Consider the following 57,671-nt stretch of genomic DNA (forward strand, 5'->3'; position numbering starts at 1 on the left):
GATCATTTACGAGATTTTGTTCAAATCCGTTAGCCATTGAATACTCATATAAATCTGTTAATAACGATAAACTTTTCATTTTTACCTCCATATGGTGTCTTGACACCCTATTTAATGCCATAAGTATATCACCAGTTATCAAAAACGACAAAGAACCCAGAAAAATCTGAGTCCTTTGTCGTCTATTTTTATTATATTGGTTATTTTGTTCGCCGTTTTCTTGGCTTGCCAAGACCAAACATACCTAATACTGATAGCGATATAACACCGATAATTCCCATTAACTGTGACTCTTGTTGATTATCACCAGTTTGCGGTAACTTATCAGCTTTTTGATTTTGCTGATTGCTATCCGCATTGTTATTAGAGAAACTGTTCGTGGAAGCTGCTGTCTGATTTTTTGGCGATTCAGATGCTCCATTAGTTGTTTGATTACCACTGGTTTCACCAGTATTGTGACCTGACCCTGAATTTGAACTAACAGATGATTCGCCATTACTTTCATTACCAACCGGCTCCACATAAACATTAATTTGTTTGGTTTCAGGATCATAGTAATATGTTGCATTACTTGAAATTCTAAATCCACTTAAATTAGGGATGACGACTATCTCATCAGTTTTGCCAGATACTTGGGTGCTGCCAACTTTTTGACCAGTCTGCGTGTCAATATAGTTAATCGTGACGGTATCGGTTAATGCAGAATAGGTCACCGTTGTTGATCTGTCGCTTGGTTTAATGGTAGTCGTATTCGGTGTACCAAAGTTGACACTCGTTTGGTCAGCTAGATATCCAGCAACCACTGGTGTGGTAATGATCACATCGTCATTGTTGTTTGGTGTGTACGTTGTGATTCCGGTTACTTCATCTGTATCCGTGGTGTATGTGGTATCGATACTCTGATTCGATTGTGACTTACTCTCAGGTAAACCTGTATAACTGACGGTGTCAGTTACTGTCAACGTACCAACTTTATGAGCGTGAACCAAATGCACTTCAATGACCTGATTGCCGTTAGACGTGAACGTGTATGTGCCATTGGCCACTTGATTTTCTGCAAGCTCATATCCTGTTGGAACATTGGCACTCCAGTCAACACTACCATCTGTAATACCATCGATTTCACTAGACGAAACCACTGCACCATTACTGTCATCATCAAGGTATTCAATTGTGACTGTTTGTGGATTTGCTGAATAAGTGACCGTTTTATTTTGATCTGTCGGTAACGCATTCGTTACGCTTGGTGTACCAAAGTCAACGCTCAACTGATCAGCTGTATAGCCAGCAACGGTAGGAGACGAAATGCTTACATCAGTTAAATTCTCAGGTGTATAAGTTGTGACCCCAGTTGCCTCATCTGTATCTGTATTGTAAACAATACTATTACTTTGACTAGGTTGTGATTTGTCATCGGGTAGACCAACGTAATTCACAGTATCAGACGTTGTAAGCGTGCCTGTTTCATGAACATGAACAAGCTTAATCGAAACAACTGCTGCTCCATTAGCACCAAATGTCACTGTTCCACTCGCACTTTGCCCAGGTGCTAACTCATACCCTGCTGGAATCTCATTTGTTGCGTCATAATTTACCGTTTCATCAGTGACACCACTGATTGTCTCACTATCATTGCCACTTTCATCCTTAACAACACTGCCATTATCATCTTCATCAACAAATTGGTAAGTGGTAGATTGGGCATTAGCAGATGCGTTGATTGTCAGTATCAAACCATAGTGGCTATTAATAACGTCTTCACTATCTGTTAATGAACTAGAGGTTGTTTCACTTGCAACAAGATTTTTCATGTTAAAGGTGTATGTGTTCCCACTGACAGTGATTATGCCTTCTGCTTCGTATGCCGCAACTTCGGCAGCTGTTAATGTAATTGTGTCACCCGATGCACTTGATTTAATTGTTAAATTATCAACGCTGTAACCATCTGGAACTGTTACCGAAGTATTATCTCCAGTTTCCGAATTTAATGTCTGTTCTCCGGTTACTTCATCGGTAGAATAATCTATTTGATACGTATTAGTACTATTAGCAAGTTGAGCTCCAGTTGAATTGTTGTCAACATCAACACTATATGTCGCATACGGTGTTGATGTATTTATTTTATGAACTAGGTGAATTGTGACCACCGCGGCACCATCATTAGTAAATGTGACCGAACCAGTTGCACTCTGACCACTTGCCAATTCATATCCAGACGGAATCTCACTACTTGCATCATAATCAACTGTTTCATCAGTAACTCCGCTAATGCTTTCATTTGCATTACCACTGACATCATCTACAACCGCACCGTTATTGTCATCATCAACAAACTGATAGTACGTTGACTGTGCATCTGGCGTATAAGTAACAGTTGCACTTTGATCAGTTGGATTACTTGTTGTCGTTGAATTAGTAAATGTTGTCTGAGTTGCACTGGCACTATACCCGGCAACCGGCGTTGTATCAATCGTAGTCGTTTCGTTATCAGCCGTGTATGTCGTCACTCCTGTAACATCATCAAGATTCGAGGTCCAATCAACATTAGCAACACTTGCAGCAGGCGTTGCGGCCCCTGCACCGGAATAATTAACTGTGTTGGTGGTTGTAACTGCGTTCGCCGTAATCGTATGCTGATGAACTAAATTGATCGTAATGGTCGCAGCCCCTGTGGCACTGAAAGTAACTGTCCCTGTTGCAGTTTGCCCAGCTGCTAATTCATATCCGGTTGGAATTTCACTTGTAACATCGTAATTGACGGATTCGTTAGTAACACCACTAATAGTCTCACTGGTGTTACCACTCTTATCTGTAACAACAGTCCCACCATTATCGTTGTCCACAAACTGATAGGTGGTAGACTGAGCATTCGGTGAGTAATTGACAGTTGCCGTTTGATTAACAGGTGTCGTTGTCGTGTCTGAAGTACTAAACGTTACTTCAGATTCACTAGGTGTGTAGCCTGTCACGTCAGGACTTGCAATTGACGCATTCGAATTATCAGTGTCAATTTCATATTCCAACACTTTGCCAGTCACATTATCGACAATTTCGTTCCATTCCAGAGTCGTTGACGCAGCGCTAGGAGTTTCATCCCCCGCCCCCGTATAACTAACAGTTCCAGTAGTGGTGACCGCATCCGTCACCACAGATGTTGCATGCGTTTCAATAATGTAGATATCATCGCCTATCCCAGTACCAGAATTTGAATACGTAATACTGCTTGGATCTGAAATCGTTTCACCAGTCGTTGCATCGTAATAACCGACAATCACGTATTTGTTATTGACGGTACTACCAACGGCACCATATTCACTGGAAGCATCAAATGTATCACCAGAAATACCTGTTTGAGTTCCTGCTTCCTCGTCGACTGTATAGTTGCCATCACCATCACCAGTAACATAGCTGTACGTGTTAGTAACATTTCTTTCAGCTTCAATTTCAACAGAATTGGTTAATGGAGTACTAGTTGATGTCGTATCACTATATGATTCTGAGCTGACAGTGTAGGTTGTACCTGAGTCAACCGTTGTGTCTGAAATAGATACTGGCACTTCAACCACATATGCACTTTGGGCACTAAGACTAATGCCACTTACCTCTATAATCGTCGCACCGCTCGAATCAGTTGTTATATTGATTGATGCTTCACTAGTAATATCATTGCCATTTTCGTCAACAACTTCAACATCCCCGGCTAGTGACAATCCCGCTGGTACAGTGACGATAACTTCGCCATTATTTTCAACGCTACCAGTACCGTTATATGCTACTGACTTGACGGTCGCAGAATTATCATCACTTAAATTAATATGAGCTGTGGTACTCTGAGCAGATGTATCTCCCGATCCCTGGGCAGTAATCGAAGCAGTAAACACTGATGGTGCAATGATCGTAGCCAGCGTGCCACTAGTTGTAATTTTATACACATTACCTTCAGTCCAATCCGTGGCTGCATCACCCGTTGACACCAAAGTGCCAGAAATAAACGATGCGGGATCAACATACAGTAAACCATCATTGGCTGTAATGACAGTCCCTGGCAGATCATCTGCATTTGCAACAAGAATGCCTGTAATATCGATATTTTGAGACAGATACTTGGATAATCCAGAAACTTCAATCACCTGTCGGCCGTCTGTATCGGCTAAATGCGTAATAGTTACGTCACTACCGATAGTTGAGAAATAAGCATCTAATTTTGCATCAGATTCAAACGAAGAACCAGTTGGTGCTTCAATGAAAACGGTAACTGGGTTTTGACCATCAAAAGTGTCAGCAGTTGAAGGTATATTGGATGAGAAGAAAACAGTGGCAGAGCTTGCACTTCCCGATGAATACCAGTTTACAAATTGATTAGTACTTGACTTGAGCGAAGCTCCTGCATTAATCGTGCCAGAATTATTGGTGCTATAGCTTGACACCAAAGAAATAAGTGGCGTCGTTGATACTGTATTACTAGATGACCTGCTGTAGACACCTTCCTGATTGCCCTCACCATCAAGCACATAACTTGTCACATTGAATGTATAGGTATCATTTTCATCAGAAAAATCATAAATCGATGGTGTAACTTTTGAGTATTGAACTGAACTAACAGAATCAAGTGGTGTCGAATCAGTCGCAGTAGCTTCAATTTTTATGTCAGTTACCGGATCTGAGCTATCAAGGTTGGCAACGTCGTACCAAGCGGCTCCAGTGTAGGCCATGGTGGTTGTTACCCCACTAGCCGTTGTGAACACAATTTCTGCGTCACTAGTATTAATGCCAGAGGTACTGCTCAAATTTACATAAATACCACGGAAACCGATGGTTGTTGACGAATTTAGTGAAATATCAGCCACATACGTACCCGTGTGTCTAAAATTACTGTCATCTGCGAGGCCGATTTGTGCAATTACTCCAGTCTCATCACTTTCATTTAAATAGTTGATATATCTTTGTGGAGACTGGTTTGGAGTATACCCATTTAGTGTGATGGAGTTAATTGTAGAGTAACTTTCTCCCGCAAAGTAATATGAACTGGCCTTATCATCAGTCCCAGAAGCGACAATTGATTGTCCATTGATGACAACGTTGTAACTATATGTTGTATCTGTAACATCTGCTCCAGAGGTCAAGCTAGTGGCACTAACTCCATCAGCGGGTGCGAGCTCAACCGTAATTGCACCTGCGGCGGTATTCAGAACGGCTAACTGTGAAATTGCATAAAGGCTAAAGTCCTGCAATGCCGTGATTGTAATTGTATTAGTACCTGTTTGTGTAACTTCAAAATATTCGCTAAAGACTGAAGATGTTGGTAATGTGATGCTAGCAATTTGTAATTGACTACCATACGTAATGGTGACGCTTGACCCAGCACTATAATAAATTGACTGTGAGCCAACTCCGGTTGATGCGTCATTCATAGCCGTAATAATACTGCCCCAAAGTCCCTCAGAACCGCCATCATTCCAAGTATATGAAACTGTTATATCATTTACCACGTTTCCAGTTGAATCCGTAATTCCTGGGGTTACAGTACTACCATAATTATCAAGTGTCACGCTAACATTACTTGACACAGCTGCGGTCTTATCAATTCTAACTGTCTGAGTGCCGATTGCGGACGTTGTGCCATTCCTGGTTAATGTAGAAACGAACGTCGAATAATTGTACTGGTTAGCATTTAAGTAGGCCGTTGCCTTCGTGTTATCGCCATAAGAGTAATAAACAGTTAAAGTGACACTAGTGGCTTGCAAAAATGTAAATGTAACCGTCATTCCTGTGTCTGATGAACCGCTTACAGAAGTTGTATAAAGTGACCCAGTTGAGTCTGTTGTTTCACTAGTAACGGTTAGACCAGCATTTGCCGGCGATGTAATAGTCAAAACATCCCCAGCATCAAAGCTCCCTGTTTCACTTACTGCATATGTGTAAGCTTCATCTACATATACCGATGGATTGCCTGCAGTGTCGGTGGTAACAACAGAATTACTATTAACGCCAGTTGGAACGACTGATAATTTGTAGCCGGTCGCATTACTATCAACTGGTTCTGAATCGTCATAAACGGCTGCAGTTGTTACAGAACTTGCCAATGATGCAGTGATAGTTTGTGCGACGCCTGTAGATGCATATGCGCTTGAAGCAGCGGATTTAGCAGATTCAATGGTGCTGGAATTCGCTACACCCAAATTGACGGTATTGGTCTGTGAAGCAGCCGATGTATCACTTGTTGCTGATGCTGATATAGATAACTCCTCACCCGCGGCAGATGCTTCAGAAGAATCACTAGATGTTGACTCAGAGACCGGTTCAGAATTACTAGAAGCACTTGTTGCACTAATTGAATTAGATCCTGCACTGGATGCACTATCTGATGTAATTAACGCAGCTGACTTTGCGCTTACAGATGTTGTTGATGAACTTTCACTATTAATGTTTGTCGCAGAACTAGCAGTTGAAGATCCACTAATTGATGCTGAGCTTGCAGTTGCAGCACTTGAGCTAATTAGAACCGCAGAGCTGTCAGATTGAACTGAAGAGCCTGAACTAATAGTTGGCGCATTAGATGTGGTAGTGACGGTGTTAGACGTATCAGCTTTTACCGTTCTTGGAACTGAAAATACAAGGCCGGCAGCCATTGTTAAACTTGTAATACCAGCGAACACCCAGATTTTTCCACTTTTATACGACTTAAAATGTTCACTCCTATTAGCACTGTACTCCCTAATCATGTTTTTTCTACTTCTCATAATTAACCTTCCCCCATTTTTTTAAGAATGCTAAAAAAATATGTAATTATTGTCGATATGATAATTGAAATAAGGATGCATATCTGTATTTATGTAAATAATACCAACATTGGACAAAAATGTGAACCATTTCGCCATTCAAAAATAACGGTTCAATTTAATACTGATAATTCACATAAACGTACATTAATAATCAAAATACCTTGCAGTAACTCAATGAGATTACAAAAAAGAATAGAAGAAATGATCATCCTCTATTCTTAAAAATTTTCTAATTAAGCATATAATTATCTTTTGATTAATTAATTATTTTAATTTTTAGACTGCCAAGACTACTAATTTCACCAGACAATAAATCACCTTTGTTTAAGTAAATTTCAGGATTGTGCCCAACACCAGTACCACTAGGCGTACCAGTAAAAATTAAATCACCAGGCTGCAATTCAATGATTGAAGAAAAATAACTAATTAATTTGGCTGGACTGAAAATGAGTTGATCCAGTGAAGCATGTTGCACCACTTCTCCGTTGACCCTAGTCGTAATGAATTCATCTGCCAGATTGCCAAGTTCATCAGGGGTACTCAACCATGGCCCCACTGGCGAAAATTTTTCAAAAGACTTACCTAACGAAAATTGTGCAGGATCATTGGCAAACTGTACGTCTCGATCAGATATATCTTCGCCAACCATGTATCCAGCCACATGATCAAGTGCATCAGCTTCCTTAATATCACGCCCGCTTTTACCAACGACAATTACCAACTCAGTTTCCCAGTCAGTCCTCGGACCATGACGTTTCACATCAGGATTAGGTCCAGTTAATGAACTGGAAAATTTAGTAAACGTACTAGGTGTTTTAGGTAAATCCAGGTGAATTTCCTTTGAATGATCAAGAAAATTCATACCCACTGCCAGGATTTGTTGTGGTTTTTCAATTGGCATGGATAAATCTTTTAGTGCAAAAGATCTTTGTTCCCCTAATTCTAATTGATCTATTCCTGCATTGGCAGCTAAAACTAGATCACTAAAATTATTTATTTTTCTTGCATGGCTTGAATCCTCAATCAAGTATGCAGCTCCATCAATTTTTGCAAGTTTCATCTAATCATCTCTATTTTTTTCAGATTTTTTAAAATAGGTTGGAAGCAAAATACCTATTATATCTATCAACAGTACTAAAAATACTGATTTAATTCTTTAAGTTATCTAGTCCAAACGTGCAACAATCGGCTGTTCCCAGCCACATAAGCCTCCTAAGGCCAAAATTCAGGATTTTGGCCTTAGGAGGCTTATGTTCTGGGTGCAAAGCACCTTTTTGCCACTCTCTTAACAATTTATTTTAATCATTTGCTAATATTATCCTACCTGGAGCGTGATGCTCCTCCAGTAACTGGTGTCCTTGAATCACCCCAGAAAGTGTTAGAGGTAATGTTTTAAAAATACGCATTTTCAAACTACCATCCGCAAGCATAGATGATAACTCACCAAGTGCGAGTTTGTCGTGTTGAGCATCTAAAGGACGAATATGTTCAAAAATAACCTTGGGTTTATTAGTCAAATTGGCGGCATTACCAACCGAAGCAGCACGACCACCATCACGGATTACATCACTGATCAACGTATCATTGTTACCGTTCATTGCCGCATTAATCACCACATCAACTGAATCTGCGAAACGTTCATTAATGTTTTCAGTATCATAAAAGCCGACTTCATCTAGCGGCAGTTCATCCAGCAGATCCTTGTTGCGAGATGAACCAGTACCAATGACATATGCACCAAGTTTTTTAGCGACCTGAACCGCAATAGAACCAACACCACCAGTTGCACCATTAACTAATACGCGATCTCCTGCGCGAACGTGGGTAAATGCTGTGACAGCGTTATAAGCAGTAATTCCTGGTGTAATAATTGCTGCAGCCACTTGGTTACGAACGCTGACTGGCTTTTTTACCAATCTACTCTCTGGAATCACAACCATCTGTGCATATGCTGGTGCAGCATGACCAATCACAGTGTCTCCAACCGCGACACTGCTTACATTATCACCGATCTTTACGACTTCACCAACAACGTCTCTACCGGGAATAATTGGAAATTCACCACCGCCAATTTTACCTTCACGTTGAATGCGATCAAAGTTATTAATTCCTATAGCACGGGTACTAACTAAGACCTGATCATCCGAAGTGATTTTTGCATCTGCTACATTAAGCTCTTCAAATACATCTGGTTTTCCAAATTGCTGATATCCAAATGCTTTCATCACATCACCTCCATAACACTATATTGTATATTGTACACGATTTCATAAAAAATAGTTACAAAAGTGATAACAGATTTTTATTAAAAAGAATGGCATAAATAGTTAATTTCCCCCTATATAAGGAACTCCAGTCTGAAAACCTTTAAATTTGGTTTTTAGACTGGAGTTCCTTATATACGCTAAAAAATGCGTTAGTTGCGCACGTTAAATTAGATTACGCCTTGTGCAAGCATAGCATCGGCAATCTTTTTAAACCCAGCAATGTTGGCACCAGCTAAATAGTCGTTGCCAAATCCATATTCCTTTGCTGCTTTTTCAGATTCAGCAAAAATATCATGCATAATTACTTGCAATCGTTCGTCAACTTCATCAAATGTCCATGAAAGCCGTTCATCATTTTGACTCATTTCAAGGGCCGACACCGCTACGCCACCAGCGTTTGCCGCTTTGGCTGGCCCAAGTAGCACTTTTTGACTATGAAAGATTTCAACGGCTTCTGGGGTACATGGCATGTTAGAACCACAATTAACGACTGCAGCGCCATTCTGTGCAATTCGTGCAGCTCGGCCGCCGTCAATCTCGTTTTGAGTTGCACAAGGCAATGCAATGTCGTAATCAACGTCAAAGTCCCATACTGAACCTTCATGATATTCAGCAGTTTCAACGCGGTCTGCATAATCTTTAATTCGGCCACGTTCAACCTCTTTGATCTGCTGGACAACTTTATAGTCAATGCCATTTGGATCGTACACAAAGCCATTCGAGTCCGAGGCAGTTAAGACTGTGGCACCCAGTTTGGCAGCCTTTTGAATTGCATAGATTGCCACATTTCCAGTACCTGATACTTTGATTTTCTTGCCACTTAATTGTTCGTCCTGGCTTGCTAGCAGAGCCTGTGTGTAATAAAGAAGCCCGAAACCGGTTGCTTCTGTTCGTGCTAAACTACCACCATAACTTAGCCCTTTACCAGTTAGAACTCCAGCTTGATAGCCACGTAAGCGACGATATTGACCATAAAGGTAGCCAATTTCACGACCACCAACACCAATGTCACCTGCAGGGACATCAATATCTGGTCCAATGTGGCGCTGCAGTTCGGTCATAAAGCTTTGACAAAACCTCATAACCTCACCATCAGACCTGCCCTTAGGATTAAAATCACTACCGCCTTTACCACCACCAATTGGCAAACCAGTCAAACTGTTTTTAAATACTTGTTCAAATCCAAGAAATTTAACAATCGATAAATTAACGCTTGGGTGAAAACGGAGACCACCCTTATAAGGACCAATCGCACCGTTAAATTGAACACGGAAGCCACGGTTAACTTGAACCTGACCACGATCATCGACCCAAGGCACCCTGAACTGAAATGCTCTTTCAGGCTCAATCAATCTTTCAATCAAATTGGCTTTAATGTACTCTGGATGCTTATCCAAAACGGGTGTGATTGTGTGAAAAAAATTATCCACGGCTTCTAAAAATTCCGGTTGCTGGGGATCCCGCTTAACAAGGCTCTCACGCACACTAGCTAAATAGTTTTCTGCTTCTGACATTAATTCATCATCCCTTCACTAAACTATTAAAATTATATCATATTAGAATTTGATAAAATTAGATTTATATATGATTAATTGAAATTCGTTGATTTATAAAGCTAACATTGCTCTGTTAGTTATTTTTCTAATCTTTTTTTAATAAATAGCCATTGTATATTACGTTAATCGTTAATTTTTATTAGTCACATGAATGCGTTTTACATATGTTTAACAATGTAAGTAAAAAAATAATTATTATGTTACATACCGCCATGTTTTTAGCAAACCGTCTATTAAAATAATTATTTAAACAATTAAAAAAACACCTAAAGCCGTGATTACATTCACGTGCTTCAAATGTTTTTCTAATTGAACATATTGATTTAAATCTTTCGACCCGGATTCAAAATGTTATTAGGATCAAACGCAAGTTTAACCTTCTTTTGCAGATCGACTAAATCTTGACCAAGTTGTGGTAATACCCATTGCTTCTTAATTTCCCCAATTCCATGTTCCGCCGAAATCGTACCGCCGACTGACTGAGCGTAGGTGAAAATTTTGTTAATTGCTTCGCGAACATCAGCTGGTACTGAATCAGAGTCACGCGGAATGGCAATGTTTGGATGGAAATTACCGTCTCCAGCGTGGCCACCCAAGAACGCAGTGACGTTTGTTGTAAACTTAAGATCTGCAACAAAAGCAGCTAATTCAGGTAGTTTTGACAAAGGAACTGCAATATCTTCAACGATTAAACGTCCATATGCAGCTTCTGCTTTGTAATAATCCTGGCGAATTTTAATAATATTGTCAGAGTATTCCTGATCATCTGTGACAGATACATGAATTGCTTTTGCTTCATCTAGGATTTTTTTAAGAGCATCAACTGCTCCGGCAGGTGCACCTTCAAGCTTAAAGATCAACAATGCTTTTGCGGTTCCACCATTGCCTAGGTCAGATCCTTCAAGTCGGTCCAATGCTTCAATTGAAGTGTCATTTAATGCTTCCAACATTGATGGATAAAGACCGCTAGCAGAAATTTTTTGAACTCCGACACTTAATTCAGCCATATTAGCAAAGGTTGCTAGTCCTGTCACTGGCTTGCCAAATGGAATGGGCAATAATTTAACAGTTGCCGAAACAATCACGGCTAAAGTTCCTTCAGAACCAACCAACAGATCGGTCAAATCATAGCCAACATTATTCTTAAAAGTCTTACCACCAGTATCAATCAACGTTCCATCGGCTAAAACAATCTGTAAGCCAATCACTGACTGCTTGGTTGTCCCATACTTCAACGAGCTCATACCGCCAGCGTTTGTAGCGATATTACCACCAACAGAACTAATCGGCTTAGAACCTGGATCTGGAGCAAAGAAGTAACCTTGCTTACGGACTTCCTTATCAAGATCAGCATTAATGACACCTGCTTCAACAATTGCGTACTGGTTAGGAATATTGATTTCCAAGATTTTATTCATCTTTGACAGGTTTAGCACGATACCGTCATCAAGACCTGCTGAGCTATTAACAATCGAAGATCCTGCTCCCCACGTAGTAACTGGAATTTTATGGGCATTCGCAAACTTCATTGTATCTTGCACATCTTTAATGCTTTGTGCCTCAACAACTGCTAACGGTTGATACACCTTAACAACTTCTTGAGTTGAATCATTTTTACCAAACTTCTTTAAAACATCTGGGTCAGTAATAACCTGACCATTTGTCAGTGATAATTCACTAATATCTGCCATGATTCTTTGTCATCTCCTATAAAATCTAACAATAATACCTAACTTACTAGCTTAACCTCTAGTAAAGTGTACCGCAAGTCGGTCACCAATCCACTGTATAATCTGAACAATGATCACCAAAATCACAATAACGCTGATTAAAACACCAGTTTCATATCGGTTATAACCAAACTGAATGGCTAAATTACCAATTCCGCCGGCTCCAATTGTACCAACCATCGCCGAATAGCCGATCAGACTGATAATTGTTAAAACAATTCCACGAATTAATGATGGTAGTGCTTCTGGAAATAGAACATCTGTGAAAATCAGGAAAAATCCGGCACCAGTAGAACGTGCTGCTTCTATGACTCCCTGATCAATTTCCGCAAACGCACTCTCTGCAATTCTGGCAAAGAATGGTACAGCCGCAACTGACAGTGACACAGCACCCCCCATTGGTGTATACGGATCACCAGCAACAAACTTAGCAAATGGAATTAACACAATCATCAGAATTAAAAACGGAAACGAGCGAATCGCATTAATAATAAAACCAACGATATTGTTAACAACTGGTTTTGGTGAAAACAATGAATTTGAATAGTAGTACAATATCAGGCCAATCAGCGTTCCAAACACAACACCAATTACTCCGGAAATCACAACCATTTCAAATGTTTCCCATAATGATTGACCTAAATTTTCTTGTAAAATTGTGATTGTCTGATTCATTGCTCAACCTCCTTTGCAACACCAACTTTTTCTTTAAATAGCGCAACTGCCCTATCAATGGCATCGGCTGGCCCAGTAATAAAGACCCCCAATGTGCCGATTGCGTTTGCTTGAATGAATTCAATTCGTCCTTGCAAAATACTAATTGAAACACCAGTATCACGCGCGATTTCAGTAATTACTGGATCAAGGGAGTAATCCCCACGATACTTCAATGCTAGGAACGTACCAGGTTCTTTTCTTAACTTAAACTTCAACTCATCTGGAAGTTGATCATCTAAGAAGCGATTAACGAGTCGCTTAGCCATATTTGATTGTGGATTGGCGAACAAATCAAACGCAGTTGTCTGTTCAACCAATTCACCATCCTCCATAACCGCCACACGATCAAAAAGATTCTTCGCCACTTCCAACTGATGAGTAATGAACACAATTGTAATATGCAAACGTTCATTAATATCCTTTAGAATAGTAATGATTTCTTGGGCAGTTTCCAGATCAAGCGCACTAGTCGCTTCATCACAAAGTAAAATATCTGGATCATTCGCAAGTGCTCTGGCAATACCAACACGTTGCTTTTGACCACCGGATAACTGTGATGGGTAATTATTAACCCGATCTTGAAGCCCAACTAATGATAATAACTGTTTAATTTTTTCTGGTTGCTGCTTCTCGGGATACCCGCCAGCAGTCAGAGCAAATGCAATGTTTTGACCAATTGTCCGATTATTGATTAAATTGAAATTTTGAAAAATAAAGCCAATCTTTTTTCGTGCTTGAGCTAATTGGCTCTTGCTTGCCTTTGTAATCTCAACATCATTTACAACAACTGATCCGCTAGTTGGCAATTGAAGGCCGTTAATCGTCCGCACAAGGGTTGATTTACCCGCACCAGAAAGACCAACAATGCCAAAAATTTCACCTTTTTCTACTTTTAATGAAACATTTTTGACGGCCTCAATTGATGTATTTTTTTGTTTAAATGTGACCGAAACATCTGTGAGTTCGATTTGGCTCATAATTTACCTCCTTATTTGCTCCATGAAGCAGGTTTGTCAAAGTCTTTGAACTTAGACTTAGCAATTGCTGTTTGGAACTTCTTGCTCTTTAGGACTGACTTAACAGCCTTAGCAAACTTAGAATTCTTTTGACTAGTCTTAACAACAAAGACTTCTTTATATTCTTCTTTAAGATGTTCCAAAGCTAGTGCAGAACTTGACTTGATGTTAGCATTCCATGAATAGTTACCAGGAATCAGTGCAATTGTGACATTATCACGTGATTGTGGTAATTGAGCTGCATCAAGAGTTTTAAACGTTAAGTTCTTCGGGTTAGTAGCGATATCTGACAAGCTTGCCTGAGCAACGTTAATTCCAGACTTCAAAGTAATCAAATGTTGTGCTGCCAACAATTGAAGTGAACGTGCTAAGTTTGATGGATCGTTAGCAAGTGAAACTGTATCACCAGATTTCAAATCTTTAAGTGACTTAATCTTCTTTGAGTAGATCCCCATTCCCAATGTTGGAGTTTCACCAATTGCGGACAATTTCATGTTATTTTGTTTGGCGAATGTCTTCAAATAAGCTGTGTGTTGGAACAAGTTAGCGTCGATTTCTCCTGAATTTAACGCTTTATTAGGTTGAACATAATCATTAAATTCCTTAATTTTTACTTGATAGCCCTTTTCCTTTAGCAAAGGCCCAATTACATCTTTAGCCATGTCCCCGTAAGGGCCGGGTGCAACCCCAATTGTTTCCGTTTTTAACTTGGCAGTTGAACTACCTGAATTAACCTTGGCGATACCAAAAATTGCTGCAAACAAAACGATAATAACTCCTAAACCAATTAACCACTTTGTATTCCTTCTCATAATTTATCCCCTTTTCTCCTAATTGCATTAAAAAATTAAAAATAAAAAAAGTCCCTTGCCATTACTGACAAAGGACGACATAGCCGTGGTACCACCTTAATGAGTGCACGTCTGCACCCTACTCGAGACTATGATAACGGATAGCAACCGACATCAGCTTACGTTAACAACGCTTGCAGACATAATGTTCCCAAAGACCATATTCTTAATATTTACCATGTTCGTCTCTCAGCAAATTGACGACTCTCTTTGTCAGGTAAAATATTAATACTCATCTTTTTTAATTTAATGAGATCATTATGAGTAATTCATGATAATTTGTCAATATAATTTATAGTTGACGATGTTCAGTGCATTAGTGATTCAGCATTATAGCAACGTCTTTCGGCTCATTAAAAATATAGTCAGGATGCTCAAACTTACCTAATTCTTGATTACTCCAATTAGCTAATCCAAAACTAGCCCCTGCTGAATGTGCCGCCTGTTCATCATCAACATCGTCTCCAACATATATGGTGTTTTTTGGTGTTACCCCTATTTCGGTCATTGCCAACATGATTGGCTCTGGAAGAGGTTTGTGGGTTGCTGATTTTTCAGCAGTAATTAACACATCCATTGAATTAAACATTGTCCTTTGTTCAGGTACCCGAATATCAGCTGTTGATCTCGAGGTAACAATTCCCTTTTTGATGTGATTAAGATCATTAAGCATTTCTTTAATGCCATTAAAAAAATGTTCTTTTTCTGAAACGCTATCTAAGGCATTATTATATTGTCTTTCAAGTTCGTTAACTCGTGAAACATCAATATTCAATGTTTGCATTGCTTGCACAACTGGCATTGCAAATGTCCTTCGTAATAAACTGGCATTAGCTTTAACACCAAAATGAGGCAGAATGGATTCCATGATAGTTACATAAGTTGCAAAGCTATCTACAAGCGTCCCATCAACATCGAAAAGTATTAGTTCATAATCCATTATTTTTGTTCTCCTAATTTCTAGTGATTGCTCACTGTCAATGACTTTTAGTAGTGAAATTCCAATTTTTCTTTTAATTAGGTTATGGCTTGAATTATTATCATAATTATTATAGTGTTTAGGTGAAAAGCATCACTAAGATCGATTTATTAATAGTATCAAATAAGATGAGAAATGAGGAAGCATCATGTTTAAAATCATCATGGATTCTGCCTGCGATTTACCATTGCACTTAATTGAGGATGAAAAAATTGATTTAATCCCCCTTCATATCACCGTAGACAACCATACGATTGATGACACAAAAAGTCTAACTGAACTTGAACAGTTTAAGCAAGAACTATCGGCAGGACATAATGGACAAACCGCCCAAGCAAACGTTGGCGAATTTGTCACGATTTTTACGAAATGGGCTCAGCAATCGGTGCCGATCCTGTACATTGGTTTTTCTTCTGGCATGAGTGGCACACTGAGTAGTGCACTCCAGGCAAAAGATATTGTCTTGGAAGAGTATCCTAATGCAGAAATTGAAATAATTGATACTCTTGCTGCCTGTGGTGCCATTGGAATGATGGTGATGGATGCCATCGATCAACGCAGTAATGGAGCTAATGTACATGAAGTAGCCAAGTTACTGGAGAATACCAAGCTTCACTACCATCACTTGTTTACCATTAGCAACCTAAATTATCTGGTTCTTGGTGGCCGATTATCACGTTCAAGTGCAATGATTGGTCAATTGTTGAAAGTTCAGCCAATTTTAACGATTAACAACGATGGTAAGATTGAAGTCATTAGAAAAACTCGCTCGATGAAAAAAAGTCTGCAATCAATGGCTGACGAAGCACTTGAAACCGTCACCAGTATCGCTCATCCGGAAATTATAATTGCCAGCAGTGATAAAAAAGAAGTTGGTGAACAGCTCAAGCAAGACGTGCTCAAAAACCGTCCAGACGCTAATGTTACAATATTACCTTTGGGAATGACATTAGTTGCACACACAGGTCCTAACTGTACTGCCATCTTTTTTAAGGGTGAAACAGATCGACAAATCTAATTACGAATAATAAGGTGACCCAACGAATCATGCTTTACGGTTGATTCGTTGGGTCACCTTATTTAGTTATTTCGCTGTGGACTGTCGTTTCATTATAATATTTGCTATCTTCTTCTTAGCTTTAAAACATACAGACTGCGAATTAGGGCTAGTTTTGTGTGAATTACACACTTTCTAATATCTTTAAACAGTTTATCATTTATAATGTAACCGGTTACTTATCACTTGAACCAAACATGTGCAAACGGAGGATTATTATGGAAATACCAACAGTTAAGGCAGCGATTATTGGATGTGGCGTAATTAGTGACATCTATATTCAATCGCTACAAAACAAATTCAAGATTATTGACGTGGTTGCTTGTTATGATCTCAATCAAGAAAAAATGGAAGCAAAAGCACAAGAATATCATATTGCCGCAAAAAGCTACGACGACATTCTTGCCGATAAATCCATTAAGATGATCATTAACTTGACCAACCCCAAAGCGCACTATGATGTCATTAAGCAGGCCTTAAATCACGGCAAACATGTCTTTTCCGAAAAGATGATTGCTGTTAACCTAGAAGATGGCAAAGAGCTCTGTGATTTAGCTAACGAAAAAGGTTTAAGACTTGGCGTTGCACCAGATACATTTTTAGGTGCCGGTATTCAAACCGCAAATTATATTGTGTCTAAAGGATTGATTGGTCAGCCATTATCAGTAGTTGTATCTCTGAATCGTGATTTTGACATCTACGCTGACATCTTTCCTCACATGAATCAAAAAGGCGGTACGTTACCATTTGATACCGGTTGTTACTACATGACCGCCCTTGCTAGCATTCTTGGCCCTGCTAAACGCGTTACTGCCTTTGGTCGTACCTATAAGCCAAACCGAATTGGCAAGCGCGTGGACAGACCATGGTTTGAAGAAACTTCAACGGTTGAAGATAACAATATTTTGACGGCAGTTGTTGAATATGAGAACGGCGTTTTGTGCACGGTTCACTTCAATTCAGAGAATATTTTGAGTGAAGAACCGGTCCTTAATATCTTTGGTGATGACGGTATTTTGAAGCTTGGGGATCCCAATAATTTTGATTCACCAAATCTGTTGCAAAAACCAAATAATGAAATTACAACTTTCCCATTTACTCATGGTTTTAGAGAGAATTCCCGCGGCGTTGGCGCCGCAGAAATGGCTTGGTCAATTGCTAAAGATCGACCACACCGTGCAAGCATGGAGATGGCCTACCATGTGTTTGAGTTAATTCATGGTATGTATATTAGTGCTCATGATGGTCAGATATATGAAATGAAATCAACGTTCAAGAAACCACAGCCATTGCCAACTGGATACGTAGATAATGGCTTCTGGGGTCCAACTCAGGAAAGTGCTTTGATTTTTTAAAATTAAACTTGGAGGAAATGTAATGGATATTAAAAGAATTGCGCATGCTTCGTTCAAAGTTAGTGATATGAGAAAATCTGTTGAATATTATTGCGATGGTCTTGGTATGAAGCAAAAATTTGAACTAAAAGATGAAAATGGTGATCCTTGGATCAATTATTTAGAGATCAAACCTGGTCAATTTTTGGAACTATTTTATGACTTTGATAACCTTCCCTATGCTACCCATGGTTACGATTTTCGTGGCTTTTTACACATCAGTCTTGAAGTGGAGGATTTGGAGGCTACCAAGGCTGAACTTGAAAGTAAAGGTCTAGCGATTGACAGTGAAATTAAATTTGGTCCCGATAAGTCTTACCAGCTCTGGAGTCACGACCCAGACGGTAATCAAATTGAGTTCATGCAATACACCAAGGACTCATTCCAGTTAAGACAATAATTTATGAAAGAAGGTACAATCATGATTATGCCAACTTCGCAGGAAGTCGAACAAGAGGAAAAAGAACTTCAATTTACCAAATTTGATAATGATACTGCACTTCAACTCGGCTACCGATTAGTAGAAATGGCTAAAGCCAAGTCAGCACCAGTCACAATTGACATTACGCGGACTCGTCAACAACTATTTCATGCTGCACTGCCGGGAACCGCCATTGATAATGACAAATGGCTCCAGCGTAAAATTAACACGGTTTATAATTTTGGTACTAGCAGTCTAGCACAACAACTGAAAATGGAAGCCGAAAATAGAGGACTAGATGATGCAAGCCTACTTGACAAGACCAAGTATGCTGCGGCGGGAGGAGCATTTCCTGTCGTCATTAAAGGGACTGGATTAATTGGAACAATTGCTGTATCGGGGATGCAATCTGAGGAGGACCATCAATTAATTGTTGATTGCCTGAAGGAGTTTCTTCAATAACAATCAATAGTATAATGTGACTAATACTTTTGGGAGGATGATCTAGCATATGGAACGTATGCCTTTAATTAATACCCAATTCACCCTGTTTGGTGGTCACAAAGAAACTGTTAATCCTGGATGGCACTGGAAGCCTGAGTCGCATTTGGCGTTTGAACTGATGTACATTATTGAAGGTACTCAGCACACAATTTCAGAAATTGGGGATATGGATGTCCACGCTGGGGAATTTATTATTATCCCCTACGGTATTCGTCATAATAACTTTGTGCTTGGAAATCAACCCATGACTTACTTTGCTGTTCATTTTAATTTGGATGATTCAACATTGAAATACATGTTAACGAGACGCTACGCGAACCATATTATTACACCTGCAGATCAAGAATATGATGGTCTTAAGACCCATGTCCTTGCGTTAATAAAATTGTTTAAGCGTGACTATAATCTGTCTGACAAATTAAATATACAAGTTACAATGATTAACCTAATCATGTTTTTAGTAACAACCATTCAAAAAAATCCAAATTTTAGTTTAAAACAAGCTAATTTAGATCAATTTCTACTGTGTCAAAAAATTGCTGGAGATATCAAAAATCGACTGGATGACCAAATATACTATTCTGATCATCCCACAAGAATGTCGTTGTCTGGCATAATATCTAGTTATAATATTAGCCAAAGCTATGCATTGGAGATATTTAAAAAATATTACAGTCAGTCACCTCAGGCTTACCTGATATCGTTAAAACTTGAAGCGGCCAAGAACTTGCTCAGACAGCCCAAAACGCAGGTCAGTGAAGTAGCCGAACGATTGGCATATTCCGATCCGAGTCACTTTAGCCGCGAGTTTAAAAAACACTTTAATATGACACCAAAAGAATATGTTCGAACACAAAATTAGAAAACTGGGAGTAAATACATTTTATTCCCATAACATAAGACCCCCAAGACCAAAATCCTGAATGAACTTGGATTTTAACCCTGGGGGTCTTTAATAACTGCAGGCAATCATTTATTGACGTTTAGTCTGGATTAATTAGAGCACTAAATTAGTAATTAAGCACCTTTTATAGATAATATGAAACTTTGTTTCTACTAATTTTGATAAATTTATTTTGCTGAGTTGATTTTATTTATTTTTATTTTAGAATTAAGTATCAGAACTGGAAGCGTTTTACTTTAACGCAATATTGAAGATGGAAGGTCTACTACTATGTCACAGCCATATTTTAATCCTGATTTGATTGAATCAAAACATTTCTATACCAGAACAAAGGCTTGCACCGTACTGGATATTGATCCAGATGTGTTTGATAAAATCATCCTAACTAATATTCAATCTTATTCAAAAAAACAGTCATCAGCCGACATTTATACCGGTATTTTTACGGGTGCAGAAATCAAAGCAGCTATTAATAAATACTACTTGTCTTACATGACCAACCAGCTCAAGGACGATCTTAGCACAAATGAACTAACCGATTTAGCGTTTCGTGCCAAATATTCAGTAACTCCTGCTAAAGCGCAATCTGCATTATCTGAACCAGATAAATTACAAGAAATTTTTCAAAATATTCCAGTTGAGAATTACTATCCAGTTCCAAAAGGTGAACGTAAAAATAGGTAATTTATTGTTTAGGTACGTTGACTCCAGGTTATTTGTAAATGTATTCGCTTACCTTTAAATAATTATCAGATAATAATTTTCAAACCTCTGTTTAAGTTGTAACATATTAAACGGTAACTTAAATTGAGGAAGAAGAGAATATTTTGTCTAATCGCAACGTCATCATCGTTACTTTTGCATTGGTATTGTCCAACGCAATGAGTGGGCTTGATAATACCATTATTAATACTGCACTTCCTGCAATCATTTCTGACTTGCACGGTATTGAATTAATGGGATGGATCGTGGCCGTATTCTTGCTAGGAACAGCTGTCAGCACACCACTATGGAGCAAGCTTGGCGAACACATTGGTAACAAACGCAGCTATGAAATAGCTGCACTTTTGTTCGTTTTAGGTTCATTCTTACAAGGTCTGTCACCAAACATGATTTTCCTGATCGTCACGCGGGCAATCGCGGGAATCGGTAATGGTGGAATGATTTCACTACCCTACATCATATACGCAGACTTATATTCAAACCCGCGAAAGAGAATGCAGGTGTTAGGATTTGTTTCGGCCAGTTATAGTACGGCTACGATCATCGGCCCTCTGGTTGGTGGATCAATTGTCGACGCTCTAAGTTGGCACTGGATTTTTTACCTAAATGTACCGATTGGTATTATTTCGGCATTATTAGTCCAGTTTTACTACAAGGACGCTAAAAAGCACACTAAAACCAGTCCAATTGACTACGCCGGGTCAGCATTAATGACAATTGGGCTCATCAGTTTGCTAACTGGCATTGAATTAATTGGGTCAACCAACAACTTAATTGTCGCCGGATTGATTATTTTTGCATTTATAATGTTTATCGCAATGATGAATATGGAAAAACATGTCCCCGATCCGATCATTCCAGGACGTTTATTTAAGAATCGATCCCTAATGATTGATTTTGCATTGTTTACATTAATTTGGGGTGCGTTTATTGCCTTTTTAACATACATCCCCATGTGGGCACAGGGACTGCTGGGAACCTCTGCTTTAATTGGTGGTGCCACTCAAATTCCCAGTTCAATCACAAATTTCTCTGGTTCAGGATCCGTTGCACCATTGCGTCGCTACCTGACACCGCAAAAAGTAATTGGTCTTGGAATTATCACGCTAACGATGTCATTCGTCCTTATGCTGATTATGGGTGTCCACACGCCGTATTGGTTGATCTTAATCGCCGCAGCATTTGAAGGATTCGGCAATGGTGCTTGTTTCAACGAGCTTCAGGTTAAAGTGCAACAGGACGCTGATCTTGAAGACATTCCAGTTGCTACCTCATTTAGCTTTCTAATTCGAATGCTCAGTCAAACTTTTACCGCATCTATTTTTGGCATTATTATGAATAGTGCTTTGCGAAAAGGTGTCGAATCATCCGGTGGTACAATTACGATGAAGATGATGAATAAACTGAGTGATGCATCTAACATCAGTAGCTTACCAAGCAAACTTATTCCATCAATGAGAGGTATATTGCATAACGGCTTACAGCATATTATGATAATGGCGCTGATTTTAATGCTGGCATCCCTAGCAATTAATATTTGGGCTCAAGGCATTGAAAAGCGTAAACATATCACGGCAAATTAAAAAAGTGTCAAGTACAAACTTCATCGAAGTTATCATACTTGACGCTTTTTTGTGTTAATATAACTACTTTTTATCTTTGCCATGTTGGTACTCATACCAGCTGTAACGTACTGTTCTGTTAAGGTATAAAACCATCAGAGCCAACACTACAATCCAGAGTCCCCACATTACAAAACCTAGGGCAGCACTGACACTCATCAATCCATAAACTAGAAGTGTGATAATTCCATACACAATTACAAGGCCAGGGTAGAAAGTTCCCCAGAATATAGCCTGTTTAGCCATTGTCTGTTCATCCATAGCAATCCCTCCTTCAACGATATAAAATTACATCGTAATCATTATAGCGCTAATTTTAAAATTAGTCTGACACAAAAATGCAATTGGTTGGTTAAATGTTTGATTCAAGCCATTTTTAAATCGATTCTTTTTTGCATGTCTGCTAAAATTCTCCGACTTGTGCGACTACCATTTTTAGCTCGTAAAGCTAATAAAATCGTTACCATATCAACAATTTCTTGAAACAATGCTCCAATCAACGCTGGAATTACACCAGTTGAAGCGATCAGCATCAGTACAACCAAAATGACAATTCCCGTCAAAACGTCATGCTTTGCGATTTTCATAGTATCCTGACTGATTTCTACCGATTGAGCCACTTTACTTAAATCGTCTTTTAGAATCACTACATCTGCTGATTCACTGGCTGCAGTTGCCCCATGCTCACCCATCGCAATTCCGATATCGGCAGCTGTTAATGATGGTGCATCGTTAACGCCATCACCGACCATCATCACCGGTCGATTTTCTTGAGAAATATTTTGGAGAACTTCAATTTTATTTTCTGGAAGTAAGTTCCCATGAATAGCATCCAGTCCAAGCGGCTGACCAATTGACTCAGCAATCTTGGTCTGATCCCCGGTCAACATTAATACTTTTTGTACTCCAAGACTTCTAAGTTCATCAATGGTTGCAGGTGTCTCTGGCCGTAACCGATCCAAGAATGTTATACATCCAGCATACTTATCATCAACACTGACGTACACGGCAGTCTGCTCCAGAGGTTGAACGTCTTCACTTGTCACAAATTTTAGCTTACCAACCTTTACTGTTTTTCCATCGACAGTTCCCTTAATCCCTTGTGCGGTGATTTCTTCTAAGTTTGTGACTTCAAGAAGATTACGAGGTCCAACTTTAGCAATCAACGACCGAGCTAATACATGACCTGAATGTTGTTCAGCACTGGCAGCTAAGTTGATGATACTCGCCGCAGTCCATGGATCACGAGGACGAATATCGTTAACTTCAAGCTGACCCTTGGTTAAGGTACCCGTTTTATCAAATGCAGCTGTTTTCACCTGTGCCAGTTTTTCAATAGTTGTTCCCGTTTTAACAATAATCCCATTTTGGCTAGTTCGGTTCATTCCGGCAACTAGTGCAATGGGCGCAGCTAAAATCAAAGGACACGGAGATGCAACAACTAGGACTTCGGCAATTCGAACTGGATCGCCCGATACTAGCCATGCCAAAACTGCAATTAATACCGCAACAAAAGTAAAGGGAACCGCATAGCGATCAGCCATTCTAACGAACCGAGCAGGTTGGTTTGCCGACTTTTTAACCAACTCGATGATTGCCTGATACTGACTGTTAGCCGCGGTACTTAGCGCAGTGACAGTCACGGAAGCCGAACCGTTCACCGATCCGGACATCACTTCGTCATCAATTTTTTTGTTTACTGGATTCGATTCACCAGTTAGTGAAGATTCATCAAACGAAGACTCACCATCAATAATACGGCTATCAACCGGCACTAATTCACCTGGTTTTATAATTAATTGGTCACCAACCTCAACTTGCTCCGCGTCAACATCTTTAAGTTTCCCATTTGACAAGCGGTGAGCCTGTTGCGGCGAATTTTCAAGCAACGACTTCAATTCTTCTCCAGCTTTTTTTGACGCATAATCTTCAAGTGTATCTCCACCGGTTAACATAATTAACACGACCAAACTCGCCCAGTACTCACCCACAATTAAGGTGGCTGCAATTGCCATAATTGCGAGTAAATCAATTCCATACTTTCCTGACTTGAGTGTCTTCACCATTTCAATAAACATGAGGATCGCTACGATCGCCCCCGCAATTGTTGCCAACCATTGTGCGGCATTCGGTAGTTTAAAAACAAATTCTAATATTAACGCGACTATGCCGACCCCTAAAGTTAATCCTAATTTAGTTGAGTTTTTCATGGTTGCGCCTCCTCGTTGACTCTTCTAGTTTATAATCATTCTAACATAGAACTAGTTAACACTACTAATTATATGAATTAAAACCTTTCTGCCAAAAATTGATTTACATCAATTTTATTTACGTTCATTCCCGTTATGATTTAGTCAACATCAAATCATTTTATGAGGAGTGGTTCAAATGAAATTTCAGATATTTATTCAAAAACATAATAATCAAATCACACTCGCCTCGGCAATTTTGATTATCACGGGCTATCTTAGTAAATTTCTTTTTGCTAATGATCTGGGTTTTAATGTCATACTTGCCACAGCATCAGTCATTGCAGCAGTTCCCATTATGATTCACGCATATCAATCACTAAGAGCAAAAGTGATCAGTATTGAATTGCTCGTCAGTATCGCTGTCATTGGTGCTTTTATTATCGGCGAGTTCAATGAATCTGCAATCGTCACTTTTTTATTTCAATTCGGCGGTTATCTAGAACAAAGAACTTTAACCAAAACTCGTCAATCAATTAAATCACTGACTGAAATGGCACCATCAACCGCAGTACTCGTAAATGCTGATGGCACCACAAGTAAAATCGATGTTGATGACGTGGCGGAAAATGATGTTGTACTGGTGAAAACAGGCGCATCTGTGCCAGTTGATGGCGAAGTCATTGATGGTCATGGTTATACAGATGAATCCGTGATTACTGGAGAATCAAAAGCAATTAGTAAGCAAGTAAATGACAATGTTTTTTCAGGAACCATAGTTAGCGATGGCTTTTTAAAAGTGAAAGCCACCAAAGTTGGTGATGATACCACTTTTGCTAAGATTATTGACCTAGTTGAAGAAGCCGAAGATACCAAATCGCATGCCGAAAAATTCATCGATCGTTTTGCTAAATATTACACGCCAGCTGTCTTAATCATTGCACTAATTGTTTTTGTAATAACTAGAGATTTTAAGCTTGCAATCACGGTACTAGTTCTTGGCTGTCCAGGCGCCCTCGTAATCGGTGCACCCGTTTCAAACGTTGCCGGAATTGGCAACGGTGCTAAACGTGGTATCTTAGTTAAAGGCGGAGAAGCAATGGACAGTTTTGCAAAAATTGATACCTTCATGTTTGATAAAACTGGAACACTGACGACGGGGAAAACATCTGTTACCGAAGTTAATCAGTATAATAACGATGTCAAAACTTCAATAAGCTATGCTGCCAAAATTGAAAGTCTCTCAGACCATCCCCTTGGTCGCGCAATTGTGAACTATGCTAACCAGCAAAAAATCTCCTTCAGTGATTACAGCGTCGATAATAATCAAGCAATTAAGGGTCAAGGTATTAATGCAACTGTTGACGGCCACCATCTTCTTCTTGGCAATAAAAAAATGATGGACCAAAACAGTATTAAGCTTTCAACAGCCCAAGCGAATGATTTAACACAGCTGCAAAAGAAAGGTAGCTCAAACGTGATCGTGGCTATTGATCACCAGATTGTTCTTATTATTGGTATCGCGGATGTTATTCGGCCAGAAGTGGCGGATAAACTTCGTGAATTAAGAAATCACGGAGCCAAACATTTGATTATGTTAACCGGTGACAACCAAGCAACCGCTACTTATGTAGGCAATCAGGTTGGCATCGATACAGTTTACGCCGAGCTAATGCCGGAACAAAAATTAGAACTGGTCAAAGAATATCAATCGCAAGGTAATCGAGTTGCATTCGTCGGCGATGGCATTAACGACAGTCCATCGATCGCAACTGCGGATATTGGCATTGCAATGGGAAGTGGTACAGATGTTGCAATCGAAACCTCAGACATTGTATTAATGAAATCAAACTTCAACTCACTCGTTCACGCATATGGATTAGCTAAAAAGACAGTGTTAAATACAAAGGAAAATATAACAATTGCAATTGGCGTGGTTGCTTTCTTGTTGTTTGGCTTAGTGGCCGGATTCATTTATATGGCTAGTGGTATGTTTGTCCATGAGGCAAGTATTTTAATCGTTATTTTTAACGCAATGAGGTTAATTGCTTATGGTAACGACCGTAATTCAGCAAAACATCATAGTTTAAATACTGAATTTGCAAAGTGAACACAAAATGAGATCGAGAAAAATATTCTCGGTCTCATTTTTATATAGGAGCGCATTAGCAAAGCATCAAAAAAGCACCCGCCCCACACAAACCGGTGCTTCAAAACAGTCCACTGTTTTCTGCGGCCTAGCAGCCGCTAATTCGAGAATTCATTGAGTACTCCCCTACAAATGTAATTATCACATAATGTAAGCGCTTTTTCAACGACTTCGTAAGCAATTTCACAATTTTCTTTGCTATTAATCTAACCTTAATAAATGCGGCTTGCCATAGTAATATCCTTGGCAATATTTAATTCCTAGTGAACTAGCAATTTCTTCATCATCTGAGGTTTCAATTCCTTCAACCATGAACCGAGATCGATTATTGGCGGCAATCTTTTGCCACCTTTTAATGTGATCCTGAATGATCATATTTTCAATTCCCTCATCAAAATTTTGAAGTGCAAATTTTAATTCAGAGGCAATTGGCAGAAAGTTCTTGATCTGTTCATAATGGTTATTGCCACTGCCGACGTCATCCAAAGATATTTCCATTCCATGTTCCCAAAAACGACTAAGCATCCCCAGCAACTCCAAAGATGTAATCTGTTCATCACCCGGTTCCTCGGTCACTTCGATCACTAATTTTAGTGGTTGAATTTGTTGCTGACACCTAATCAAGGCATCGTCTATGAGCGGGTCTAAAATCTGACGACGATTTAAATTAACTGAAATTGTCTTAACTTTTAAAGAAAGAGTACTTGTTGTTTTCAGAAGAGTATTAACCATTATGTCTATTGGAATATCCGAAAAATGTTCTGGTAACACCCATCGACTACCAACTTGCTGTCTAATTAATAGCTCGTAGCCAACAACTGACTTATTAATTTTATTTAACTGTGGTTGAATAAAATATCTATACATAATTTTTCACCGCACGGACTGAATTTGTGTATATCAAAGCATTTACCAGTTAATTCTAATCCTTTTAATCATGCATGAATAGCCAAATTTTTGAATTAAGTTTTCTCCGATTTAATTAATTCACAACTGCCAGTTTTTCTTTATCAATTGATAAATTCAATCCTTTAAAATGAACAATATATTAACGCCCTCACCGTATGTTTACTCACTCGGTAAGGACGTCTTAAGAACGATGCTATTCAAAAAATTCTATCATTAACTTATTAAATTGATCCGTTTGCTCAGACATTACAATATGACCGGCATGATCAACAATGGCGTATTGACCGTTCAAACACATTTGGGCTGCTGCTTTTGCGTGATCACTTGACCAAAATGGGCTCTGCCGTCCCGCAATAAATAAAATTGGACATTTCATTAATTTCAAGACATCCCGCCAATCTTGAAATGCATGATCATAAAGCAATGGCTTGTTTAACTCATAGTCAAATCGGTATCCCGATTGAACCATTTTCAATTGTCGATATGTTTCATCGTCAATATTTTTAACTGTCGTTTTAACACCATACATTTTTTCAGCGGCTTCAGGAAAATTATTCCAGTTTAAGTCTAATAATCCATATGGCCAAGAATCATCTGCAATCATTTTAGGTGATTGGTCAACCGAAATCATTTTATTGATGACTCCATCCCCATATAATGAACAATATGCCCATAAAGCTGAAGCACCCATTGAATTCCCCATGACGTTTAATTTCGAAATGTGCAAAAATTTGATTAATTCATGGATATCCTTGCCTTGTCTACTCATTCGAAGGCCTTTTGCTGTCACTTCCGAACGACCATGATTTCTTCGATCTAAATTAATGACACGATAACCATGATCAACCAGGCAACGAACCTGCTGATACCAAATTTCTTTAAACCCACCATACCCAGTCGTAATTAAAACTGGATAACCTTTACCATCATCGCTATACTCAAGTTCAATTCCATCGCTAGTTGTAAACCGCATTCAGCTCAACCTCCTCGTATGAATGCTGATAATTAATATTAATCAATTCATGTCGTCGATTCATCGATAAAACCATGTCGGCATTTTTTCTAGTTGGCACAACAAACTTTTGGTAATTAGGCACATCAACACATTGCCACGCCTGCATAATCTTAGTATTAAATCGTTCAGTCGTTTCTAGCGGCATTGATTGGTGGCAGCGAACTGCGTACCACTGAAAAACATCTCTAGAATCAGCATCAAGAAATATCTTTGTTGTTGCCATGTCGCAAAGTGGATGCTGCAGACTAATTAAGCCTTCAATTATCAGTATATCTGGTTGATATACCACCATTTGTTGATTAGAAATATCATTGACGTGATGATCATACATCGGTATATCAATGGCATTCCCGTTATTAATTGATTCAATAAAGTTTTCAATCAGATTTTGATCATAGCTATCTGGAAATCCCTTATGGTCAAAATTATTCATCTTCTTTAGTTTGGTATTACTATATAAAAAATTATCCGTGCAGACCAAATCGATCGATTTATTGAGCATTCTTTGTTGCAAATCATTTTGAAGTTGCTTAGCAAAAGTTGATTTACCCACTGCAATATTTCCAGCAATACTAATAATTATAGGGTTTGTGTGGTGCTGATCATGTATAATAGATGATGATAGATCGTTTAAAAAAATATGTTTTAACTGTTTCATAACAAAATCACTTATCCCTTCAGGGGTTAGTTGGAGGACATCATGGATATCAAACACATTGAATATTTAATTTGCATTGTTGAGAACGGTTACAATTTAACCAAAGCCGCACAGAGACTTCATATTTCTCAACCCGCACTCAGCAAATTTATCAATGATCTTGAAAGAACTGAGGACAACGCCATTTTCACCAGAAGTCGTAACCGGATTACTGGCTTGACTGAATCTGGGGATGAGCTAATCGAACGTGGTCGTAAAATTGAAAAGAAATTTAATCAAATGATGGATGCATTCCATTCCACTGCTGATGAAAATCAAGGAACGGTGAAGATGGGAATTGCTCCAGTAATTATTTCAACGCTTTTCAATAACGCGATTCCTCATTTTATCCAGGATAATCCCTTGATAGATTTAAAAGTTGTCGAAACTGGTGCTTACGATTTGCAAAAAATGTTAATGTTGCAAGACATCGATATTGCTGTTCTGGTTTCTCCCGCAACATATCCTGGTATTCACGAAGATATCATCGTTAGAGACTCTGTCTCTGCTTGGTTTAATAAGCACCACCGCTTTCACGATTTCGATGGTCCAATCTCGTTTAAGGAAATTGCCAAGGAAAAAATTGTGTCGCTTGATGACAGCTTCATGGTCACGTATCAGTGGAAGCAACGCTTACGGCAACTCGGTATTGAGCCAAAGTTCTTTTTCCAGTCTGGATCTTGGGATTTACTTTTAAATATGTGTCAGGAATTAGACGTCATCACCTTAATGGCGACCCCCATTGGTAAAAATTTTGCCGGTACCGAAATCGAACACCGCCAGGTTAAACCCTTTTTCCCTTGGAACATTAGTCTATGTACCCTAGATACGGCTAACAAAAGTGAAGTTGTTAACTATACCCAGGAATGGTTCCATAATTTCTTTATGCATTCAAACGCTTAATTAGTAACTGCCACGGACTTTGATGCATGATTTTCCACATTACCCATTTTATCTGGAGCAAAAATTCTAGCGTCCATATACTTCAGATCATCGCTGATCTTGGGTGTGAATGACATATGATCCAACACATCACGCTGTAGATTGATTCCTGGTGCAATTTCTATTAATTCAATTCCATCAGCAACCAGCTTAAAGACGGCACGTTCAGTCACGTAGTAAACATTTTGTCCGTTTTCATACGCAACGTGGCCACTAAATGTAATTTGTTCAACATCACTAACCAGTTTGTCTTTTTTGCCTTCCTTGGTGATATGAAGTTCTCCATTTTCCACATCTGCACAGAAACCGCCGGCGGTAAACGTACCAGTGTATACCGTTGTCTTTGTGTTTTGTGTGATGTTAACGAAGCCACCGACTCCGGCAATTTTAGGACCAAACTTGGAAACGTTGATATTGCCGTGTGAATCCAATTCAGCCAGTCCTAGGAACGTAATATCAATGCCACCACCATCATAGAAATCAAACATGTAAGGTTGATCAATCGTAGATTGAGGTGAGATTGCACAACCAAAGTCTCCACCGCCTAGCGGAACGCCACCAAACGTTCCAGGTTCCACGGTTGTAATAATATTATCTGCAGCATTTTCTTCTTTCAGAACAAGAGATACCGTTTCTGGATATTTGCCGATACCGTAGTTAACTACTCGATCTTCTGGTTCAAGAAACATTGCTGCACGGCGCGCAATAACCTTTTTAACATCTAATGGAACATTAATTGCTCCTTCAGCTCTGATAACAGAGGCCTTAACAAAATCTGGATTATAAACTGTTGATGTACTTTGTTGGGTCATCGTTTCGTCATCAGTTTCACATACATAGTCAACTAGTAGGCCCGGAATTCGAATATCCTTTGGCTCCATTGATCCACGTTTCACGATTCTCTTAACTGAAACAATTACTTTACCACCGTTATTATGGGCAGCCATTGCAATTGCTGTTGATTCCAGCGTTAATGGCTCATCTTCAAAAGTGATATTGCCATCTTCATCAGCATATGATCCGCGTAAAATTGCGACGTTAGGCTTAGGTACTTCATAAGCAAGGTAATCCTTACCTTTAATTTGAATCTTTGAAACTAAGTCGTCCTTGGCTGCTGCATTTAACTTACCACCCTGTAGATCCGGATCGATAAATGTTCCTAGACCAACTCTCGTAATTTGAAGTGGCTTGTGAGCTGCAGAATCCCGAAAGATTTGTGATAAAACGCCTTGTGGGAAACAGTAAGCTTCAATTTTATTTGCTTCAACCAATGGTTCCAATTTAGGTGCTAGTGCCCAGTGACCGCCAACAATTCTTTTTACCATGTCTGGTTCAGCTAAATTATTAGTACCGCGGTCTTTACCGTCTCCAATTCCAGAAGCATGATAAAAGGTTAAGTTACGGGGATGACCAGTCTCTAAATATGTTTTATGAAGATTTTCCAGCACATCTTCTGCAACGTCCGATCCCAAGAATCCTTCTAGTGCAATCGTTGCATTATCAGGAATTTCTTTAATAACCGATTCGCTATCAACAAATTTTACTGACATATTCTCATCTCCTATGGACGTAATTTCGTAATTTCATCATAATCAACGCTGTCATTATTAACACCATCAACTTCGAATCCGTTGATTTGCATGAATTCTTTTCTAAATGTGCTATAAGCCGTTAAGTCGGTATTAAAGTTTTCAGGGGTAATTTGCTTCATCAAGGCAACGGTCTTCTTTTGCGTATCTTCATCTTGCTCCCAAGCATCCGGACGAAGGCGACCTCTTTCATCAAATTCTGGCTTATTTCCATAGACCATGTCACGGAAAAGACGGTCTTTGTGCATGATTGGAGTCTCATGAGTTCCCTTTTCTTGCATTACCTTATATAAAGCAATGCAATATACTGGGAATATTGGAATAACCACAGACGCTTTAGTAGTTACGGCCTTCGACACGCTGATTAAAGATTTACCATCAATATCGTCAATCATCTTTTGGATTTTGTGTGATGATTCTTCAGCAGCATCCTTAGCCTTGCCAAGCGTTCCTTCATGATAAAAATCATACGTTACAGGAGAGCCAATGTATGAATATAAAATAGTCTTGAATCCTTCTGCTAAGACACCGGCGTCCTTTAATTCTTGAACCCAGATCTCCCAGTCTTCGCCGCCCATAACGTGAACAGTTGCATCAACCTCTTCTTGAGTCGCACCTTCGATTGTTTGCTCAAATAAAGAATTTTCTTGCAAGTTAATGTTATATCCAGTAACTTCTTTACCGATTGGCTTTAATTGAGAACGCCAAACTTCGTCAGGATTGTTTGGATTACTTCTTTTTGGAGCAGCCACTGAGTATACTAATAAATCAATTTGACCACCAAATTCGCCTTTAATATAGTCAATAACTTGTTTCTTCATGTCTTCAGTAAAGGCATCACCATTGAAGTTTTTCGCTAACAAGCCGGCCTTTTCAGCTTCCTGCTTGAAGTAAATGTTGTTCCACCATCCAGCGGTTCCAAGCATCGTTTCATCCTTAACAGGTCGTTCAAATGCAACACTAATAGTATCTGCACCAGAACCAAACGCTTGAGTAATTCGACTTGCTAAACCATAACTGGATGATCCACCAATAATTAACGCTTTTTTGGCTCCGTCATAATGTCCTTTGCCTTTAACATAGTTGATTTGATTAATGACCTCTTGGCGACAACCGTAAGGGTTCACAGAACGAGCAACATTACCTTTAAGCTTTTCACTGATTTTAACCATTTTATCTGACATCATGATATTAACTCCTTCAAATTAAAATTTTGGTTTGCCATGTAATTACCTGGAAAGTGTTTACGATGCATCTCAAAATTTTATTTTCTAATCCTTTGCCGGAATAACGGTTGCTTCACCGTCAGTCACGACCGTACCATTCTGATTTGTTACTTTGGTATCAATTGTTACAATCTTAAACTTTGATTTCTGAACAATCTTAGCAACCGTTGCTTTCGCCACCAGCACATCTCCGAAGTGAACTGGGGCCTTAAAGTTTAGAGTCTGACCTAAGTACACAGCACCGGGTCCTGGCATTTTCATTCCAATCACCGCCGAAATCAATGAAGCCGAATACATACCGTGGGCAATTCTGCCACCGAACTGTGTATGACTTGCAAACTCATCATCCATATGCAATGGGTTCTGATCGCCAGTAATTTCAGCAAATCTCTCAATATTTTCCTTAGTTACCTCCTTACAAAATTCACTTGTCATTCCAACTTTGATTTCGTCTTCTGTAATTGACCGATACTTTTCCATAGGACTCGCCGCCTTAATTCAAGTTTTCACAAATGATAGTACAAAAACAAGCTTGCTTTGAACATTTAGGATAATTATCTCTGCCATTAATGTAATCACTTTCTGTAAATACTACAAATACAGATTATTCATGTTTTTGATAACCGTATGTTATGAACTTGATTTGTCAGTAATTTAAAGCATTATTTAATCTATAATTTCACAAACTTTTTTTTACTTGATTGGAAAAAACATAACGAAAAGTACGGCACCAATGATTGCGCCAACTATCGGTGCAACTACAGGAACCCAGCTATACCACCAGTTTGACTTACCTTTATTCGGTATTGGTAACAGGTAATGAACTAACCTTGGTCCTAAATCTCTTGCAGGATTTAACGCTGGACCTGTAGCACCTCCCATCGAAATGACCAGTGTCATAATTAACAAGCCAACTGCCACGTTCGCAATATCGATATTTTGTGCCAAAAACATTCCATGATAAGCTCCCAGGGCTCCGAACACTAAGAACAGTGTGCCAAACATTTCGTTTAGAAATCCATTAATCGTACTATCGGCACCGTCTCCAGTTGAAAAAGTCATTAGAACAGCTGCTTCGTCTTGAGTTTTCTTGTAAAACGGCCAGTAGCAAACGACGACAATCAGTTGCCCAACGATTGCACCAGCAAATTGCGCCGTGATATATGGTAAAACGTCTGCCCATGGAAATAATCCAACCGTGGCAAACGCAATTGTAATTGCTGGATTGATATGATTACCGGATATCGAGCCAAACATAAATGCCGGTATCATAACACCAAATCCATATCCAAGTGCCACAAACAGCCACCCTCCATCGTGTCTGCCCGTTGTACCCTTTAGAGCCATATTAGCCACTGCACCATTACCAAACACGATCAGTATCATCGTGCCAAAAAATTCAGCAGCCATTTTTATTCCAAGTCCATCTGACATGTAAATCCCTCCTCCTAAAATTTGCAAATATTTGCACATGAAATTTATCACGCCTACAACTATTTCGTAAATCTACATTTTTATTCATACTACCGATAACAATTTGTTATAAACTCCAATAATCGCTTTCGTAGTGCATAGTAAGCGCTATCAAAAACTAATATATTACTAAATATTTTTATTTTTATGCTTGCCATTTCGCTTGTGAATTATGTATCATCAAGTTGGAAAGTGTTTATGATCACATCTCTTTCAGGAGGATGTTAATCATGAAGAATTATGAAAATCTGTTGTTTGACGTTAAGGATGGTATTGGTACTTTAACTATTAATCGTCCTAAATCACTTAATGCTCTTAATTCAGATACATTAAGAGAAATTGGCGAGACCCTAAATGAGGTCAAAGACAATACCGATGTTAAGGTTTTAGTGATCACAGGTTCAGGTCAAAAGGCTTTTGTTGCTGGGGCTGATATTTCACAAATGGTCTCAATGAATCCAATTGAAGCCGCCGCACTATCAGAACTTGCGCATAAGGCATTCCACACAATTCAAGAATTACCACAAATCACAATTGCAGCCGTCAATGGATATTGTTTGGGCGGTGGCTTTGAGTTAGCAAATTCTTGCGATATTAGAGTGGCCGCAGCAACTGCTAAGTTTGGACAACCAGAAGTTGGCTTAGGCATTGTTCCTGGATTTGGTGGTACTCAACGATTAACCCGTCTAGTTGGTCGTGGTAAAGCTAAGGAAATTATTGCTACTGGCGCCCAAATCACAGCTCAAGAAGCTAAAGAAATTGGTGCAGTTGAAGAAGTTGTCGAGTTAGATGACTTGATGACCAAAGTCGATGAAATTGCACATAAGATCATGAAAAATGGTCCTGTAGCCGTACGAATGGCCAAGTATGTGATTGATAAAGGTGCCGATCTTGACTTAGATACAGGGATCGCATTTGAGACTCAAATGTGGGCTCAAACATTTGCCACCGAAGATCAAAAAGAAGGTATGACCGCCTTTCTCGAAAAGCACGGTGCTAAATTTAACGGCAAATAAACACTTCAACGGATTTGCATTGCAAACAGGGATCCAGATTTTATTCTGGATTCCTGTTTTAATTATCCGTTTATTACGGTTAAGTGTTCTTTCCTCTTATTTTGATTAAACGTGCCAAAAAATGCAGACGCTCATTTTATAAGGAACCCCCAGCCTAACCGCATAGTTCACGGTTAAGTGTTCTCTCCTCTTATTTTTATTAAACGTGCCAAAAAATGCAGACGCTCATTTTATAAGGAACCCCCAGCCTAACCGCATAGTTCACGGTTAAGCTGGGGGTTCCTTATAAAACAGCATCTGATCGCATTTTTTGGCACTCTTTGTTTAACAATTCAACTCTCCTACATTACAATCGTACTATATGTTAACTAATTTTTTGACAAGGAGGTTCAACAATGGCCATTAATGAAAATTGGGAGATTTATGATAACGAATTGTCCGTCTCCGACAATCAAACTATTGAGTCAATCCTTACCGTTGGCAACGGTTATTTTGGTATGCGCGGTGCTTACGAAGATGATGCCATTAGTGAGAAGTCGACTACCCATGGTGCCTATATTAACGGCTTCTATGAAACAGCCCCAATTACCTATGGTGAGCAAGCCCACGGTTATCCCAGCGAACGACAATCAATGATTAGTCTTCCCGATGCATCACATATCAGCTTACAACTGGATGGCATTCCAGTAGATCACAATCACGGCGAAATTACTGATAATATTAGAGATTTATCAATGAAAACGGGCCTAATGACACACAAATTTGTATGGACCGGTAAACTAAGCGGTAAAAAAATCCAAGTTTCGTTTAGGCGGATCGTTAGCCATGTCCGTAAACATATTTTTGCAATTCAGATGACTGTTAAACCTGTTAATTTCAAGCGTGGAATCCTGTCAATTAAATCAACTATCGATTCAGACAATCTATCCGCACATTCAAGTGATGATCCGAGGGTTAGTGAAATCAATACTGATGAAATTATGAAACATGCCCGTCAGATTAACACTCAAAACGATCAAATTATTGGCCTCAGTTTTACGACTCAACGTAGCGACCTATCCGCCATGGTTGGAGCGATTCACAATTTGGATGGCAAGGTTAGCAACAACCAAAAAATATGGCAAAGTCAAATATTGATTGATCAGCAACCGGTCAGAATGGAAAAATTCGCCTGTTATTTTGATACTCGGGAATCTCATGGAGAATCGGTATCGGAAACAGTAGTGGCAGAATTAGAAAAAAGTAAAGAAGCTGGATTTGATGCATTAAGAAAGGAACAAGCAAATTACATGCGTCTGTTTTGGCATGATAGCGACATTCATATTGCTACAAACTACCATGACGATTTACAAATGGCCAGCCGATTCGCACTATTTCAACTACTTCAATCGGTCGGTAAAGATGGTAAACGAGGTATAAGTGCGAAGGGCCTATCAAGTACAGGATACGATGGCCATTATTTCTGGGATACAGAGATTTATATCATCCCGTTTTTTACAATGACCCAACCTCAAATTGCCAAATCATTGCTAACTAACCGATATAATCAATTGTCCCACGCAACGGAGCATGCTATGGATCTAGGTTATCGAGGGGCCCTGTTCCCATGGCGCACAATTAATGGAGAAGAATCATCCGCCTATTTTCCTGCCAGCACTGCGGCTGTACACATCAACGCTGATATCATGTTTGCTCTCCAGCAGTACTATTACTTCACTGATGACGAACACTTTATGCGTCAATACGGTCTTAAAATGCTAGTAGAAGCAAGTCGTTTTTACCTCAGTTATGGTAGCTGGGATAAAGAAAAAGGATTTGTGATCAACACGGTTACCGGCCCTGACGAATACACTGCGTTAGTGAACAATAATTCATACACAAATTTAATGGTTAAAAACCAGCTAGAATTTCTAACAACGTCTTTTGACTTATCACAGGTCGCCAGATTTGGTGTCACTGAAAAAGAGTGGCAGCAATTTGAAATGGCCGCTAAACAGATGTTTATTCCTCGTGAAGACAATTTAATTGGTCAAGATGATAGCTTTTTGTCAAAACCTAAATTAGACCTTAAAACGATGGATAAATCGAAATTCCCACTTCTCATGCATTATCATCCATTGTTCCTATATCAGCATCAGGTATTAAAACAGGCCGACTTAATTTTAGCTATGGCGTTAATGCCATATAGATTTACCAACGAGCAGCAAAAAATTAATTATGAATACTATGAACCGCTGACCACTCACGATTCCTCATTATCAAGGTGTGCCTATGCAATCGCCGCTTCACGTTTACCCGACCAAGATGCTTTTGATCAGATGCTGCAATCTTCATTTAAAACCGACTTGACGGATAGTCAAAACAACACTGCAAATGGCATTCACACTGCGTCAATGGGCGGCATTTGGCTGGTAATTTTATTGGGATTGGCACATGTTCAGGCAACTGAAAATAAATTAATCCTTGATCCTATTATGCCACCTTCTTGGAATGCATATGTTGTATGTATCCAGTATCACGGTAGTCAAATCAAACTCTCGGTTTCTGAACGAGGTTCTCACGTAACCTTGATGCATGGCCTACCTATTAAAGTCCAACTAAACGGTGAAATAGTCCAATTTTAAGTTAACTTAATCCTCGAATTGAGGAGATTGAAAAATTTATATGCATCATAGTTGCTATTGGTTTAAGTTGTCTAACCTAAGCATGCAACGAATGATTGATAAAAAAGCGAGGCTCCTCAGTCAAAAATCCTAAATCAGGGTTCAAGTCTTGGAGCCTCGCTTTTAAGCACAAAAACTGCCTTTTCTCTTTTTTATTTCTATTCTTCCAAAAACGGAAGCATATTTTGCAAAACAATTTTATATCCGGCTGACATCATGTGTGCGCCGTCAAAAATCAATTCTTGACGTAGATTACCATCCTTATCAGTTAACCCCTTATTAACATCAATAAACTGATATCCATGTTTTTCAGCCAACTTTTGAACCTCTTTACTAGCATTAGCCATTGACTCCGTACTACGAGTTTTAAACAATGACTGATGATCCTTTTTTGAACCACTAAAACTCGCAGCCTGATTAACCGGAAAATAAGCCATTGCATAAACCTTCGTGTTAGGCAAACGACGTTTAATTTGATTAAATATTTGATCGTAATTTTTTAAGAATGTCTGCTCTGCAATGCCAAAACCGATATCATTACTGCCAATATTGATAAATATTTTACTAGGTTTTAAATCAAAGATTAGTGTATCCATATTAGCAAGTAAATCGGCAGTCGTCGTTGCCCTAACCCCACGGTTATATATAGTCTTGTCTAAGTTTAGATCTGCTTGCATTTTAACTATCGGGAATATTTCCATTAATGATGAACCAACAAAGTCAATTTGTCCTGTCTTTGCGATTTGATTTTCCTTAGCATACTTAGTCCTAAGTTCATTTTGTTTTTTTTCAATTGATGGATCCAGATTCGTTAATTTTCTAGTTTCATTATCCATTTTTAGATTGCCTCTCATTTCTATCAAAGTGAATTATATTTCAATAGTTAGTTAATGTCAACATAAACTAACTAAATAAAGAGACAGAAAAAAACTATTATTTGTAAAAAACACTAAATTTAATGATTAAATTTGTTCCCGAAGTGTCAAATCAAGTGCAACAGTTAATGACCTATTCCAATGATTGGTCTAGTTAGTCAGCTAGACCTGGTAATAGTTCAGCTGGACAATGATAATCTAAGAGCTTTCGAGGACGGTGATTCAAGGTATCTTGAGCGACCTGTAGTTCAATCACATTCACCGGTCCCAAGGATTTACCCTTAGGAAAGAATTCTCTTAGTTGTCCATTTAGGTTCTCATTAGTCCCACGTTCCCACGGCGAATATGGATGAGCAAAGTAGATCTCAGTCTCCTTGACTTGGCTAAGTTCAGCGAACTCACTACCATTATCAAAGGTAATGGTCTTAAAGTATTGCGGGCCATAGTCGGCCAAAGTCTTTTCGAGAGCTTGGCGACAAGTCCTGGCGTGGTAATTAGGTAGTTTCACCAAGATTTCCAAACGACTAACCCGTTCCGTGAGCGTCATTAACGCTGGTTCATTCTCATCGCGTTTGGCCTTAACCAAATCGCCTTCCCAATGGCCAAATTTTTGACGCTGCTGGACAACTGCCGGGCGATCTTCGATCGATCGGCCTAACACCTTCTTATTTAAGCGAGAGTGAGAGCGTCCTGGCTGTTTAATTCGGCGCCGTAGTTTCTTAGGAAGGTCATGGTTGCGTAACGCCAAACAACCTTGATCAATATAACGATAAACGGTGGGCACCGAAGGACACGGGAAACCTGGGTAGGTCTTCTTGAAATGATCAATATAGGTATCGACGTTGTAGACCCGCGGGTTAGCTTTCAGAGCCCTAGTCAAGCTCTTAAAGAAGACAATGGCTTTTTTAAGTAGTCCCTGCGGATGACAATTAGATCGGTGTTTGCGGTACACGGCTTCGCCGGTTTCCGCAAAGTAGGCTTGATAATGGCGATGACATTGAGAATCAATTTGAGTTGTCGTGCCGCGGGCTAGTTCACGGGTAATGGTACTGGTACTGCGATGAAGTGTTTTTGCGATCGTGTGCGCGGTTTTGTGTTGGCGACTGAGCGCCTCAATTTCACCGCGTTCATCAGCTTGGAGTTGTTGGTAATGACGAGGCATGTTATTCTGGTTTTGGGTCATGAAGACACTCGCTTTCTTAATTAATTTCGACGTTAATAAGAATAGGTCTTCATGGCCTTTCATGTCTAGTCTGAAAGGTCTAGTTGATTAGTGTTGCACTTGAATTTTAAACTGGGCGATTAAATTTGTTTAACCTAAACATGTAATAATCATTTACTCCAATAGAAGGACCCCAGGCTAAAACTCATCGTGTTTAGTCTTGGGGTCCCTGTTAAGGGAGCAAAGCACCCTTATTTCTAGTTTTATTTGTATTCAACACTATTCATTAGTGTGATCGTTTTAGCGACATTATTACTTCTTGTAATCATCGAAATGACTGAAGCACCAGCAACGCCGGTTTGAGGTAAATCAAAAATATTATTGTCGTTTATTCCACCAATTGCCACAATCGGTACTCTACTAATTTCAACTAACTCTCTCAATCCATCTAGTCCAATAACCGGTGCTCCATGTTTCGACAAACTGGGATAAATTGCACCACTACCAATGTAACTAATACCATCAATTTCATTTGCATCTAAAACCTGTTGTCTCGTATGGCAAGATAATCCGACAAACATATGTGTCCCGACAGCTTTGATAACATCCTGAACTGCCGTGTCAGTTTGACCTACATGTATTCCGTCCGCCTGGATTTCATTTGCCAAATCAATATCATTATCTATGATAAATGGAACATTATAGTCATGACACATTCTCATCAGAAACCTAGCTTCCTCAATTTTGCGTGTTCCTGTCAAAGCATCCAGACCCTTTTCTCGGTACTGAAATGATGTAATGCCTGCCTCTAATGCTTCTTTTAATATCTGAGATAATTTTCTTCCGCTTCCTGCCACATCACTAGTGCCAGCGATCAAATACGTCTTCAACATCGATTTATTGAATTCCATGACTATTCCTCCGCGTCAGTGCTTTGAACTCTTGCATTAGAGCTAATGATCTTAACATCAATATCGTTTAACTTATCAATTAAAGTTGCAGAAAACACGCTAGGTTGATGTTGGTTAACTACATTTGCAACTAATTCTCCTGTCGTTGCGTACACAACTGTTGCCACCCTGGTTGCTTCGTAAAAATCAGATGAGACAGCACAAAAACAGCCAATTAAGCTTGATAAAATATCACCAGATCCGACTCTTAATTTAAAGAGATCAGTTTCATTAAACACTTTTGTAACGTTATCACCATCTGTAATAATATCTGTTTTCCCACTTTGTGCAACAATACAATGATACTGATTGGCACAATCCTTAGCAATTTGGACAGGATCTAAATCACCTTCACCAGCATCAATGCCTTTGGCGTTCCATTGAGCACCAATTAACGCAGCGATTTCACCAGCATTACCACGAATAACTCTAATATTATGTTTTTTCAAAAGTTGAATAGCACGTTGATCACGTGAAGGTGACGCTCCAACCGCCACTGGATCTAAAATAACAGGCTTATTATATTTATCCGCTAAACCAATTGTGGTATCAATTTGATCGATCTTTGGATCAATCAGTGCTCCCAAATTAACCGTCAACGACCCACAAATCTTGATTAAATCCTCAGCTTCTTTAGTTTCTTCATTCGCTTCAACCGCTGCTGGTGATGCACCAATTGAATTAATTGCGTTGCAAACGTCTTGAACTGTCACAAAATTGCAGATATTAAATGCGATTGGATTAACCTCGCGCAGTTTATCGAGTAACTCATACTTCATGAATAACTTCCTCCCAATAATGAAAAAGCGCTAACAACCTGTGGTTGTTAGCGCTTAGTAGTATCACTTGATTTGCTTAATAAATTAAAGTTATTAACCAACACTTTCCCTACGCAAGTACTAACTTAACAGGTTCTAAGGGGCCAAATCGCCATAGATTTATCTCAGCCGCTACTGACGGCATCCCTAGTGCTTTTATTAAATTTAAACTAAATATACTATTCTTATATAGACCAGTCAATCTAGTTTTTATCCTAAATCTTCTCTAGATAGTGTTTTTATACCATGCTGGGTACCCACGATGACTGTGTTAACAATATTCAAAAATAGTCCGTGTTCAACAACGCCCGTCATGTTACTTAATTGATCAGCCAACTCATTCGGTTGATCGATCTCGCCTAAGTGCAGATCGATGATGTAATTATCGGAATCTGTGCGTAGCATTGAATCACCATTCATTCGGTAAGTTGGTTTGTACCCCATTTTTTCAAATCGTTCAAATAAATGACTAGAACCAAATGGAATTACTTCAACTGGTAGAGGAAATTTCCCTAATTTATCAACCATCTTACTTTCATCGACAATCCACAAATCTTTCTTTGAGTTAGTTGCCACAATTTTTTCCCATAGTAAAGCAGCGCCACCACCCTTAATGCCGTCAAAATCCTTACTAATCTCATCAGCACCATCAATAGTTAAATCAATTTGATCGATTTCATCCAATGGTTTAACAATAATACCAAGATCCTGGGCCTGTTTAGCTGTTCGCTTAGACGTTGAAGCACAAACAATATTCATTTGCTCATTTTTAACCCGCTTACCGAGTGAATCGACCATTAGCTTAACCGTAGATCCACTTCCTAGGCCGACAATCATTCCATCTTTGATATGCTTAACTGCTTCATCACCGACAAGTTGTTTCAATTCATTTTGATCCATTATATATCCTCCAATTGGATTACTTACCAGCCGCAATAATCTGGTCCAGTTTAGGAATTGATGGCATGGCACCCAGTCCTTGAACCGTAATAGAGCTAGCTCGTTGGGCAAAAGTAATTGCTTCAGTCATATTACTCAATTCTGCGTTAAGTTGAGAACTAAGTGCACCAATAAACGTATCTCCAGCAGCCGTGGTATCTACCGCCTTAACTTTAAATGCAGGGATAAACTCATGACCTTGATCATTCGCGTAAAATGCACCTTTACTACCAACAGTGATGATTAAGTTTTTGACCCCCATTTTCTTAAAGGCGGTAAAATTATCAATCATTGATTCTTCATCAGTAACTTCAATTCCTGTCAAGCTTGCACTCTCTGTCTCGTTTGGAATAATAATGTCTGTATATTTTAGCAATTCCGGTATAATTTCAGCTGCCGGAGCTGGGTTTAAAATCGTTTTTACCCCGTGTTCTTTAGCAAATTTAAATGCAGCTAAAGTAGCCTCTTGAGGTGTTTCAAACTGAGAAACGATAAAGTCAGACTGAATAATTTGATCATGAGCATCATCTATCTCGTTGGTTGTCACCTTTTGGTTTGAACCACCGTAAACAATAATACTGTTTTGACCATTGTCATCTAACAAAATGATGGCCGAACCAGTTCCAATCAAAGGGTCAGTAGAAACGTTTGCAGTGTCAACACTGTCTTCTTGCAAACATTCAATCATGTATTTTCCTTGTTCATCATCACCGACACGACCAATGAAGCCAACCTGTGCGCCAGCACGAACGGCAGCAATTGCTTGATTAGCACCCTTACCACCTGCTGCACTACTTTTGTTTTCGCTTGAAATTGTTTCCCCAGGTTTAGGCATTGCCTTAATTGTCACAGTGGTATCAACATTTAAACTGCCTAATACGGTCACTTTATTAGCCATAATTTAGTCTCCTTTAGTTTTTAAAGTAAAACGTTTTACTTTACCCAAATCAACGAATTACTTTTTTCTATTGATATTAACTTATCATATGTCGGAAACGTTTTCAACTAATTTACTAAAAAAGCGTCCATTACGGACGTTCATATTAAAACTATTCGTTAACCCATTTTTCAGCTTGTTGATATATTCTGGAAACATCGTCCGGGCGATCAGTGCCCAATAAATCTTGGCTAATAGAGCCACCTGCTGCTTGTCGAACATACGATAGAAATTGGTATGATGGCCTGTACCCTATTAATTCTTCTGGATCAATTTTAAACTGAGTTCCAGGGATTACTGGGTGTAAATTATCACTTTCATTAATCGAAATCATATTCGCAATCTTCCACTCATTATGACGTTTCTCAACCCGATAAATTAGCCGCCGAAAAGATTCTATCTCAACTACTACATTTTTTATAACCATTCTCATTCTTGTCTCGGTTGGTAATTCGACAAATGCTTTTGATCCGTGTAAATGGATCACCGGCGCACTAATACTCCCAACGATCGGAAAACGGTAATCGACCTCTGTAGATTCTGCTTTAATAAATTCTGACGCTGGACCACTTTGCCAACTAGTAGCAACGGTTGCATCACTAAAGTAACAGTTAGCAATCTCACTATTGCCACGCACACGAAACATCCGCTCTCGTGACACCAACTGCGCTATTTCAGATAGGTCATTCATATCGATCCTCCACTAATTTTTATAGTCTAGCTTTTTCAATTCGCCGACTATTTAAAAACCAATATTGGTGATAGTCCCCAACTAACGCTGTGAATTTAACCGGCCGGTTACCATCAGCAACTATTTTTTTCTCTAAATAATTCTTGATAATCCAAGGATCCTCAATGTGATTTGCATCTAAATTCATTGTCCGTTCAATGGTTGCAGTGGTAGTTCCAAGTGCACTGGCTAAGTCGTTGACGCTTAGACCTGACAATTCAAAATTTTGCTTAAGTTCATTTTTAGTATCAATCGTTTGTTGATGTGTTAGTGACATAAACATAACCTCTTTTCTAAATAGTTGTAAATCTAACAGTTGTTATTCTACATTAATTTATTGTAAGTGTCAATCTAAAGACTTTCTGAAGTAACCGTGAAAACCATTCAAAAAGTTTGATATTCTGTCAGTGGTAGGACTACAATAAACTCGTGGGGAGTTATAAAGCGCTTCCCCACTGGTTCATAGTGGTTTGTGAAAGAGGTGATCGAACATGGCAAAGCTGAGTAAAGAACAACGCAAAGCTCTGATCGAAAAGGCTGAAGAGCAACGTGCTAAGAACCCACAACCAAAAAAGAAGGTTTCTGGATTCGCAGCCATCGATAAAGAAGCTGACAAGCTATCCAGCCAGAACTAGGCTGATACTTAAATAGCAATCCAGCTAATTGCTGAACTAAAATGCGGCAGGTCGACCTACCGCATTTTTTGTGTCGCCATACTGAGACCACTGCACTTATGATATAATTATTCGCAGAATATATATCGAAGGGAGATCCATGTTTTGTCACTGTGGCTTATGATCATTATCCTATTCGTCGCTGGTTTTGCCGCTGGATTTTTAGCCTCAGTAGCTGGATTAGCCTCTCTAATTTCATACCCTGTACTACTAGCATTAGGAGTACCGCCAGTGAGTGCCAACACAACTAACACCGCTGCACTCATGTTTACTGGTGTTGGGGCATACATATCTTCATCTAACGAATTGCGTAGCGATCATAAAACAACTTGGAAGGTTGCCATCGTTGCACTCGTTGGTGGCGTCATCGGTGCAATTATTCTAGCAGTCTCACCAGCGTCTTCATTTGAAAAAATCGTGCCGTTTCTCATTTTTGGTGCTGGACTGTTAATGCTTTGGAACCAGTATCATCAACCGTCTTCTAAAAAACACAATGAATCCACACTGGTTACGGTACTTAAATATATTGCAATTTTTCTCGTTGGTGTCTATATTGGCTATTTTGGTGCTTCAGCGGGTTTAATTTTGCTATCTATTTTAATGACAACCCTAAACAAATCGTACGCAGTCACTAACGCAATAAAGAATTTTACAACATTTCTGACAAATGTATTATCGGTCGTAGTATACGCATTCACAACTAAAGTTTATTGGTGGATGGTTGTCCCAATGGGAGCTGGAATGTTCTTAGGCGGATATGTCGGCCCGATTGTAGTCCGTAATGTGCCAGTTCGACCTCTCAAATTCATTGTTGCATATGCAGCTTTTGGACTAGCAATTTATTTATTTTGGACTACTTATTTCTAAATAAGAAGTGAAAAAAAGGCGCTTCGCTTCCATAACATAAGCCCCCAAAGACTAAAATCCTGAATTTTGGATTTTTGTTTTTGGGGGCTTATGTGGCCGAAAACATTCGTTTTTTGCACGTTTAGACTAACCAAATTAAATAATTAAATTAGTATTTTGGGTACTATTTATAGATCAATTGGAACTTTTGTCCCAGATTAACTTATCGTTGCCTACCAGTCTGTAAATACGCAAGAATCATCAAGTAAACTCGCTCTTGAGTATCATGGTCATGGAACAGTTCTCCTAGCACCTTGACACTTTCAGTTGCCGCAATTTTAATACAAGCCTGTTGAATTTGTTCGTCAGAAGTATTTGCTAGTCTCGGATCATTATTCTGTCTTTTAGCAGTCTCCATATTACTTTCAGCTGTAAAAGCGTACCCTCTTTGCCAACCCAAATACCATATATACAGTAGATGAGAAAGCAAAAGATCTTTATTTTTTAGATTTTCATACTCTTTCCAGGACTTCACATCAGCTGATTTTTCAAGAATTAGCGAAATATCATCGTTCAGATAGTGGGCAATTCTGGTCTTAGTATCACCAGCGTCTTCACAGAACTGCTTAAACAAATTATTGGTAATCGCCTGAATGCCATCCTCGTTGAGCTTTTTTCCAGCGTTAGTCACTTGATCGCTAGTGGCCTGTTTGATGCCCTGACTTGCTGACACAATAAATGAACCCGACAAAATATCAAACCATTCATTCAATGGTTTTGCTTGAATTTGGCTGATTACTTCAATAATTTGATTTTGATTTTTACCATCATTTTGGCGTAATTGAGTTTCTAACTTTTCAAATTGATCATTTTGAGCATACAATATCTAAACAACTCCTCGAATAATTTACTTGGTACAGTATATGGCAGTTTCTGGTGCCTAGCAAATATTTCTAACATCATTCATTGTCATGCTGAACATGCCAATCTTTAAGATATTCAAGTCGTTGCTTAAATCTCTTTTCATTGCCTTGTTCCGTGGGGTGGTAATATTCGTGTCCCTCAAGTTCTGGCGGCATAGTCTTCATCGAAGTGACCTTGTCCTCAGTTGAATGCGCGTACTGATAACCCTTGCCATAATTCAGTTCCTTCATCAATTTGGTGGGTGCATTTCTAATTTCTAATGGTACAGGCTCATTACCCGTCTTTTTGACATCTGACTTTGCATCTAACCGAGCGCGATAAGCCGAATTAGACTTTGGCGCCAAAGAAAGGTATATCACTGCTTCAGTCAAATGAACGTCACATTCAGGCATACCAATTAACTGACACGCTTGGAACACATCAATTGTTAGAGACAGTGCTCTAGTATCGGCTAAACCAATATCTTCACTTGCAAATCTAACTAAACGGCGCGCAATATAAATCGGATCTTCACCACCATCAAGCATTCTAGATAGCCAGTATATTGCAGCATCTACATCACTATTTCTCATCGATTTATGGAGTGCCGAGATCAGGTTGTAGTGTTCCTCACCCTTTTTATCATATCTTAGAGACTTTGTATTCACCAGCTGATTTAAATTATCTCGATTAATATCAACTTGATGATCATGAGAATTTCCGTTTAAAACTGCCATTTCAAGCGTATTTAATGCAACGCGGGCATCCCCATTTGCAAATTGCGCAATCAACCGGATCGCATCGTCATCCACTTTAATCTCAAGATTAGGAAACCCGTTAGGATGTTTAATTGCATTCTTAATCAGTTGAATAAGATCATCTGTCGTCAACTGTTTTAAAACAAACACTTTACACCGTGATAAAAGTGCAGAGTTAATTTCAAATGATGGATTCTCAGTTGTTGCACCAATTAAAATAATACTGCCACGTTCCACAAATGGTAAGAAAGCGTCTTGCTGTGCCTTATTAAATCGATGAATTTCATCAACAAACACAATCGTTTTTTCACCAATTTCGCGATTAGCTTCTGCCTCTTCCATAATCTTTCTGATATCTTTAATACTGCTGGTTACAGCACTAAAATTAACAAAATGAGCTTTCGTTTGATTGGCAATAATTTGAGCTAACGTTGTTTTGCCAACACCCGGCGGTCCCCAAAAAATCATAGACGATAGCTGGTCACTGTCTATGATTTCTCGCAATATTTTACCATGTTCCAGCAAGTGCCCCTGACCGACGAACTCGTCAATTGATTGTGGCCGCACTCGATTGGCCAATGGACTATTTTGCTGACTTTGTTGTTCAAATAACGATTCTTGTTTCATCATATCGCCCCACTTCAACCACACTAATAGTTTATCACCATTCAGCGTAATTAACGTCTAAGACTATCTAGTCCTTATCAATCTTAACATCACTAGACTCGACGCGATTTTTTAATAGAATAGCTGAACCGATACAACCAATAAGAACAATTACTGCAGAACTAAAAGCTACTGCACTCATGCCGTTGTCATACGCGTGGACAACTACTTTCTGAAAATCAGCCGCAAACGGTGCCTGGCTTAATCTTGTCGAAAATGCAATACCGTGACCAGAAAATGGACCTGCTTTAACCAACGCACTGTGAAGACCGCTTAAAGCCGAGCTTGGCATGTTAACAGTACTTAAATGACCATTTAAATATTTTTCATACTGTGAACTTTGAATTAGCCCAAGGCCAACCACACCCATGGTGGTACCTAACTGCCGAAAGACATTAAGTAATCCCGAGGCCATGCCCATTTCTTGCGGAGCTACACCTTCCATTCCAACAGTGTTTAACAGTGGATTGACCATTCCATTGGTGATTCCCATTAGAATCATTCCAGGCCATAACTCAGCAAAAGTCACACTTGGATCTATCACTAATGCAATCGTTAAGAAGCCAATACTACCAATCAGCAAGCTACCACTAATCATCCATTTTTTTGAAAAACGCGCGCTTAAAATACCAACAATTGGTCCAAGAACTAGCGACCAGACACTGATTGTTAACTGTCTAATCCCAGTTTGAAGAGCAGAATAGCCAATGTAATTTTGCATCAACGCAGTCAGATACGTATTAAAAGCGTACACACCTGCTCCTAAGGCAAATGCGACCAAAATGGTGCCAAGAAAATGAGGCTTTTTGAACATATTAACGTCCATCATCGGATTGCCAATCTTCACTTCTACAATTCCGAAAATGATCAGCAATATAATACCGGCTGCAACCCATCCCATCACATTTAGAGATACCCAGCTCCAGTGAGGGTGATTTTCTTTTACAATTAAACCATAAATAATTGCAAACAGACCAGCTGCTGATAACACCATTCCCGCTAAGTCAACCCTTTGGTTCTTTCCGTAGCTAGGTGTTTCTTTAACGTAAATTACCGTTAGAATTACGGCAATGATACCAAAAGGCACGTTAACGAAGAAAATTGCTGGCCAACTAAAGTGTTCAACTAAGTAACCACCAATCAGTGGTCCAGATGCTGTTGAAACACCAATAACGGATCCTAAGATTCCTAAAGCTAATCCACGATCTTTACCAGAAAAGTTAGAAGCAACTAGTGCCATTGATAATGACATCATCCCAGATCCACCAATTGCTTGAATTCCACGACCGATATCCAAAACTAATAGGTTTGACGCAAATCCATTAACTGCAGACGCAATTACGAATAATACTAAAGAACCTAGGAAAATTTTCTTACGTCCAAACATATCACCGAGCTTTGACATAATCATCAATGTAACAGCGTATACCAAGGTATATGCATTCAAAATCCACTGAAGATTGGTAAAAGTAGTGTTAAAGTCCTTAACCATTGTCGGTAATGCAACGTTAACAACCGTTACGTCCAGTAAACCCATAAACGTTCCAATACCCATAGCTGCCAATGCGATCCATTGCTTGGCACCATTATTTTTTTCTTGCATTTTAATTATTCCCACTTTCATTGATTTCAAGTTCACGCTGTTGAACCCATTGAAGCTTCGTCTGACAAATTTGAATGCTTAAATTCAGTGATTTAATTCCCCACACTAGCGAGTCATAATTGCTAGCTCCCCTAATTAACTTATCTTTCAAATGAACTTTTACTTCTTGAAAAACGTTTAAATCAGATTGGACGTCATTTTTATAATCAGTCAGTATTTTCAATTGTTCATTGTGACTAATCGCAGACATACCTCGAAATTTAAAACGGTACATAGATTCACGCTTAGAATCATCAGGAATTTCTTTTTTCATTAACTCCTGAAACCGTTTAGTTCCCTTTTCAGTTAAGTGAGCCATTTTCTTATTTCTTGGATCTTCATGATGTTCTGTCAACTCAATATATCCTGCATTAGCTAGTTTGCTAAGTAACGGGTACATAACTCCGTTTGAAACATCACGCCTGGGAACTAATGTACTGCTGAGCACCCGGCCCAATTTATAACCTGACATATCTCGAGATGTCAGCATACTTAGAATTAAAAGTTCGTACATGTTTTCCTCCATATGTCGTAACGACCGATAATGATTATAAGTTGTTTCGACATATATTGCAATATGAAACGAAAAAAATCATCACAAATTTGTTTGTGATGATTGAATAACTAAACTGATTTTTAACCGACTTCTTTATCTAACGTTCTACCACGGATAGTGATTGCATCTCTGCCACTATGCTTTGATGCATATAAAAACTGATCTGCACGTTTATATATATCCAAGTAATTGGAATCATCTTCTGATGCACGTTCCTCACCAATAGAGACAGTCACTTTAACCTCGTGATCATCAAAATTAAATCTTAGTCTACTGACAGCGACAGAAATTTCTCGAGAAATTTCTTCTGCTCGGAGATCATTTTGTTTGATATCAAACAGAATAATCGTGAACTCTTCACCACCAGTTCGATATAGTTTCGCACGGTACTCCAACTGGCTTACCAAAACATCAATCTGGTGAGCAATTGTCTTCAAAACTTCATTACCCGCTACATGGCCGTAGGTATCATTGATACTTTTGAACCTGTCAACATCCAGTGCATACATCGCGTAAAGTGTATCATGCTCTTTAAAATCCTTGAACAATTTTCCAAGATCATGATTAAAAACGCCAAACGAATGGACTCCAGTTAGATCATCATATTCAGCCTGATGCTTGAACTTTAAAAACATCATGTTCTGATGACGTAAGATTTTGGTATAACCATAAACTGCAAGCTCTAACAGTAGTAATGCAAAAATCTGTCGCAACCAGGATAAATTATCCTGACCGTGATACATTGACGTTGCTACTGCTAAAATAGAGCAAGCCGTCACAGTAAATGAAATGAAATATGAAAGTGTGTTTCTTTCAATATTGGCAGCGAGGACATAAACTAATATCTCAACTACCAGTAATAGTAAAACCTTCGCAATAAAAGCACCTGAAATTACAGAACTACCACTGCTGGATGCCCAGATAATTGTCAGTAAAACTGAAATAACTATCTGCCACCATGTTTTAACCCGGATCATCAAATTAAAAAGTGCAACGATGATTACATTTAGATAGGTCCAGTGAAATCCAATTGGCATATTTGATGAGTGACCATTTCCCCATGACTCCATGTACACAAATATCAGAAACATGAACCCAAGAGTACATAATATTAAATTTTTATATTTTTGAATAAATTTATGGTTTAATTCCTGCTCAAGCCAAGTAAACAAAGACACTGCACCTAAAAGCACAATGACGTTTGCAATTAACGAAGACGTGTAAGAAATAAATACAATGCCAAAACTCATATAAAATGCAAAACCTTTCCTAACAGCAACTAGCTGTCAATTAACATAATTATCCAATACTAATTCAAAACTAGGCACGTGTAACCATATTACCATACGTTTACGCATTCCTTTAGTTAAATATGTAAATACAATGAATATGATCATACGGTTTAAAAACGACAAATATATTACCCTAACATTAAGAATTAACAAAAGTTGGTTATAATTAGCCACATAAGCTAAATTTATTTAATGTAGAATAATGACAACGTTTACAAAGAATACATTGGAGTGATTATCATGGAAAAATATTTTCTTGGCACATACACAAAACGTAATTTAAGTCACGGCATTTATACTTTCGATTTTGATCCAGATCACCAGGTAGCATCAAATTTAAAACTATTTGCCGAAGCTGGAGATCCTTTCTATTTGACTAATGGGCCTGATAATCTGTTGTATAGTATCGATTACAATCGTCACACCGATAAACCGGGAGGCATCAAGGCACTTTCTAAGGAGTTCGAAAGTCCGACAGTAAAATATAGTGTTTACGATGCTACGGCTTCTGGAACTTATATTGATTATGATGCAGAAAATCAGCTTGTTTTTACTGCCAATTATGACATCAATGAAATATCTATTTATTCAACTCGTAATAATAAATTTACTCTGCTTGACCGAACTCACGACGTTGGCCAATTGGGACCAGAACCAGAACAAGCTGATGGCCCTCACCCGCACTTTATTAATTACACCCCTGATCATCGGCTAGTCGTCTGCGACCTTGGTATTGATACAATCCTGACCTACAACATCACAAATGATTATAAGTTTGAACTAGTTGCCACTCTAAAAATGCCGGCTGGCTTTGGTCCTCGCCATTTGAGATTCAATCACGATCAAAATATTGCTTATGCAGTTGGGGAACTTAGCAGTGATTTAGCCACTTTAAAATATGATCCTAAACTTGGTCAATTTTCAATTGTTGATATTATCAGTACTATCCCAGCAAACTGGCACACTCATAACGGCGCCGCTGCCATTAGAATTTCAGCGGACAACCGCTTTGTGTATGTCTCAAATCGTGGATATAATTCTGTGGTCGTTTATAAAATTGCAGCCAATGGAAGTGTAGAACAAATTCAAAATGTTCATACCAACGGTGACTTCCCATGGGATATTCAATTTTCAAAAAGCGAACAGTCGCTACTGGTTGCTAATCAAAGGTCTAATAGCTTATCTGTTTTCCAAAGAAATACCGAAAATGGTAAGTTAAAGTTACTCAACAGTGACTTTATGATTCCAGAGCCGCTGGCAATTTTGCGAACAGAGTGATTTTTAAGCATCTGTATTGATGATTATCACGTTTTCGTTAAAAGCATTTTAATTTATCATTCTGAAAAAGCCTAGAATCTCCTTCCAAGATTCTAGGCTTATATTGTGTCATCAAATAAAGTAATTTTTATCTAATCGAAATTTAAGTGAAACCGCTAACTCCTTTGTCAAACAATAAATTCCACTTCCCACTTTCATTCAATAGGGTTGACAATTCGGTTTTTGAAAGTAAAGTAGTCCTTATCGCTTATCATTAAGTAGACGAATTGTTCGTCAGTTGAATGTTAAATTCAACCTAATTTCAGTAAAAGAAGTGAATAAAATGAGTGTGTTAAGTAACACCTTTTCGTCCCTCCGAGAAAAAAATTTTAGATATTTTTGGCTAGGACAATGCATTTCTGTTATGGGTACCTGGGTTCAGAGAACTGCTCAAACCTGGCTGGTATACCAAATGACTCAATCAGCATTCCTAGTTGGACTATTATCCGCATGTCAGTTCATTCCAATTCTACTATTAACGCTTCCCGCAGGTTCAATCATTGATCGATATCCTAAACGTCGTATCTTGTTAATTACCCAGTTGGGTTTTCTTGCTTTGGGGGCCGCAATGACGGCAATTGTTTATTTGAAAATAGTTCAGTATTGGCAAGTCCTATTAATTGCGGTCGCATATGGTGTGCTTCAAAGCTTCGATACCCCGACACGCCAGTCTTTTGTTGTTGAACTGGTGGGCCAAAAGGATTTAATGAACGGTATTTCGTTAAATTCCACCGTCTTTAACCTGGCTAAGATTGCCGGTCCTTCCCTTGCCGGCGTTTTAATGGTGCAATTTAGTGTTGGCTTTTGTTTCTTGATTAATACCATTAGTTACATTGCTGTGCTAATTGGTATCTTAATGATTCATCAAAAAGAAGTCCTAGCAACACCTTCACGAAAACGAATTGTTAGTGATGTCAAAGAAGGATTATCATACGTCTGGAATCATGCAAATATTCGTTTAAGTGCTGAATTAATGTTGATTGTGTGCACTCTAAATTACAACAATAACGTTATTATTCCAGTATTTGCAAAATCAGTATTGCATTCAGGGGCACAGACGTATGCTAATCTACTGTCCGCAACAGGTGTTGGCTCATTAATTGCAGCATTTTTAATGAGTTACATGTCGCGATTTGGATTACAAAGAAATATTTATTTGATAGTTGGTGTTGGAACTGCCGCCCTTCAGAGCTTAATGCTATTTGTTCATACATTTACATCCGCTGCAATTATTATGGTGTTGGTTGGTTTTTGTAACATGATTTTCCTGAATCAATCAAATGCATCATTCCAGTTCTCAATTCCAAATGAATTACGTGGACGAATTATGAGCGTTTATGTATTGTTAAATCAAGGATCAACTCCCATTGGTAGTATTTATTCTGGTGGCATCATGGATGCATTTTCTGGAATGTGGGGCTTCCCATCTTGTGGTATTTTAGCACTGGTATTGTTAGTTCCAGTACTAATTGGTAATCATAAAATGGTTGGTCAATGGTTGCATACCGAACGACAAAACAATTCTAAAGACGTAGTATAATCTGCAATAAAAACTAATTTTAATTTCAAAACTTAAGGCCTTCAAGACCAAAATCCTAAATTTGGATTTTGGTCTTGAAGGCCTTAATTAGCACTTGTTATCCGTTTATACCAGATAAATTTCGATACTAAAGTTACGATGTTAATGCTATTTGTAGACAGGAAATATTTTTTCACAAACCAATTTTTTAGCTATTCAAATAGATGAACAATCCCTGTAATGCAACCACACCTTGTGCACTATGAATATCTAACACAGATGGAAGTTTGTTTAGCTCCAAAGTAGATGCAATATATTCCCATTTACCAACATCTTCATCTTTGTCAAAATCTCGTTTATCTGTAAAATTGTGATTATTGGTCGTTAATTCAACAAGATAAATGTACGTCTGCTCGTTTGTAAATCCTTCTGAGGTATTTATTCGGTCAACAAGGACGAGATCACTTGAACTATTTAAAAGTAATCCCATTTCTTCTCTCAATTCACGCTTAGCAGCATGATCAGGTGCTTCATCACCGTTTACCATCCCGGCAACAATTCCCTTAGTTGTCGTGTTCATACCAGCACGAAATTCTTCACTTAAGTATAGTTTATAATCATCATTTATTCGTTCAAATGGCAGGACTGCAATTGAGTTACCATGGTCGACAACCTGGCGGTGAACCACCACACCATCAAAACTAGATTTAACTTGCCGATCATAAACGGTAAATATTGGACTTTGGGCTAGTAACTTTTCCGAAATAATTTCACCTGTTTTATTTTCCATTATTAAACCTCTTTTCAAATGATGCTACCTGACAATTTTTTTATTGGGATCGAAGATATTAGTAATTAATACAATAATTAGTAGCACCACGACTACTGCAAAAATAGAATGCATGCCATGCAATATAATCGTATCAATTGCCACTTTTTTTATTCCACTAGCATTCCCATTTGCACTAATTGCATTATTGATCTCTGACATTTTGATGGCACCGCGTTGAGCAGAAATGACAAGGTTCAAAACTGCCCCAAAAACTGCAGTCATAATTGTTTGCCCTAAGGTTCTACCAAGTGTCAAGAGCGATGTAGCTGATGCAATCAAGGATTGATCGACAAAGCGCTGACTCAAAATTGTATTCATACTAATCACCGCTCCGATACAGCCACCATTAAACATTGCAATGATATAGAAGGCCCATGATGGGAAGTTAAGACCAGCAAACACGAGTACTGAATACACAATTAGCAAAATGACACAAACAAAGATTGAGACATATTTGGGTACAAATTTAGCAATCACCGTTCCAACAAAAAACGAAGCCAATAGCCACATAATAGAACTGGAACTAACGACTAACCCAGCCACAGTTGCGTGTAACCGATATATTGACTGAAGCCACATTGGAAAATAAACTTGATATGCAATTAGGACACCGCTTAAAACAGCCGCAGTAATAATTTGTACGCCAAATGATGGATTTTCAAACATTTCAGGTGATATTAACGGGCTTATATTAGGACGTTTCTCGACTTTGATTAATGCTACCAGACTGATAGTAGTTAAAATCAGCAATCCTAATGCGATAACCGGTGCAGAATCCAATGACTGAACTGCTAATAGCAGTGATACTAGCGTCAACGATAACAGACTGATTCCGACCCAATCAAACTTAACCCTTTTACGTTCAACTGGTGACTCGTGATATCCAATCCATGATAATACGAGAACGATAATGCCCAATGGTACGTTAACAAAAAACACCCAATGCCAAGATAACTGGTCAACTAAAAAGCCACCTAACAACGGTCCAATTAATGCTGACAGCCCCCATGCCGTGTTGTTATATGCCATTACTCTTGCGCGATCTTGAAAACTATAGTAATCAGCAATAATTGTAAATGTTAGAGGCATGACGGCCCCAGCACCGATTCCTTGAATTGCTCTTGAAACAATTAAAACATAAATATTTGGAGACATACCGCTCATAAAAGATCCCAGCGTAAACGCAAATACGCCCCACAAGAATACTCTTTTTCGACCGCTTGAATCGGCCATTTTTCCATAAACTGGAGTTGTTACCGCCGTTGTTAACAAGTACGCACTCATAATCCAACTTTGGTATGAAATACCGTGCAATTCACTAATAATTGACGGCAAGGCAGTTGTCACGATTGTTACTTCGACTGATGTCATAAATGTAGCAATAAAGACCGCCATCATGACTATGCCGCGCCTTTGCGAGTGCGGTTGTTGACTGCTTTTTTGCAAATTTCTCACCTAACTTTAAAAGCTTTAAAAAAATTTAAATTAATACCATTCTATTACTCTCGTTAAAATAAAACAAAATTTACTAACACGGTTAAGATAAATCATCCGAATTTTAATTTAAATAAATCAATGCGTACCAATGGATGTAAGCGCTATTAAGTGTTAGCATTTAATTAATTTCAAATGTAGTTTGTATGCTTCTATTTTAAAATTAATTCGTAGCCAAAATTCTCTGTTGTAGTCTTGCTTGAATTTATTATTCGAAGTTTAATACTTTGTTTGACACTAGCCACTGAACAAAAGGAGAGTGTGAATCATGGCAAAAAATGTGCAACAATCGATTGAAGAACTCACCCAAATCATTGATAGTCCCACGCAGATCAGTATTGAGACAAACCAGGTTAAACTGATTGAAAAC

General features: G+C 38.8%; 50 protein-coding genes and 1 riboswitch (2 of these 51 cut by a window edge). Of the genes, 16 read left to right on the top strand and 34 right to left on the bottom strand.

Annotation, left to right across the window (positions count from 1 at the left end):
- From FD16_RS03355 to FD16_RS03400, 10 genes are all read right to left on the bottom strand, one after another.
- Positions 1–79: the 5' portion of a nicotinate phosphoribosyltransferase gene (locus FD16_RS03355; RefSeq protein WP_010621942.1), read on the bottom strand. 1,343 nt of this gene lie to the left of the window's left edge; the window shows 79 of its 1,422 coding nt (coding positions 1–79); its start codon is at positions 77–79; its stop codon lies beyond the left edge, outside the window.
- A gap of 121 nt (positions 80–200) precedes the next feature.
- Positions 201–6,740 (bottom strand): mucin-binding protein, encoded by a 6,540-nt coding sequence (locus tag FD16_RS03360; protein WP_010621941.1) that lies wholly within the window; start codon positions 6,738–6,740, stop codon positions 201–203.
- A gap of 298 nt (positions 6,741–7,038) precedes the next feature.
- Entirely contained in the window at positions 7,039–7,842 is an 804-nt protein-coding gene (locus tag FD16_RS03365) for a fumarylacetoacetate hydrolase family protein (protein ID WP_010621940.1), read from the bottom strand.
- A 238-nt stretch (positions 7,843–8,080) separates the two neighbouring features.
- The gene (locus FD16_RS03370) at positions 8,081–9,007 is read right to left on the bottom strand and encodes an NADP-dependent oxidoreductase (protein WP_010621939.1); all 927 of its coding nucleotides are present in this window, start codon (positions 9,005–9,007) and stop codon (positions 8,081–8,083) included.
- Positions 9,008–9,216: 209 nt separating this feature from the next.
- Entirely contained in the window at positions 9,217–10,563 is a 1,347-nt protein-coding gene (gene gdhA / locus FD16_RS03375; RefSeq protein ID WP_010621938.1) for an NADP-specific glutamate dehydrogenase, read from the bottom strand.
- A gap of 365 nt (positions 10,564–10,928) precedes the next feature.
- Positions 10,929–12,296: an FAD-binding oxidoreductase gene (locus FD16_RS03380; protein WP_010621937.1), complete on the bottom strand. Its 1,368-nt coding sequence runs from the start codon at positions 12,294–12,296 to the stop codon at positions 10,929–10,931.
- A 51-nt stretch (positions 12,297–12,347) separates the two neighbouring features.
- Positions 12,348–13,010: a methionine ABC transporter permease gene (locus FD16_RS03385; protein WP_010621936.1), complete on the bottom strand. Its 663-nt coding sequence runs from the start codon at positions 13,008–13,010 to the stop codon at positions 12,348–12,350.
- Positions 13,007–14,029 carry a methionine ABC transporter ATP-binding protein gene (locus FD16_RS03390; protein ID WP_010621935.1) on the bottom strand — a complete coding sequence of 341 codons (1,023 nt, stop codon included), beginning with the start codon at positions 14,027–14,029 and terminating at the stop codon, positions 13,007–13,009. The genes FD16_RS03385 and FD16_RS03390 overlap by 4 nt, the downstream gene beginning before the upstream one ends.
- A gap of 11 nt (positions 14,030–14,040) precedes the next feature.
- Complete coding sequence (locus FD16_RS03395; RefSeq protein ID WP_010621934.1) at positions 14,041–14,880, bottom strand: MetQ/NlpA family ABC transporter substrate-binding protein; 840 nt, start codon at positions 14,878–14,880, stop codon at positions 14,041–14,043.
- 355 nt (positions 14,881–15,235) lie between these two features.
- Complete coding sequence (locus FD16_RS03400; protein ID WP_010621933.1) at positions 15,236–15,859, bottom strand: HAD family hydrolase; 624 nt, start codon at positions 15,857–15,859, stop codon at positions 15,236–15,238.
- A gap of 187 nt (positions 15,860–16,046) precedes the next feature.
- Between FD16_RS03400 and FD16_RS03405 the strand changes: the two genes are divergently transcribed.
- From FD16_RS03405 to FD16_RS03435, 7 genes are all read left to right on the top strand, one after another.
- Positions 16,047–16,916 carry a DegV family protein gene (locus FD16_RS03405; protein ID WP_010621932.1) on the top strand — a complete coding sequence of 290 codons (870 nt, stop codon included), beginning with the start codon at positions 16,047–16,049 and terminating at the stop codon, positions 16,914–16,916.
- Positions 16,917–17,173: 257 nt separating this feature from the next.
- Complete coding sequence (locus FD16_RS03410) at positions 17,174–18,310, top strand: Gfo/Idh/MocA family protein (RefSeq protein ID WP_010621931.1); 1,137 nt, start codon at positions 17,174–17,176, stop codon at positions 18,308–18,310.
- Between the two features lie 22 nt (positions 18,311–18,332).
- Positions 18,333–18,749, top strand: coding sequence for a VOC family protein (locus tag FD16_RS03415; RefSeq protein WP_010621930.1), 417 nt, complete (start codon positions 18,333–18,335; stop codon positions 18,747–18,749).
- A gap of 3 nt (positions 18,750–18,752) precedes the next feature.
- Positions 18,753–19,232 carry a heme-degrading domain-containing protein gene (locus FD16_RS03420; protein WP_235778162.1) on the top strand — a complete coding sequence of 160 codons (480 nt, stop codon included), beginning with the start codon at positions 18,753–18,755 and terminating at the stop codon, positions 19,230–19,232.
- Positions 19,233–19,281: 49 nt separating this feature from the next.
- Positions 19,282–20,136, top strand: coding sequence for a helix-turn-helix transcriptional regulator (locus FD16_RS03425; protein WP_010621928.1), 855 nt, complete (start codon positions 19,282–19,284; stop codon positions 20,134–20,136).
- A gap of 312 nt (positions 20,137–20,448) precedes the next feature.
- Positions 20,449–20,862: a hypothetical protein gene (locus FD16_RS03430; RefSeq protein ID WP_010621927.1), complete on the top strand. Its 414-nt coding sequence runs from the start codon at positions 20,449–20,451 to the stop codon at positions 20,860–20,862.
- 143 nt (positions 20,863–21,005) lie between these two features.
- Positions 21,006–22,484, top strand: a complete 1,479-nt coding sequence (locus tag FD16_RS03435) for an MFS transporter (protein ID WP_010621926.1) — start codon at positions 21,006–21,008, stop codon at positions 22,482–22,484.
- Positions 22,485–22,547: 63 nt separating this feature from the next.
- On the opposite strand, the gene FD16_RS03440 is transcribed toward FD16_RS03435, so the two are convergent.
- Both FD16_RS03440 and FD16_RS03445 read right to left on the bottom strand, forming a co-directional pair.
- On the bottom strand, positions 22,548–22,784 hold the full coding sequence (locus FD16_RS03440) for a hypothetical protein (protein ID WP_010621925.1): 237 nt from the start codon (positions 22,782–22,784) through the stop codon (positions 22,548–22,550).
- Between the two features lie 104 nt (positions 22,785–22,888).
- Positions 22,889–24,733, bottom strand: a complete 1,845-nt coding sequence (locus FD16_RS03445; protein ID WP_010621924.1) for a heavy metal translocating P-type ATPase — start codon at positions 24,731–24,733, stop codon at positions 22,889–22,891.
- Between the two features lie 178 nt (positions 24,734–24,911).
- Between FD16_RS03445 and FD16_RS03450 the strand changes: the two genes are divergently transcribed.
- The gene (locus tag FD16_RS03450; protein ID WP_010621923.1) at positions 24,912–26,822 is read left to right on the top strand and encodes a heavy metal translocating P-type ATPase; all 1,911 of its coding nucleotides are present in this window, start codon (positions 24,912–24,914) and stop codon (positions 26,820–26,822) included.
- A gap of 240 nt (positions 26,823–27,062) precedes the next feature.
- Here the strand turns inward: FD16_RS03450 and FD16_RS03455 are convergent, their stop codons facing one another.
- From FD16_RS03455 to FD16_RS03465, 3 genes are all read right to left on the bottom strand, one after another.
- Entirely contained in the window at positions 27,063–27,728 is a 666-nt protein-coding gene (locus FD16_RS03455) for an EAL domain-containing protein (protein WP_010621922.1), read from the bottom strand.
- Positions 27,729–27,963: 235 nt separating this feature from the next.
- The gene (locus FD16_RS03460) at positions 27,964–28,743 is read right to left on the bottom strand and encodes an alpha/beta fold hydrolase (RefSeq protein ID WP_010621921.1); all 780 of its coding nucleotides are present in this window, start codon (positions 28,741–28,743) and stop codon (positions 27,964–27,966) included.
- On the bottom strand, positions 28,727–29,443 hold the full coding sequence (locus tag FD16_RS03465) for a type I pantothenate kinase (protein WP_010621920.1): 717 nt from the start codon (positions 29,441–29,443) through the stop codon (positions 28,727–28,729). Before FD16_RS03465 ends, FD16_RS03460 begins: the two co-directional genes overlap by 17 nt.
- Before the next feature lie 42 nt (positions 29,444–29,485).
- On the opposite strand from FD16_RS03465, the gene FD16_RS03470 reads away from it, so the two are divergent.
- Entirely contained in the window at positions 29,486–30,385 is a 900-nt protein-coding gene (locus FD16_RS03470; RefSeq protein WP_010621919.1) for a LysR family transcriptional regulator, read from the top strand.
- On the opposite strand, the gene FD16_RS03475 is transcribed toward FD16_RS03470, so the two are convergent.
- The 4 genes from FD16_RS03475 to FD16_RS03490 form a co-directional block, all read right to left on the bottom strand.
- Positions 30,382–31,974: an acyl CoA:acetate/3-ketoacid CoA transferase gene (locus FD16_RS03475; RefSeq protein WP_010621918.1), complete on the bottom strand. Its 1,593-nt coding sequence runs from the start codon at positions 31,972–31,974 to the stop codon at positions 30,382–30,384. The genes FD16_RS03470 and FD16_RS03475 overlap by 4 nt on opposite strands.
- Positions 31,975–31,985: 11 nt before the next feature.
- On the bottom strand, positions 31,986–33,197 hold the full coding sequence (fabV, locus tag FD16_RS03480; protein ID WP_010621917.1) for an enoyl-ACP reductase FabV: 1,212 nt from the start codon (positions 33,195–33,197) through the stop codon (positions 31,986–31,988).
- Positions 33,198–33,284: 87 nt separating this feature from the next.
- Positions 33,285–33,719 carry a MaoC family dehydratase gene (locus FD16_RS03485; protein WP_010621916.1) on the bottom strand — a complete coding sequence of 145 codons (435 nt, stop codon included), beginning with the start codon at positions 33,717–33,719 and terminating at the stop codon, positions 33,285–33,287.
- Positions 33,720–33,932: 213 nt separating this feature from the next.
- Positions 33,933–34,673 carry an MIP/aquaporin family protein gene (locus FD16_RS03490; RefSeq protein WP_010621915.1) on the bottom strand — a complete coding sequence of 247 codons (741 nt, stop codon included), beginning with the start codon at positions 34,671–34,673 and terminating at the stop codon, positions 33,933–33,935.
- Between the two features lie 269 nt (positions 34,674–34,942).
- On the opposite strand from FD16_RS03490, the gene FD16_RS03495 reads away from it, so the two are divergent.
- A complete protein-coding gene (locus tag FD16_RS03495) occupies positions 34,943–35,728 on the top strand; it encodes an enoyl-CoA hydratase-related protein (RefSeq protein WP_010621914.1) in 786 nt (261 codons plus the stop codon).
- Positions 35,729–36,123: 395 nt separating this feature from the next.
- The gene (locus tag FD16_RS03500; RefSeq protein ID WP_010621913.1) at positions 36,124–38,352 is read left to right on the top strand and encodes a glycoside hydrolase family 65 protein; all 2,229 of its coding nucleotides are present in this window, start codon (positions 36,124–36,126) and stop codon (positions 38,350–38,352) included.
- Between the two features lie 197 nt (positions 38,353–38,549).
- Here the strand turns inward: FD16_RS03500 and FD16_RS03505 are convergent, their stop codons facing one another.
- The 8 genes from FD16_RS03505 to FD16_RS03540 all read right to left on the bottom strand — a co-directional run bounded on the left by FD16_RS03505 (position 38,550) and on the right by FD16_RS03540 (position 45,079).
- Complete coding sequence (locus FD16_RS03505; protein WP_010621912.1) at positions 38,550–39,227, bottom strand: GDSL-type esterase/lipase family protein; 678 nt, start codon at positions 39,225–39,227, stop codon at positions 38,550–38,552.
- Positions 39,228–39,420: 193 nt separating this feature from the next.
- Positions 39,421–40,449: an IS30 family transposase gene (locus FD16_RS03510; protein WP_010621911.1), complete on the bottom strand. Its 1,029-nt coding sequence runs from the start codon at positions 40,447–40,449 to the stop codon at positions 39,421–39,423.
- A 242-nt stretch (positions 40,450–40,691) separates the two neighbouring features.
- Positions 40,692–41,339, bottom strand: coding sequence for a thiamine phosphate synthase (thiE, locus tag FD16_RS03515; RefSeq protein ID WP_010621910.1), 648 nt, complete (start codon positions 41,337–41,339; stop codon positions 40,692–40,694).
- Between the two features lie 2 nt (positions 41,340–41,341).
- A complete protein-coding gene (gene thiM, locus FD16_RS03520; RefSeq protein WP_010621909.1) occupies positions 41,342–42,157 on the bottom strand; it encodes a hydroxyethylthiazole kinase in 816 nt (271 codons plus the stop codon).
- A gap of 88 nt (positions 42,158–42,245) precedes the next feature.
- Positions 42,246–42,355: riboswitch (TPP riboswitch) on the bottom strand.
- A 51-nt stretch (positions 42,356–42,406) separates the two neighbouring features.
- A complete protein-coding gene (rpiA, locus tag FD16_RS03525; protein WP_010621908.1) occupies positions 42,407–43,096 on the bottom strand; it encodes a ribose-5-phosphate isomerase RpiA in 690 nt (229 codons plus the stop codon).
- A 19-nt stretch (positions 43,097–43,115) separates the two neighbouring features.
- Positions 43,116–44,033: a ribokinase gene (rbsK, locus tag FD16_RS03530; RefSeq protein WP_010621907.1), complete on the bottom strand. Its 918-nt coding sequence runs from the start codon at positions 44,031–44,033 to the stop codon at positions 43,116–43,118.
- A 151-nt stretch (positions 44,034–44,184) separates the two neighbouring features.
- Entirely contained in the window at positions 44,185–44,763 is a 579-nt protein-coding gene (locus tag FD16_RS13075; RefSeq protein WP_010621906.1) for a hypothetical protein, read from the bottom strand.
- A 19-nt stretch (positions 44,764–44,782) separates the two neighbouring features.
- Complete coding sequence (locus tag FD16_RS03540; RefSeq protein ID WP_010621905.1) at positions 44,783–45,079, bottom strand: DUF2316 family protein; 297 nt, start codon at positions 45,077–45,079, stop codon at positions 44,783–44,785.
- A 214-nt stretch (positions 45,080–45,293) separates the two neighbouring features.
- Between FD16_RS03540 and FD16_RS13005 the strand changes: the two genes are divergently transcribed.
- Together FD16_RS13005 and FD16_RS03545 are read left to right on the top strand one after the other, a co-directional pair.
- Positions 45,294–45,437 carry a hypothetical protein gene (locus FD16_RS13005; RefSeq protein ID WP_010621904.1) on the top strand — a complete coding sequence of 48 codons (144 nt, stop codon included), beginning with the start codon at positions 45,294–45,296 and terminating at the stop codon, positions 45,435–45,437.
- Between the two features lie 144 nt (positions 45,438–45,581).
- Positions 45,582–46,343, top strand: coding sequence for a sulfite exporter TauE/SafE family protein (locus tag FD16_RS03545; protein ID WP_010621903.1), 762 nt, complete (start codon positions 45,582–45,584; stop codon positions 46,341–46,343).
- 202 nt (positions 46,344–46,545) lie between these two features.
- On the opposite strand, the gene FD16_RS03550 is transcribed toward FD16_RS03545, so the two are convergent.
- The 5 genes from FD16_RS03550 to FD16_RS03570 all read right to left on the bottom strand — a co-directional run bounded on the left by FD16_RS03550 (position 46,546) and on the right by FD16_RS03570 (position 52,097).
- Entirely contained in the window at positions 46,546–47,205 is a 660-nt protein-coding gene (locus tag FD16_RS03550; protein ID WP_010621902.1) for a hypothetical protein, read from the bottom strand.
- Positions 47,206–47,281: 76 nt separating this feature from the next.
- Complete coding sequence (locus tag FD16_RS03555; protein ID WP_010621901.1) at positions 47,282–48,610, bottom strand: replication-associated recombination protein A; 1,329 nt, start codon at positions 48,608–48,610, stop codon at positions 47,282–47,284.
- Positions 48,611–48,677: 67 nt separating this feature from the next.
- Positions 48,678–50,252, bottom strand: a complete 1,575-nt coding sequence (locus FD16_RS03560) for an MFS transporter (protein WP_010621900.1) — start codon at positions 50,250–50,252, stop codon at positions 48,678–48,680.
- 1 nt (position 50,253) lies between these two features.
- Positions 50,254–50,805, bottom strand: coding sequence for a PadR family transcriptional regulator (locus FD16_RS03565; protein ID WP_010621899.1), 552 nt, complete (start codon positions 50,803–50,805; stop codon positions 50,254–50,256).
- 122 nt (positions 50,806–50,927) lie between these two features.
- Positions 50,928–52,097, bottom strand: a complete 1,170-nt coding sequence (locus FD16_RS03570) for a GGDEF domain-containing protein (RefSeq protein WP_010621898.1) — start codon at positions 52,095–52,097, stop codon at positions 50,928–50,930.
- 282 nt (positions 52,098–52,379) lie between these two features.
- Here FD16_RS03570 and FD16_RS03575 point away from each other — a divergent pair, with 282 nt between their 5' ends.
- Both FD16_RS03575 and FD16_RS03580 read left to right on the top strand, forming a co-directional pair.
- Positions 52,380–53,417 (top strand): lactonase family protein, encoded by a 1,038-nt coding sequence (locus tag FD16_RS03575; protein WP_010621897.1) that lies wholly within the window; start codon positions 52,380–52,382, stop codon positions 53,415–53,417.
- A 322-nt stretch (positions 53,418–53,739) separates the two neighbouring features.
- Positions 53,740–54,996, top strand: coding sequence for an MFS transporter (locus FD16_RS03580; protein ID WP_033385781.1), 1,257 nt, complete (start codon positions 53,740–53,742; stop codon positions 54,994–54,996).
- Positions 54,997–55,183: 187 nt separating this feature from the next.
- Here the strand turns inward: FD16_RS03580 and FD16_RS03585 are convergent, their stop codons facing one another.
- Both FD16_RS03585 and FD16_RS03590 read right to left on the bottom strand, forming a co-directional pair.
- On the bottom strand, positions 55,184–55,765 hold the full coding sequence (locus FD16_RS03585) for an NUDIX hydrolase (protein ID WP_010621895.1): 582 nt from the start codon (positions 55,763–55,765) through the stop codon (positions 55,184–55,186).
- A 24-nt stretch (positions 55,766–55,789) separates the two neighbouring features.
- Entirely contained in the window at positions 55,790–57,205 is a 1,416-nt protein-coding gene (locus FD16_RS03590) for an MFS transporter (RefSeq protein ID WP_010621894.1), read from the bottom strand.
- A gap of 364 nt (positions 57,206–57,569) precedes the next feature.
- On the opposite strand from FD16_RS03590, the gene FD16_RS12720 reads away from it, so the two are divergent.
- Positions 57,570–57,671 carry the 5' portion of a hypothetical protein gene (locus tag FD16_RS12720; protein ID WP_155804342.1) on the top strand. Its footprint extends 60 nt past the window's final position, so 102 of the gene's 162 nt are visible here — the first part of the coding sequence; the start codon lies at positions 57,570–57,572; its stop codon lies beyond the right edge, outside the window.

The organism is Paucilactobacillus suebicus DSM 5007 = KCTC 3549 (assembly GCF_001434475.1).
Lineage (GTDB): Bacteria > Bacillota > Bacilli > Lactobacillales > Lactobacillaceae > Paucilactobacillus > Paucilactobacillus suebicus.

Excerpts from the sequence above, each read along its gene's own strand:
- FD16_RS03360 (WP_010621941.1), bottom strand. The coding sequence starts at position 6,740 with ATGAGAAGTAGAAAAAACATGATTAGGGAGTACAGTGCTAATAGGAGT.
- FD16_RS03365 (WP_010621940.1), bottom strand. The coding sequence starts at position 7,842 with ATGAAACTTGCAAAAATTGATGGAGCTGCATACTTGATTGAGGATTCA.
- FD16_RS03370 (WP_010621939.1), bottom strand. The coding sequence starts at position 9,007 with ATGAAAGCATTTGGATATCAGCAATTTGGAAAACCAGATGTATTTGAA.
- gdhA (WP_010621938.1), bottom strand. The coding sequence starts at position 10,563 with ATGTCAGAAGCAGAAAACTATTTAGCTAGTGTGCGTGAGAGCCTTGTT.
- FD16_RS03380 (WP_010621937.1), bottom strand. The coding sequence starts at position 12,296 with ATGGCAGATATTAGTGAATTATCACTGACAAATGGTCAGGTTATTACT.
- FD16_RS03385 (WP_010621936.1), bottom strand. The coding sequence starts at position 13,010 with ATGAATCAGACAATCACAATTTTACAAGAAAATTTAGGTCAATCATTA.
- FD16_RS03390 (WP_010621935.1), bottom strand. The coding sequence starts at position 14,029 with ATGAGCCAAATCGAACTCACAGATGTTTCGGTCACATTTAAACAAAAA.
- FD16_RS03395 (WP_010621934.1), bottom strand. The coding sequence starts at position 14,880 with ATGAGAAGGAATACAAAGTGGTTAATTGGTTTAGGAGTTATTATCGTT.
- FD16_RS03400 (WP_010621933.1), bottom strand. The coding sequence starts at position 15,859 with ATGGATTATGAACTAATACTTTTCGATGTTGATGGGACGCTTGTAGAT.
- FD16_RS03405 (WP_010621932.1), top strand. The coding sequence starts at position 16,047 with ATGTTTAAAATCATCATGGATTCTGCCTGCGATTTACCATTGCACTTA.
- FD16_RS03410 (WP_010621931.1), top strand. The coding sequence starts at position 17,174 with ATGGAAATACCAACAGTTAAGGCAGCGATTATTGGATGTGGCGTAATT.
- FD16_RS03415 (WP_010621930.1), top strand. The coding sequence starts at position 18,333 with ATGGATATTAAAAGAATTGCGCATGCTTCGTTCAAAGTTAGTGATATG.
- FD16_RS03420 (WP_235778162.1), top strand. The coding sequence starts at position 18,753 with ATGAAAGAAGGTACAATCATGATTATGCCAACTTCGCAGGAAGTCGAA.
- FD16_RS03425 (WP_010621928.1), top strand. The coding sequence starts at position 19,282 with ATGGAACGTATGCCTTTAATTAATACCCAATTCACCCTGTTTGGTGGT.
- FD16_RS03430 (WP_010621927.1), top strand. The coding sequence starts at position 20,449 with ATGTCACAGCCATATTTTAATCCTGATTTGATTGAATCAAAACATTTC.
- FD16_RS03440 (WP_010621925.1), bottom strand. The coding sequence starts at position 22,784 with ATGGATGAACAGACAATGGCTAAACAGGCTATATTCTGGGGAACTTTC.
- FD16_RS03445 (WP_010621924.1), bottom strand. The coding sequence starts at position 24,733 with ATGAAAAACTCAACTAAATTAGGATTAACTTTAGGGGTCGGCATAGTC.
- FD16_RS03450 (WP_010621923.1), top strand. The coding sequence starts at position 24,912 with ATGAAATTTCAGATATTTATTCAAAAACATAATAATCAAATCACACTC.
- FD16_RS03455 (WP_010621922.1), bottom strand. The coding sequence starts at position 27,728 with ATGTATAGATATTTTATTCAACCACAGTTAAATAAAATTAATAAGTCA.
- FD16_RS03460 (WP_010621921.1), bottom strand. The coding sequence starts at position 28,743 with ATGCGGTTTACAACTAGCGATGGAATTGAACTTGAGTATAGCGATGAT.
- FD16_RS03465 (WP_010621920.1), bottom strand. The coding sequence starts at position 29,443 with ATGAAACAGTTAAAACATATTTTTTTAAACGATCTATCATCATCTATT.
- FD16_RS03470 (WP_010621919.1), top strand. The coding sequence starts at position 29,486 with ATGGATATCAAACACATTGAATATTTAATTTGCATTGTTGAGAACGGT.
- FD16_RS03475 (WP_010621918.1), bottom strand. The coding sequence starts at position 31,974 with ATGTCAGTAAAATTTGTTGATAGCGAATCGGTTATTAAAGAAATTCCT.
- fabV (WP_010621917.1), bottom strand. The coding sequence starts at position 33,197 with ATGTCAGATAAAATGGTTAAAATCAGTGAAAAGCTTAAAGGTAATGTT.
- FD16_RS03485 (WP_010621916.1), bottom strand. The coding sequence starts at position 33,719 with ATGGAAAAGTATCGGTCAATTACAGAAGACGAAATCAAAGTTGGAATG.
- FD16_RS03490 (WP_010621915.1), bottom strand. The coding sequence starts at position 34,673 with ATGTCAGATGGACTTGGAATAAAAATGGCTGCTGAATTTTTTGGCACG.
- FD16_RS03495 (WP_010621914.1), top strand. The coding sequence starts at position 34,943 with ATGAAGAATTATGAAAATCTGTTGTTTGACGTTAAGGATGGTATTGGT.
- FD16_RS03500 (WP_010621913.1), top strand. The coding sequence starts at position 36,124 with ATGGCCATTAATGAAAATTGGGAGATTTATGATAACGAATTGTCCGTC.
- FD16_RS03505 (WP_010621912.1), bottom strand. The coding sequence starts at position 39,227 with ATGGATAATGAAACTAGAAAATTAACGAATCTGGATCCATCAATTGAA.
- FD16_RS03510 (WP_010621911.1), bottom strand. The coding sequence starts at position 40,449 with ATGACCCAAAACCAGAATAACATGCCTCGTCATTACCAACAACTCCAA.
- thiE (WP_010621910.1), bottom strand. The coding sequence starts at position 41,339 with ATGGAATTCAATAAATCGATGTTGAAGACGTATTTGATCGCTGGCACT.
- thiM (WP_010621909.1), bottom strand. The coding sequence starts at position 42,157 with ATGAAGTATGAGTTACTCGATAAACTGCGCGAGGTTAATCCAATCGCA.
- rpiA (WP_010621908.1), bottom strand. The coding sequence starts at position 43,096 with ATGGATCAAAATGAATTGAAACAACTTGTCGGTGATGAAGCAGTTAAG.
- rbsK (WP_010621907.1), bottom strand. The coding sequence starts at position 44,033 with ATGGCTAATAAAGTGACCGTATTAGGCAGTTTAAATGTTGATACCACT.
- FD16_RS13075 (WP_010621906.1), bottom strand. The coding sequence starts at position 44,763 with ATGAATGACCTATCTGAAATAGCGCAGTTGGTGTCACGAGAGCGGATG.
- FD16_RS03540 (WP_010621905.1), bottom strand. The coding sequence starts at position 45,079 with ATGTCACTAACACATCAACAAACGATTGATACTAAAAATGAACTTAAG.
- FD16_RS13005 (WP_010621904.1), top strand. The coding sequence starts at position 45,294 with ATGGCAAAGCTGAGTAAAGAACAACGCAAAGCTCTGATCGAAAAGGCT.
- FD16_RS03555 (WP_010621901.1), bottom strand. The coding sequence starts at position 48,610 with ATGAAACAAGAATCGTTATTTGAACAACAAAGTCAGCAAAATAGTCCA.
- FD16_RS03560 (WP_010621900.1), bottom strand. The coding sequence starts at position 50,252 with ATGCAAGAAAAAAATAATGGTGCCAAGCAATGGATCGCATTGGCAGCT.
- FD16_RS03565 (WP_010621899.1), bottom strand. The coding sequence starts at position 50,805 with ATGTACGAACTTTTAATTCTAAGTATGCTGACATCTCGAGATATGTCA.
- FD16_RS03570 (WP_010621898.1), bottom strand. The coding sequence starts at position 52,097 with ATGAGTTTTGGCATTGTATTTATTTCTTACACGTCTTCGTTAATTGCA.
- FD16_RS03575 (WP_010621897.1), top strand. The coding sequence starts at position 52,380 with ATGGAAAAATATTTTCTTGGCACATACACAAAACGTAATTTAAGTCAC.
- FD16_RS03580 (WP_033385781.1), top strand. The coding sequence starts at position 53,740 with ATGAGTGTGTTAAGTAACACCTTTTCGTCCCTCCGAGAAAAAAATTTT.
- FD16_RS03585 (WP_010621895.1), bottom strand. The coding sequence starts at position 55,765 with ATGGAAAATAAAACAGGTGAAATTATTTCGGAAAAGTTACTAGCCCAA.
- FD16_RS03590 (WP_010621894.1), bottom strand. The coding sequence starts at position 57,205 with ATGATGGCGGTCTTTATTGCTACATTTATGACATCAGTCGAAGTAACA.